36 protein-coding genes (1 of these 36 running past the window's edge) are annotated in these 57,671 nt (G+C 39.6%); 29 read left to right on the top strand and 7 right to left on the bottom strand.

Annotation, left to right across the window (positions count from 1 at the left end; genetic code table 11):
* Positions 1-726 carry the 5' portion of a glycosyltransferase gene (locus V8Q34_RS24565; RefSeq protein WP_033143043.1) on the bottom strand. 204 nt of this gene lie to the left of the window's left edge, so 726 of the gene's 930 nt are visible here — the first part of the coding sequence; the start codon lies at positions 724-726; the stop codon falls past the left edge of the window.
* 187 nt (positions 727-913) lie between these two features.
* On the opposite strand from V8Q34_RS24565, the gene V8Q34_RS24560 reads away from it, so the two are divergent.
* Both V8Q34_RS24560 and V8Q34_RS24555 read left to right on the top strand, forming a co-directional pair.
* Positions 914-1,279, top strand: a complete 366-nt coding sequence (locus V8Q34_RS24560; protein ID WP_033143044.1) for a transporter — start codon at positions 914-916, stop codon at positions 1,277-1,279.
* Positions 1,272-1,610, top strand: a complete 339-nt coding sequence (locus tag V8Q34_RS24555; RefSeq protein ID WP_033143045.1) for an EamA family transporter — start codon at positions 1,272-1,274, stop codon at positions 1,608-1,610. The genes V8Q34_RS24560 and V8Q34_RS24555 overlap by 8 nt, the downstream gene beginning before the upstream one ends.
* Before the next feature lie 61 nt (positions 1,611-1,671).
* Here the strand turns inward: V8Q34_RS24555 and rffA are convergent, their stop codons facing one another.
* On the bottom strand, positions 1,672-2,808 hold the full coding sequence (rffA, locus tag V8Q34_RS24550) for a dTDP-4-amino-4,6-dideoxygalactose transaminase (protein ID WP_033143046.1): 1,137 nt from the start codon (positions 2,806-2,808) through the stop codon (positions 1,672-1,674).
* 194 nt (positions 2,809-3,002) lie between these two features.
* On the opposite strand from rffA, the gene V8Q34_RS24545 reads away from it, so the two are divergent.
* Positions 3,003-6,542, top strand: a complete 3,540-nt coding sequence (locus V8Q34_RS24545) for an N-acetylmuramoyl-L-alanine amidase (RefSeq protein WP_335836502.1) — start codon at positions 3,003-3,005, stop codon at positions 6,540-6,542.
* Between the two features lie 49 nt (positions 6,543-6,591).
* Here V8Q34_RS24545 and V8Q34_RS24540 read toward each other — a convergent pair whose 3' ends face one another.
* On the bottom strand, positions 6,592-10,200 hold the full coding sequence (locus V8Q34_RS24540; RefSeq protein WP_335836501.1) for a hypothetical protein: 3,609 nt from the start codon (positions 10,198-10,200) through the stop codon (positions 6,592-6,594).
* 299 nt (positions 10,201-10,499) lie between these two features.
* Here V8Q34_RS24540 and V8Q34_RS24535 point away from each other — a divergent pair, with 299 nt between their 5' ends.
* From V8Q34_RS24535 to V8Q34_RS24465, 15 genes are all read left to right on the top strand, one after another.
* Complete coding sequence (locus V8Q34_RS24535) at positions 10,500-11,366, top strand: LicD family protein (protein ID WP_033143047.1); 867 nt, start codon at positions 10,500-10,502, stop codon at positions 11,364-11,366.
* Between the two features lie 10 nt (positions 11,367-11,376).
* On the top strand, positions 11,377-12,369 hold the full coding sequence (locus tag V8Q34_RS24530; protein ID WP_052099658.1) for a glycosyltransferase: 993 nt from the start codon (positions 11,377-11,379) through the stop codon (positions 12,367-12,369).
* 18 nt (positions 12,370-12,387) lie between these two features.
* A complete protein-coding gene (locus V8Q34_RS24525) occupies positions 12,388-13,614 on the top strand; it encodes a lipopolysaccharide biosynthesis protein (protein ID WP_227211673.1) in 1,227 nt (408 codons plus the stop codon).
* Positions 13,615-13,630: 16 nt separating this feature from the next.
* The gene (locus tag V8Q34_RS24520) at positions 13,631-14,419 is read left to right on the top strand and encodes a glycosyltransferase family 2 protein (RefSeq protein ID WP_244806093.1); all 789 of its coding nucleotides are present in this window, start codon (positions 13,631-13,633) and stop codon (positions 14,417-14,419) included.
* A 16-nt stretch (positions 14,420-14,435) separates the two neighbouring features.
* Entirely contained in the window at positions 14,436-15,122 is a 687-nt protein-coding gene (locus V8Q34_RS24515) for a glycosyltransferase family 2 protein (protein WP_033143049.1), read from the top strand.
* A gap of 11 nt (positions 15,123-15,133) precedes the next feature.
* The gene (locus V8Q34_RS24510; RefSeq protein ID WP_033143050.1) at positions 15,134-15,496 is read left to right on the top strand and encodes a DUF2304 domain-containing protein; all 363 of its coding nucleotides are present in this window, start codon (positions 15,134-15,136) and stop codon (positions 15,494-15,496) included.
* Positions 15,497-15,659: 163 nt separating this feature from the next.
* A complete protein-coding gene (locus V8Q34_RS24505; RefSeq protein WP_335836500.1) occupies positions 15,660-17,462 on the top strand; it encodes a DUF2142 domain-containing protein in 1,803 nt (600 codons plus the stop codon).
* Positions 17,463-17,470: 8 nt separating this feature from the next.
* Complete coding sequence (glf, locus tag V8Q34_RS24500; protein ID WP_033143052.1) at positions 17,471-18,571, top strand: UDP-galactopyranose mutase; 1,101 nt, start codon at positions 17,471-17,473, stop codon at positions 18,569-18,571.
* Between the two features lie 122 nt (positions 18,572-18,693).
* Positions 18,694-19,998, top strand: a complete 1,305-nt coding sequence (locus V8Q34_RS24495; RefSeq protein WP_227211677.1) for a D-alanyl-D-alanine carboxypeptidase family protein — start codon at positions 18,694-18,696, stop codon at positions 19,996-19,998.
* A 49-nt stretch (positions 19,999-20,047) separates the two neighbouring features.
* A complete protein-coding gene (gene rfbC, locus V8Q34_RS24490; RefSeq protein WP_033143053.1) occupies positions 20,048-20,614 on the top strand; it encodes a dTDP-4-dehydrorhamnose 3,5-epimerase in 567 nt (188 codons plus the stop codon).
* A gap of 13 nt (positions 20,615-20,627) precedes the next feature.
* On the top strand, positions 20,628-21,437 hold the full coding sequence (locus tag V8Q34_RS24485) for an ABC transporter permease (RefSeq protein WP_335836499.1): 810 nt from the start codon (positions 20,628-20,630) through the stop codon (positions 21,435-21,437).
* Between the two features lie 13 nt (positions 21,438-21,450).
* Positions 21,451-22,719, top strand: coding sequence for an ABC transporter ATP-binding protein (locus V8Q34_RS24480; protein ID WP_033143055.1), 1,269 nt, complete (start codon positions 21,451-21,453; stop codon positions 22,717-22,719).
* A 22-nt stretch (positions 22,720-22,741) separates the two neighbouring features.
* Positions 22,742-28,321, top strand: a complete 5,580-nt coding sequence (locus V8Q34_RS24475) for a glycosyltransferase (RefSeq protein ID WP_335836498.1) — start codon at positions 22,742-22,744, stop codon at positions 28,319-28,321.
* A 15-nt stretch (positions 28,322-28,336) separates the two neighbouring features.
* On the top strand, positions 28,337-30,790 hold the full coding sequence (locus V8Q34_RS24470; RefSeq protein WP_244806096.1) for a glycosyltransferase family 2 protein: 2,454 nt from the start codon (positions 28,337-28,339) through the stop codon (positions 30,788-30,790).
* Between the two features lie 17 nt (positions 30,791-30,807).
* Positions 30,808-32,220 carry an ArnT family glycosyltransferase gene (locus tag V8Q34_RS24465; protein ID WP_227211680.1) on the top strand — a complete coding sequence of 471 codons (1,413 nt, stop codon included), beginning with the start codon at positions 30,808-30,810 and terminating at the stop codon, positions 32,218-32,220.
* Between the two features lie 41 nt (positions 32,221-32,261).
* Here the strand turns inward: V8Q34_RS24465 and V8Q34_RS24460 are convergent, their stop codons facing one another.
* Complete coding sequence (locus tag V8Q34_RS24460; RefSeq protein WP_033143059.1) at positions 32,262-33,218, bottom strand: glycosyltransferase family 2 protein; 957 nt, start codon at positions 33,216-33,218, stop codon at positions 32,262-32,264.
* Between the two features lie 186 nt (positions 33,219-33,404).
* Between V8Q34_RS24460 and V8Q34_RS24455 the strand changes: the two genes are divergently transcribed.
* From V8Q34_RS24455 to V8Q34_RS24415, 9 genes are all read left to right on the top strand, one after another.
* Positions 33,405-35,231, top strand: a complete 1,827-nt coding sequence (locus V8Q34_RS24455; protein ID WP_335836497.1) for a glycosyltransferase family 2 protein — start codon at positions 33,405-33,407, stop codon at positions 35,229-35,231.
* Between the two features lie 55 nt (positions 35,232-35,286).
* Positions 35,287-36,243 carry a glycosyltransferase family 2 protein gene (locus V8Q34_RS24450; RefSeq protein WP_335836496.1) on the top strand — a complete coding sequence of 319 codons (957 nt, stop codon included), beginning with the start codon at positions 35,287-35,289 and terminating at the stop codon, positions 36,241-36,243.
* A gap of 60 nt (positions 36,244-36,303) precedes the next feature.
* On the top strand, positions 36,304-37,455 hold the full coding sequence (locus tag V8Q34_RS24445; protein ID WP_335836495.1) for a CDP-glycerol glycerophosphotransferase family protein: 1,152 nt from the start codon (positions 36,304-36,306) through the stop codon (positions 37,453-37,455).
* Positions 37,456-37,481: 26 nt separating this feature from the next.
* Positions 37,482-39,875 (top strand): glycosyltransferase, encoded by a 2,394-nt coding sequence (locus V8Q34_RS24440; protein ID WP_335836494.1) that lies wholly within the window; start codon positions 37,482-37,484, stop codon positions 39,873-39,875.
* Between the two features lie 81 nt (positions 39,876-39,956).
* Entirely contained in the window at positions 39,957-41,345 is a 1,389-nt protein-coding gene (locus V8Q34_RS24435; protein WP_317430648.1) for a sugar transferase, read from the top strand.
* The gene (locus V8Q34_RS24430) at positions 41,342-42,094 is read left to right on the top strand and encodes a glycosyltransferase family 2 protein (RefSeq protein ID WP_227211686.1); all 753 of its coding nucleotides are present in this window, start codon (positions 41,342-41,344) and stop codon (positions 42,092-42,094) included. The genes V8Q34_RS24435 and V8Q34_RS24430 overlap by 4 nt, the downstream gene beginning before the upstream one ends.
* 110 nt (positions 42,095-42,204) lie before the next feature.
* Complete coding sequence (gene tagD / locus V8Q34_RS24425) at positions 42,205-42,600, top strand: glycerol-3-phosphate cytidylyltransferase (protein ID WP_227211687.1); 396 nt, start codon at positions 42,205-42,207, stop codon at positions 42,598-42,600.
* Positions 42,601-42,618: 18 nt separating this feature from the next.
* Positions 42,619-43,401 carry an ABC transporter permease gene (locus V8Q34_RS24420; RefSeq protein ID WP_227211688.1) on the top strand — a complete coding sequence of 261 codons (783 nt, stop codon included), beginning with the start codon at positions 42,619-42,621 and terminating at the stop codon, positions 43,399-43,401.
* A gap of 1 nt (position 43,402) precedes the next feature.
* The gene (locus tag V8Q34_RS24415) at positions 43,403-44,137 is read left to right on the top strand and encodes an ABC transporter ATP-binding protein (RefSeq protein ID WP_227211689.1); all 735 of its coding nucleotides are present in this window, start codon (positions 43,403-43,405) and stop codon (positions 44,135-44,137) included.
* Between the two features lie 48 nt (positions 44,138-44,185).
* Here the strand turns inward: V8Q34_RS24415 and V8Q34_RS24410 are convergent, their stop codons facing one another.
* Positions 44,186-45,451 carry a CDP-glycerol glycerophosphotransferase family protein gene (locus tag V8Q34_RS24410; protein WP_335836493.1) on the bottom strand — a complete coding sequence of 422 codons (1,266 nt, stop codon included), beginning with the start codon at positions 45,449-45,451 and terminating at the stop codon, positions 44,186-44,188.
* 122 nt (positions 45,452-45,573) lie between these two features.
* Between V8Q34_RS24410 and V8Q34_RS24405 the strand changes: the two genes are divergently transcribed.
* Positions 45,574-47,991, top strand: a complete 2,418-nt coding sequence (locus V8Q34_RS24405) for a glycosyltransferase (RefSeq protein WP_335836492.1) — start codon at positions 45,574-45,576, stop codon at positions 47,989-47,991.
* A 45-nt stretch (positions 47,992-48,036) separates the two neighbouring features.
* On the opposite strand, the gene V8Q34_RS24400 is transcribed toward V8Q34_RS24405, so the two are convergent.
* Positions 48,037-48,867 (bottom strand): hypothetical protein, encoded by an 831-nt coding sequence (locus V8Q34_RS24400; protein ID WP_335836491.1) that lies wholly within the window; start codon positions 48,865-48,867, stop codon positions 48,037-48,039.
* A 36-nt stretch (positions 48,868-48,903) separates the two neighbouring features.
* Positions 48,904-49,962 carry a DUF6077 domain-containing protein gene (locus V8Q34_RS24395; RefSeq protein WP_156120891.1) on the bottom strand — a complete coding sequence of 353 codons (1,059 nt, stop codon included), beginning with the start codon at positions 49,960-49,962 and terminating at the stop codon, positions 48,904-48,906.
* A 221-nt stretch (positions 49,963-50,183) separates the two neighbouring features.
* Here V8Q34_RS24395 and V8Q34_RS24390 point away from each other — a divergent pair.
* Positions 50,184-57,671, top strand: a 7,488-nt coding sequence (locus V8Q34_RS24390; protein WP_335836490.1) for an Ig-like domain-containing protein, incomplete at its 3' end; no start/stop codon positions are given.

Below are 57,671 nucleotides of genomic sequence, written 5' to 3'. Positions count from 1 at the left end.
TATGATAAAACTGAAAATCCCCAAATCTCTCACTAAAATTAAAGGAAATGCAGAATTTGATGTAATATCATATATCAAGTCCCTTGCCAGATGACGGAACGTATAATTACTGCGTCCCACTTTACGCGAATCGTGCTGAACAGGGATATTGATAATGCGGTTGCTGCTTTGTACCAAAAGATTACCAATCTGCGGCAGATGGGTATTCGTATTCAGGATGGCTTCTACAATAAATCTCCGCATAAGCCGGAAACTTGTGATTTCAAGGTTGGGATCTTTATTGAGCATCTTGGATGTTGCATAGATCGAAATTTTAGTACCCAACTTCCGGATGAAATTGTGCTTTCTGTTTTCGTATTTAGCGATTATTACATCCACATCGTCACGTTCGTTTATAGCAGCAGCCATTTTGGGGATTTCTTCCGGGCGATGCTGAAGATCATCATCCATAGTGATGATAAAATCGCCCTTTGCAAAAGAAAACCCGCAGAGAAGAGCAGGATGCTGACCAAAATTTTTTGCCATTTGAATAATTTTAACCCGGGAATCCGCTTTATGAAGTTTTTCCATTACTTCATACGAGTTGTCCCGGGAACTGTCATCTACTAGTATCAATTCAAAGTTTTCTTTCATTGTATGGTCAAACACATCACGGATTCGAGTATATAATTCTTCTAATGTCTTTTCTGAATTATATACAGGAACAACGATTGAATATAAACTCATAATTATTTACCTCCAGGACTGCTTTTCTTCTATTTTATAAAATGACAGCAGCCACCTGGCCTATTATAACATTTTACGACAGGGGTTTCAATAGACTTGTTCCGGAAGAAGAAGGGTGTTATAATAAAAAAAGCTGTGCAATATTAGAGATGTGTACAGAAAGTATGTTAAGAAAGAAGGGGTGTAAATGGCTGTTTCTAAAAACAGCAGGATAAAAGATTATATTTTTCTGCATATCAGTATTATGATATTCTCCTTTACTCCTGTGTTTACAAAAATGGCATCTATAGAGTTTAATAAAAATGGCATCTGGGGAATAAAATTGTATTTTTTCTTTTTCCTTATGCTTTTGGATTGTTTCATTTATGCGTTGGCATGGCAGAAAAATATTCAAAAATTTGAATTAAGTGTTGCATATGCGAACAAAAGTGTCTATCTGATTTGGTCACAAATATGGGCAGTTTTAATTTTTGGTGAAGTACTGTCAATTAAAAATGTGATTGGACTGTTAGTAGTATTAATTGGAGTATTGGTGGTGCAAAAATATGAATAAATATATGTTGATACTTTTTGGCGGTACTTTTTTTACTGCATTTTCACAACTTTTATTAAAACAGAGTGCAAATAGAAAATATAGCCATCCAATCTATGAATACCTGAATTGGAGAGTCATTACTGCATATGGAATCTTTGGGGGTGTCCTTCTTCTGAATACATATGCGTTTACTGGAGTTGATATGAAATATGGCTCTGTGATTGATACATTCAGTTATGTATTTGTTATGCTTCTATCCTATTTTATATTGAAAGAAAAGTTCAGCAAAGGGAAATTGATTGGAAATCTGATCATTATAACAGGTATTTTTATCTATACTTTAGGATAAAAGATGCGGCCGGTTTCATGTAGAGACCGAGCCGCATCTTTTTTCAAGACAGGATTTTAATTTATCGTGATTGATGAAAATATTTGAAAATAGTATCCACAATATATTCTTTATCTTCTAATGTAAGATGGTAGTACATGGGGAGTCTGACCAGTCGCTCACTTTCTTTAGTAGTGTATTTGTCCTCTCCGGCGAAGCGGCCATATTTGATACCTGCCGGAGCAGTGTGAAGAGGAACATAATGGAAAACACTTAGAATCCCGTTTTCTTTCAGATAGGTGATGAATTTAGTCCTTTCTTCCAGATCGGAAAGCTTTATGTAATACATATGGGCATTATGTTCACATTCAGCAGGTACATAAGGCAGTTCCAGATAACCCATATCAGCCAAAGGTCTCAATGCATTGTCGTAAAATTCATAGCTATCCATGCGGTCTTTTTGAATTTCATCTGCTATCTCCAACTGAGCCCACAGATAAGCCGCATTCATATCGCTGGGAAGATAGGATGACCCATAATCCTGCCAGGTATACTTATCTATCTGACCGCGGAAGAATTTGCTGCGGTCAGTACCTTTTTCTCTTAAGATTTCCGCTTTTTCCTGATAGGCAGTATCCTGGAATAAGAGTGCGCCGCCCTCGCCCATGCTTAGATTTTTTGTCTCGTGAAAACTGAGACATCCAAAATCCCCAATGGTACCAAGACTTTTTCCTTTATAATAGGAAGAAAAACCTTGAGCAGCGTCTTCAACAACCTTCAGTTTGTGCCTTTGAGCAATGTCCATAATGGTATCCATCTCGCAGGAGACACCTGCATAATGGACAGGAACGATGACTTTCGTTCTGGAGGTGACAGCGTCCTCTATCAATGTTTCATCAATATTCATGGTATCCGGACGGATATCTACAAATACAAGGGATGCGCCTCTTTGTACAAAGGCATCAGCAGTGGATACGAAGGTGTAGGAAGGAAGAATGACCTCATCTCCCGCGGTGACTTCTGATAATACGGCAGCCATTTCTAGGGCATGTGTGCATGAAGTTGTGAGAAAGACCTGATTTACGCTGAACTTGTCTTTCATCCAGTTGCTGCAACGCTTTGTAAAGTCACCGTCACCGCATATTTTACGGTTCATGACAGCTTCTTTTATATAATCCATTTCTTTTCCAACATAAGGCGGAACATTAAAATCAATCATGAAAAACTCCTTTAACTTATCAATACAAACGCCAATTTCTTAAAAAACATAATCATTGTAGCACAAAGTAAAAAAAAAGGAAACATTAAACTGGTATTCCATTGATTTCTTTAGAGTATTATTGTATAATATTTAATAATTACTTAATAAAATTAATAAGTTTGCAAGAAACACAAACAGAAAAGGGGTAAAGAATGAAAAGAGCAGGGAAAAGGCTCCTGTCATATCTGTTGGTTCTGGCCATGCTGATGAGTTTGTATACACCAGTATATGGCGCGGATGCATCAGTTTCAGCAGGAGCAGGTACACAGGCAGTTGAGGAGGAACAGCAGACAGGCCAGAAGGAGCCAGCCGCAGAGGAAGGAATAGAAGATGAAGGGAAAGAACCGGCTTCAGAGGGAGAAGATCCGCAGAATGTAAATGATGAAGCCGAGAGTCAGGACGAAAAAAATGAAGTCCAGGACGATGAGAATTCTCCAAATGCAGATGATGTGCAGACGGATTCAGAAGTAGATGTAATAACAGAAGGGGAGAAAGCAGAGACAGAAACACCTTCTTTGGTTTGTAATTATATCTTTACGCAGGAAGATGACGCTCATCAGTCTGTTATCGTAGAAGTGGGAGATCAATCCTCTACCATATTGGAAAGTGCTCAGATTACCTATCAGGATGGTAATGGGGAATTACATACAGCAGATGCAGAGGAATTGGCAGAAAATATTGCAGCGTTCTTACTGGAGCTGCCGCAGCAGGGGCAGGAAAGAAAGTTTGTGTCCATGAAGGCTGTTGCCGGGGGACAGGAATATAATATTTCTCTGAGCCAGGAAGAAGAAGAGATGGCTCAGATAGAGATGGGAGCGGAAGAAGTTACCCAGACTATAACGGAGAGTCAAAATGAAGAGGCTGGTCTTGATGCTCAGACAGCAGAGCAGGTAGAGAAGGGTGTTATCTCAGCAGATGAAAGCGGTATTTCTTCAGATGATATCAAAGATGCAATAACTGAGAATAATCAGTTGGGACAGGCAGCTTCCAATGAAATAGCGGCATTTTCTTTGGGCGATGATACAGATATACCGGCTGCGGTTTCTGTAGAACCTAAAAAGAAGGATCACTACATTGTCGTGCTGGATCCCGGTCATGGTACTGTTGACAAAAATGGTTATGATCCGGGAGCTGATCATAAATTCGGTGACGGTACGAAATTTGTCGAAGCAGACTTGACTATGAAAATCGCCAATTACGTGAAAAAAGAGCTGGGAAAGTACTCTAATATCACAGTATATATGACACATGATACGGTAGGAGCATCAAAGGCCATTAATATGACATTAAATGAGAGAGTGGACTTTGCTGCAAATAAACATGCAGATCTCTTAGTAAGTCTTCATCTGAATGCTTTTGATTATGAGACAGCTCATGGCGCAGAGGTTTTGGTACCACGCACTGGACGGTATAATACAGAAGTTGCAGAAAATGCCCATAAAGTGGCAAACAATATTTTGAAACGTCTGGTTTCTCTGGGACTCTACGATAGAGGATTAAAAGAGCAGGATTCTAATGATAGTGTTTATCCTGACGGCAGTAAAGCAGACTACTTTGCCATAATAAGAGGCGGTCAGAAAGCAGGAATACCGGCAATTATAGTTGAACATGCTTTTTTGACAGGACAAGCGGATAAAAAGTATCTTAACAATGAAGCTTCATTGAAAAACCTGGCAAAGGCGGATGCATACGGAATCGCCCAGTATTTCGGTATTGAAACAGGCGGTGAGACATACGAGCCGGTACCAGAGTCAAAAGGTGAATGGCGAAAGGTAGGAGGCAAATATTATTACTATGTAGGCGGTAAGAAACAGACCGGCTGGCAGAAGATAGACAATGTCTGGTATTATTTAAATAGAAGCGGAGTGATGCAGACCGGGTGGCTGAATCTGGGAGGAACCTGGTATTATCTGAACAGCAGCGGACATATGTTGACCGGCTGGCAAAAGATCAATGGCAGTTACTATTATCTGAATGCCTCCGGATCTATGCAGACCGGCTGGCAGAAAATTGATGGAAAACGGTATTATTTACAGAGCAATGGTGCCATGCTGGAAGGCGGCTGGCATAAGATTGGCAGTGCATGGTATTATATGTCAGGAAATGGAGCCGCAGCAGAGGGATGGATTTCTGTAGGTGGTTCCTGGTATTACATGAAACCGGGCAGCGGTAAAATGTGCACCGGCTGGTATAAAGTAGGAAAGAAATGGTACTACAGCAACGGAAGCGGAGCGATGCAGACCGGTTGGCTGAATCTTGGAGGAACCTGGTATTATCTTCTGGGAAATGGAGCCAGAGCAGAAGGATGGAATGCCATAGGCGGTGCCTGGTATTACCTGAATCCTTCGGATGGGAAAATGCGGACCGGCTGGTATAAAGTAGGAAAGAAATGGTATTACAGCAACGGAAGCGGAGCGATGCAGACCGGTTGGCTGAATCTTGGAGGAACCTGGTACTTTTTATCCGGGAACGGGGCTATGGCAGAAGGCTGGATAGTAGTCGGAAGTCATTGGTATTATATGAATCCGTCAAATGGCAGCATGTGTACCGGATGGTTTAAGGTTAATAAGAAGTGGTACTATTGTGATGGAAGCGGGGCTATGCGTACCGGCTGGCTGAATCTGGGAGGAACCTGGTATTACCTTCTGGGCAACGGAGCTATGGCGGAGGGCTGGAATTATATTGGAAATGGCTGGTATTATCTGAATCCGGGTAATGGAGCTATGAGAGTAGGCTGGTTTAAGGCAAACGGAAGATGGTATTACTGCAATGGAAGTGGAGTGATGCAGTCAGGCTGGCTGAATCTGGGAGGAACATGGTATTATCTGACTGGCAGCGGAGCTATGGCAGAAGGTTTTACTACAGTCGGAGGGGCTAAATATTACTTAGCACCAGGGAATGGAGCGATGCTGACCGGCTGGTATAAGGTAAACAATAAATGGTATTACAGCAATGGCAGCGGTGCAGTGCAGACTGGTTGGCTGAACCTGGGAGGAACCTGGTACTACTGTGATAAGAACGGAGTGATGAAAACCGGCTGGATAACAGTGGGTGGTAAAGAATATTATCTGAATGGCTCCGGTGCCTGGATTCCAGACGCAAAAAAAAACGATAATTCATCCAGCAGTAACTCTGGCAATTCAAGTACAAATACAAAAAATTTATATAAAATAGCAGGCGACAGCAGTGTGACTGTGGATCAGATGGTAAAGTATTTCAAGCAGTCTAAATGTACATATCCATCAAAAGATCTTTCCAAAGGAGGCGCCAAAGATATAAAAACTTTTGCCAAAATTGTATTGGAGGAGGCAAATGCAGAAGGCATAAAAGCTGAGGTGGTTTTTTGCCAGGCCATGAAAGAAACCGGCTGGTTACAGTTTGGCGGAGATGTTTCTATCAAACAGTTTAACTTTGCCGGCCTTGGTGCAACGGGCGGAGGTGTGAAAGGAAACTCCTTTAAAGATGTACGCACAGGGATTCGTGCACAGGTTCAGCATTTAAAAGCGTATGCGTCTACTGCAAAATTGAAAAATAAATGTGTAGATGTCCGTTTTGAATATGTAGAACGAAATTCAGCGCCTTATGTGGAATGGTTGGGAATACCAGATAATCCGAATGGAGGCGGTTGGGCAGCGTCCGAAAACTATGGGAAAGATTTAGTAAAAATGATTAAAAATCTTAAAAAGCTTTAAAAAAACAGATGCATGATAGGATGAATTCTATCATGCATCTGTTTTTTGTTTATCTTCTTTGTCCTGTCCATGCACCGCTGGCATTTACAAAATAGCCGTCAGGCGTCCAGGTGTTAGCATACATCATATTGTTTTTGGGATTCAGGTAATACCAAGCACCATTGATGTAATTCCAGCCGGATACGGCAGCTCCGCTGCTGTTGAAATAATACCACTTTCCGTTTAACTGCAGCCATCCGGTGTGCATGGCGCCTGATCCATCCAGATAGTATCTCTGTCCATTTATAGACTGCAGGCCAGTGACCATAACACCGGCATTGTTGAGATAATACCAGGCTCCATTGATATAATTCCAACCGCTGACAGCAGCGCCGTTTATATTGAAATAGTACCATTTGTTGTTTAACTGCAGCCATCCGGTTCGCATAGCTCCTGAACCGTCTAGATAATATTTGCCTCCATTTATATTTTGAAGGCCGGTAACCATGACGCGGTCATTGTTGAGATAATACCAGCTGCCATTAATATAATTCCAACCAACAGCAGCTGCACCATTGCCATGGAAATAATACCATTTGCCATTTAATGAAACCCAGCCGGTAAGCATAGCACCGGAGGCACTGAGATAATACGTTTGGCCATTTATAGTTCTCAGACCAGTGAGCATAAAGCCATTTCTGTCCAGATAATACCAGGTACCACCCAGTTCAATCCAACCGGTGAGCATAGCACCGGAACCATTTAAGTAATACCATGTGTTCCCAAGATGCAGCCAGCCAGTTGCCATAGCACCGGAACCGGTTAGGTAATAATATGTCCCTCCTGAATTGATCCATCCAGTGATCATCTGGCCGGAACCGTTTGAGTAATACCACGTTGTTCCAACCTGATACCATCCGGTAGCGGCAGCACCGTTTCCTTTAAAATAATACCATTTGTTTTTCAGCTTGTACCACCCGGTGAGCATGGCACCGGAAGAATTAAAATAATACTTTTGACCGCCGATAGTCTGAAGTCCTGTGAGCATAGCGCCGGAACTGTTTAAATAGTACCAGGTACCGTTTATTTCCCACCATCCTGTTTTCATTGCACCATCGGTACCGAGATAATACCATTTTCCGCCGTCCTTCAGCCATCCGGTTGCCATATAGCCGGAAGAGTTAAAGTAATACCAGCTTCCATGAATACTCAGCCACGCATTTTGGGGATAACTTCCATCCGCAAAACGATACCAGTATCCGGAAGAATTCTGCATCCAATTGGAATCTGCAAAGTCAGGGCGCCATTTGCCGGAAGCATCATAGTATTGTCCGTTTACATACTGGTCAGCAGCCATAGCACCTGAAGAAGAGAAGTAATAGTAGTCCTGACCAATTCTCTGGCGGCCGGTGATCATCTGGCCGGAAGAATTCATATAATACCATTTTCCCTTGTCTTTTTGCCAGCCGGTAGTCATCACACCGGTAGAATCCATATAGTAATAATGATTACCTACCACTACCCAGCCTATGGCCATTACACCGCTGGGCTTCAGATAATAATATTGCCCTGCAGAATTTTTTATCCATTTTCCGGAAGATGCATTGCGTGAATTTTCAAAGTAATACCAGTCTTTGTCAGCAGACTGAGCCCAGCCGGTATATACAGATGGAAAACCATTGCGGTAATGGATTCTGACATTCGGTGATGGAAAGTCCGTCACTGCAACAACGGATTTGTTTTTAGGTATATTATTGCTGAGCTTTTTATCCAGATTGATTACAAATGCTCTGGTAAAAGAAGAATAACATGCCGTTGGATATAATTCCATGCCTGATTTGGACATTTCAAGCAGAGTATCCAGTGTTCCTATTTCACTTCCGATTGTATTATTAGTGACATAATCAAACTTTCCGGTCATAACAGCAATTTTCGGTGACAAAGTTTTTAGATACGTATAGGTATTGGAACCGTATGAACCGTGGTGTCCGAGTTTTAAAAGGTCCACATGGCCGAGTGTTTTAGCTAAGCGTGTTTCTGTTCCATTAAAATTGTTGATATCAGCAGCCAGGAAAGCAGTTTTTCCAGTAGAAACAGCCGTTACTTTTACACCAAGGCTAAAATAGTTGGCATCCTGTTTGGGACGGGAAACACCGTAATTCATGATTTCCAGTTTCATTCCGTTTTTTCCGCCCAGATAAAATACCGGTGTGGATTCTGCACCAATCTCATCTTCGTAGATTCCGCTTTGAGCAGGTGCAGCTCCTGCGTAGGCTTTGCTGTTCATAGGGTCATCAGGATGATTGGGATCTACTTGGTCTGTGGCAGGAATATCATATGTCGTCATATTATCCGATTCAATATTCTCAGGTTCCTCAAGTGATTCATCGTCCGTACCGCTGTTTTCCTGGATGGCTTCGATTTCAGGATCATCCGCAAGGTCTTCTGCTGTTTTGCTGTCACCTTCTGCAATAGGAGCTGACAGCGCATTTACAGAGTTAGCTTCACCTATAAAATCATATGGGGTAGCTCCTTCTATCGGGGAAAAGCTATAACCATCTGCAGTGATTACAACAGAAAGTTTTAATTCTTTTTTTGTATTATCATATTTCTGCAGGTTTTTGAACTCATATGTCCAAAGATTATCGCTGATTTTTGTTATGGAACCAGCTGATGAGCTGGAATCCGATGATATTGTTACCGGTTTTGGCACATCAGTATCTTTATCTTTGGAAGTATAGCTGACAGTTATAGAGAAAGAATCTGGTCCTTTTACCTGCACAGCCATGTTGGTCTCACTTTTACCTGTTGATGAATCGATGGCATTGTCTGCAGGCATAGATACATCTGGCTGTTCAGCGTCCGGAAGCGTATCCTGTTTTGTATCAGCTGAGGTATCAGAATCAGGTAAATCTTCTCCACTCTGATTGGAGGTATCCTGGTTCAAATCTGCAGTTTCCGGCTGGGCCTGGTCAGAATTTTCCTGAGGAGAAGCTTCCAGTGTTTCATCATTTTCTGCTTCATTAAAAGTATTGTCCTGTGTTTCCGGATCATCTGCCGGCGGTTCATTTTCTGATGGTTCACCAGGTGTTTCCTGGGAGTGATGGGATGTATCTTCATCCTGGACAGAAGGATCGGTGTCCTGATCGGGGGCCTCTTCTGTTGTACTATCTGCATCAGTGTTTTCTTCAGGTTCTGTTTCCGTAATCTGAGGGAAAAGGATTGTGCCGCGCAGAGTGACTGTTTCCGGATAAAGAGGCGCATCTTTTCTAAATGCCTGAATTAAAGTAGCCCCTGTATCTTTTGCAGCCTTAACCATATGGTCATACACATAAAGGTTATCCCATAGACGGGAACTGTCTGTAATGTCACTGTCAGAGTATTTCTCAATATATACTCTTTTAGGATGAAATTCATAGATCACCTCATCGGCAGAGCCGATATGGTCACTGTGAGGGTGTGTGCCTATGTAAAATTCAAAATTGTTTTTTGTGACACCTACGGAATGCATATAAGAAAGAACCTCTCCCTCAAAGCCCTTTCTTTTCACAGTTCCCTCACGAAACGGATACCTGGAATCCCTGCCGTTTGGATAATCACTGTCCTCACCGGAATCTACCATGCCAAACTTACCATTGCACTCAAGCAATATGGCATCAGTGTTATCCTGCAGTGTCAAAAAGTGGATTTTGCACCCGTTTGCTGCTGCCTGAACCGTTTCTGCCCTTTGCGGAAAGGATAGATTTACGCAGAAAATCATTACACAAACAATCAGGTAACATATAAGTTTTTTCTTTTTCCTATGCATGAAACTATTATAACCCCCTGTCGTTTTTTATTTAATACCATTATAACAAATATAATCTGAAATACAAGTTTTCAATATTAAGAAGAAAAATAAGTTGTGAATATAGGATGGACAAATAAATTATAACAGGATATAATAAAAAAATTAGGGAGAAAGGAAGAAATTCAGCATTGTACAGAGAATACGACGAAAAAATATTGACACGAATAAAAAATACTGAAAAGGATATCCTGATTTATTTCCAGGATATATGTGAAAAATATAATCTGAAATATTTTGCAGCGTTTGGAACTTTGCTCGGGACAATACGTCATGGTGGTTTCATACCCTGGGATGATGATATAGATGTTGCGATGCCGAGAAAGGATTATAACCGCTTTCTGGAAATCATGCAGAGGGAGGAGAACAGTAGATTTTCCCTACAGATTCCGGAGACTGACAGTAAATATCACCTGACTTTTGCAAAATTGAGAATGAAAAACACAAAATTTTTGGAAGAGCGCCTGGTAGAAGCAGATGCTCAGGAAGGTTTTTACATAGATATTTTTCCATATGACAATATTCCGGATGATGAAAAGCAGGCGAAAGCCCATATGAAAAAATGTGCCTTGTGGATTCGGCTTTTTAGTGTGAGCAGAATAAAGGAGCCACAGATTGGGAGCCGCGGCGGTATTGATATCTTTGTCAGGATTATCTGGTATGTTTTATATTATCTTTTAAAATTAATACCGTCTGCGGATAAACGAATATGGAAAAAGTGTAATAAATATTTCACTATGTATGAGAACTGTGATACGAACAGGTCAACTCTTCTGGTGAGTGAGCCGGAAAAATGGGTAATATACAAAAAAGAAATGGAGCAACTGGAAAAACGGCAGTTTGAGGATATCCAGGTCGCGGTGCCGAAAGACTATGACGCTGTTTTAAAGAGAAATTATAATAATTATATGGAACTTCCGCCCCAAGAGGAGAGGGTGAACCATGTACCGGTTGAGGTTCAGTTTCCGGGGGAAGAAACCATTATACTTAAAAAGTGAGGAGTAAGGGATGCAGCCTGCTATAACGATAATCGTACCTGTTTATAATACGGAAAAATATCTCAGAGAATGTTTGGAATCCCTGGTACACCAATCCTTTCAAAATATAGAGATTCTGCTGATAAATGATGGGAGTACAGATAAATCACAGAATATAATTGATGAATATAGTGAAAAATATACTTTTGTAACAGGAATAACAAAAGAAAATGGAGGAAGTTCCTCTGCAAGAAATTTGGGACTGCAGCATGCAAAAGGTGAATTTGTTATTTTTATAGACAGTGATGATTATGTGGATGAACGTTACGCTGAAACATTGTATCGTACTGCTGTCCGTCAGTGTTCTGATATGGTAATCTGTGATTTTGTGAGAGTAACGGATGATGGAAAAGTGACAAGGGATTATAAGCTTGATCTGGGTAAGGAAAAAATCCGCATCTTGACGTTTCTTTCGTGTAATCGAATCATACGCAGAAGTTTATTTGAAAATTTTGATATCCGCTACTGTGAGGGGATTACATGTGAAGATATACCGGTTATATTGCAGTTGGAAGCTGTGGCCCGGAATGTAAAGATACTTCCCTACGCAGGATACTACTATCGGATGAATCCGGAATCCGCAACGTCAGGATTTAAAAAAAGAGGTATCAGGAAAGAAAAAATACCATTTGATGCCTTAGATCAATGTATACAATTCTGCCTGGAAAATGGGAAGAATTTTACAAAACCTCAATTGGAATTTTATATCTGCAGAATCGTTACCAGCTTAATATTTGAAGTGGCAAAAGGCGGGGAACGTGATGTGATCATTTATATGTGCAGGCGGCTTAGAAAAATGTTTGAATGTTATTTTCCGGATTATTATAAAAATCAATACATCAAGCTGACGGCCGTGCCCCATATACCTTTCTCTCAAAGAGCAGGAACCTGGCTATGTATCCATCTTATGAGAAGAAAATGTTTGGAGCCATTTGCATGCTTATACGCAGGGATCAGCAAATAGACGAGAGAATGGTGAATCATGGAAAATAAAAAACTATCTGTTCAAAAAAGTATATTGTGGAATTCAGTAGGAAGCCTTATCTATCTGGCAACACAATGGCTGATTACTATATTGGTTGTCAGACTGGCCGGAGTCGATGCGGCCGGAAATTTAGCGCTTGCCATGTCTGTGGGAAATCTCATGTACAGCATTGCGCTGTTTGGTATGAGAAATTTTCAAGTGTCTGATATTGCAGAAGAGTACAGAAATGGCGTTTATATAGCAAGCAGATTGATTACCTGTTTTGTCTCTGTGATAATAGGGACTGTTTATGTACTTTGTATGTCCTATACAGCGGAGCAGAGATGGTGTATTGGTATATATTGCGTCTTTAAGGCATCCGAGGCTCTTTATGATGTCTATGCCGGTATCAGCCAGAAAGTATGGAGAATGGATTATATTGGTAAATCCTGGGTGATAAAGGGAATCTGCACCTTTGTGGCATTCTGTGGGGTGCTTTATCTTACAAAAAATATAGTATTCGCCATATTGGCTATGACAATTGTATCTTTTGTTGTTATTCTGATATATGATATACCGAAAAACAGAGAGATAGCTGAAATCAGTATTTTGTGGAAGGGGAAAGCAATCGCGTCTCTTCTGTATAAATGCATTCCTCTTCTGGTTTATTCTATGCTGACAACAGCAATCGCTACGATACCCAGGCTCATACTTGAAAAAATCTGTGGCAGCTATGCGCTTGGCATATATGGCTCGGTGGCTGCGCCAACTATGATCGTTCAAATGGGGGCATCGTATATCTATTCGCCGTTTATTACACTGTTTGCAGAAAGATATCACCATAAAGATAAAAGAGGCTTCTGGATAGCTTTCAGAAACTGCTTTTTAGCCATTGCGGTTCTCTCTGTCTGTGCTATGATTGGAGGAAAGCTGCTTGGACACTGGGGATTAATGCTGCTTTACGGGAAAGAAGTGGCAGTACATGAAGCGCTGCTTCTTCCTTTGATAGCTGCGACCATTTTAACAGCGATACTATGGCTGTTTTGTGGTATACTGACAGCGGTCAGGGAGTTTAAGGGACTGATCGTAGGAAATGTGGCTGCGGTATTATTCAGTGCTGTCTGCAGTTTTGTTTTGATCCCTAAGATGGAGATGCAGGGGGCTACAATAGCGCTGATCATAGCGCTGGGTATTTCCTGCTGTATTTTATTCGGATGTTTGTGCAGAAGCTGGAGAGAGAAATAAACAGATGGGAGAAGATATGAAAGAAGAACATATTTTTGCTATATGTGCTTATAAAGAGAGTGCATATTTAGAAGCGTGTATTCAATCATTAAAGAGGCAGACCAGAAAAAGCAAAATTATTCTGGCTACATCCACACCGAACACATACATAGAGAATCTGTGCAGTAAATATCAAATTCCTATGTATGTAAATCATGGTGAAAAGGGTATCACACAGGACTGGAATTTTGCATACCAGTGTGCTGACAGCCGTTATGTCACTATAGCGCATCAGGATGATGTGTATCTGCCGGATTATTGGGAAAAGGTTTATAATCATATAAAAAGGGCAAAAAAACCATTGATTGCCTTCGGTGATTACGGAGAACTTAGAAATAAAACCGTTGTCACAGATAACAAACTGTTAAAAGTAAAAAGAACCATGCTGCTTCCGCTGCGTATTCGGAAATTTTGGTCCTCAAAATTTATAAGAAGGCGTATTTTGTCATTTGGATGTGCAATATGCTGCCCTTCTGTTACATTTGACAAAAAGAATCTGCCTCAGCCGGTGTTCCGTCCAGGATTCAGGAGTGCAGAGGACTGGGAGGCCTGGGAACGGCTGTCCAGAAGAAAAGGCAGTTTTGTCTATGTACATGATGTTATTATGTATCATAGAATTCATGAGGCATCGGAAACAAGCATCATTTTGAAAGACAATGCCAGGAAAAAAGAAGACTATACCATGTTCAGAAAATTCTGGCCGGCACCGATTGCCAAAATGCTGGTAAAATTATATAGCAGCAGCGAAAAATCAAACGAATTATAACTGAGGGAATAAACTTATGAAGAAGCTTATTATTATACCGGCATATAACGAAGGGGAAAATCTGAAAAACACCATTAAAAATATACAGACGTATGCGCCCAGCTTTGATTATGTAATTGTAAATGACTGCTCAAAAGATAATACAAGGGAGTTATGTAAGACAGAAAAATTCCATGTGATCAATCTTCCGGTTAATTTGGGGATAGGCGGTGCTGTCCAGACCGGATATCAATATGCAATGGAAAATGATTATGATCTTGCCGTTCAGGTGGATGGTGACGGACAGCACGATGCCAGATTCCTTAATACTATGGCAGATTATTTGCTGGAAAATAAAGTGAACATGGTGATTGGATCCAGATTTATCGAAAAAAAAGGATTTCAGTCATCCGGGATCCGCAGACTGGGCATTCGTTTTTTTACGGGATTGATTCGATGCCTCACCGGAAAAAAAATCACAGACCCTACATCCGGGCTTCGGATGGCGGATAGTGAGATCATTAAAATGTTTGCACAGAACTATCCCAAGGACTACCCTGAACCGGAAACGGTGGTATCTGTAATAAGAAAAGGTAAACGGGTGGAGGAACTGCCGGTTGAAATGCATGAAAGGCAGGGAGGCGTATCCTCTATATCCCCTAAAAAATCTATTTATTATATGATAAAAGTGAGTTTGGCAATTATTATCGAATGTCTGAGATAAGGGGGAGGATCATGAACATTAAGACACAGATTGTGGTAGCAGTGATTGTAATATTAGCGTTCTTTTATCTGGGAGCAATGGTCAGGAAGAATAAGATAGAAATAAAATATGCATTACCCTGGGGTTTTATGGGATGTGTGATTTTAATTCTGGATTTCTTTCCGGGGATTATTGAAGAGATGGCAAAAATCAGCGGAGTTGGAGTTCCTATAAATTTTATATTTTTTCTGGGTTTTTGTTTCCTGCTGGCACTTACGTTTACTCTGAGCGTTTTGGTATCTGATTTGTCTCAAAAAACAAAAACATTAACACAAAAAATAGGTATTTTGGAAGAAAAGCTGGAGAGCAAGGAGAAAACAGAGAAGCATGATTAAGATAACTGCAAAGAATGAAAAAAAATCTTTTATTATATACGGTCTGTTGTTAATGATGATGTGCCTGTCTCTCTTATGTTTTTATTTTTTTATGGTCAGGCCAGCAAGTTTTGAGGAAGTTTCCTATCAGCCGAACTATCCTCAGGAGGCGTCTGCAAAGGAGATGAAGCTTCAAAAGGGTCAGACATGGGTACAGACTATAAAAGGAAGCAGAAACGAAATCACAAGCTTTGATATTATGTTTGGTGCTGGCAAAAGTGCGAATGTGAGTGTTGATTTCCATGAAAAAAAATCAGGGCAGCTTTTGGGCAGTTGGAAATTGGAAGTGCCGGAGGCTGAGGAATCACATTATCAGCATTTTGCTTTTGAAACTCCTGTTGATAATGCTATGGGGAAAGAGTATGAGATAAAGATACAGACAGAGGAGACATCGGAACCGACGGTCAGTCTGCCATATACAGAAAAAGATTTTTATGGAAATGGCAGTTTAACAGCGGGGGGTGAAAAACTGGATGGAGATTTATTCTTTCTTTTAAATGCGACAAGTGGATTTATGCGCAAATTATTTATGGGGTTTGCCGCATGGGTGATTCTTGGAGGTGCTGTGCTTGCATTTTTAGTCATTCGCAGAAAGTGCAGAACAGAGAATTTATTTTTGGTTTTGGGTCTTACATGGGGAATGTTTTTCGTGATATTCTTTCCGCCAAACACAGCTCCGGATGAAAATGCCCATATAGCAACTGCCTATTCAAATGCTGACAGAATCATGGGCAGAGAAGCAGAAGACGAGCAGGGAAAAGTATCTGTCAGAGCGTCTGATTTAAATATACCTGTGATGACGGATGTCTCCAGAAAGACATTTAACATGGTTTATGAAAAATGGCAGGAGCCTGTGAATGATCAGGCTGTGTCCTATATCAGGGGAAGGCTGGGAACCCCTATAGTTGCACATCTTCCACAGACAATCGGCGTTGTTTTGGGATGGCTGACAGGGCAGGGGGCAGTGCAGACTCTGTATCTGGGGAAATTTATGGGACTTTTGTTCTATATTTTCTGTGTTTATTGGGCTATCAGATTTATACCATGGGGAAAAATGAGTTTGATGTTGATCGCGCTGTTTCCAATGTCTCTGGAATTAGCCGGGTCTTTCTCTTACGACTGCCTTGTTAACGCGCTGTGTTTCCTGTTTATTGGTTATACCATGCATCTGATTTATAAAAAAGAAATAGTAACATGGAAAGATATACTCTTTCTTGCGGCAATTGCGGGTATCATGGCACCATGCAAAATAGCTTATATATTTGTATGTGGTATTTGTTTCCTGATACCCAAGAAAAAGTTCAGAAAAAAACAGTATTTTATCGGATGCGGAATGATCATGGCGTCCGGAGTGGTATTTCTCATTATTGAAAGAATGAGTTTTCTATATAACAGCCTCGTTGCAACCGGTGAATCCGCAGGTGCTGTAGAGGGTGCTGTAGGATTTTCTCTCCATGATATCATAAGCCAGCCCATCAACAGTCTCAAGATGGTATTTAATACTTATTTTGAGCAGGGAGAATATTATCTGGGTACTATTGTGGGACAATCCCTTGGGTGGTTTCAGGTTAATATATCCTGGGTTGTGATTGCCGGCCTGCTGCTTCTTTTGTTTATGACCACTTTCTCCAGTGCGCAGGAAAGCGAATGTATGACTGCAAAAGAAAGAATTGTGGTGATAATGCTAAGCCTCATCATGATAGGTGGTACGGTAATGGGGATGTGGCTGAATTTTACACCTGATTTCTGTACTTATATCGCAGGGGTGCAGGGACGTTATTTCCTTCCGTTTTTACCTCTGCTGGTTCTTGCGGTTAAAAATAAAACAATTTATATCAGAAAAAAAAGGGATTATGGTCTGGCGGCTGCAGTGTTTGCCCTGGAATTTATGGCTGCACTTGACGTCTGGAGATATATTATCAAATAGGAGTATAGATGGAAATGTATGATTATGTGATAGCAGGCAGCGGTCTTTTTGCAGGGACGTTTGCCTATCTGGCAGGGCAGAAGGGAAAAAAATGTCTTGTGGTGGAGAAAAGAGACACAATGGGAGGAAATCTGTACTGCCAGGACATAGAAGGGATACATGTCCATAAATATGGCGCGCATATATTCCATACCAGCAATAAGAAAGTATGGGAGTTTGTAAATTCACTGACGGAGTTTAACCGGTATACCAATTCTCCCATTGCAAATTACAAAGGTGAAATATACAATCTGCCCTTTAATATGAATACATTCAATAAACTTTGGGGTGTGCAGACACCAAAAGAAGCAGAGCGTATCATAGAATCACAGAGAGCTGCCATGAAAGGGGAACCTGCAAATCTGGAGGAACAGGCTGTTCGGCTTGTGGGAACAGATATCTATCAAAAATTGATCAAAGGGTATACAGAGAAGCAGTGGGGAAGGGACTGCCGGGAACTTCCCACGTTCATTATCAAGAGGATTCCGGTGAGGTACACCTATGATAACAATTATTTTAATGATGCATATCAGGGAATCCCAAAAGGAGGATATAATCCTCTGATAGACCGCTTATTTGCAGGATGTGATGTTGAACTGGAAACGGATTTTAACCAGTATAGAGACAGGTATGAAAAACTGGGGAAAAAAGTTTTATATACCGGAACACTGGATTCCTATTATGGTTATCAATATGGCAAACTGGAATACAGAAGTCTTCGGTTTGAGAGTGAAACATTGGATATTGAAAACTATCAGGGAGTTGCTGTCATGAATTTTACTGACAGGGAAACTCCTTATACAAGAATCATAGAACATAAACACTTTGAATATGGAACGCAGGAGAAAACGGTCATCACAAAAGAATATCCTCAGTCCTGGGAGGAGGGAAGAGAGCCGTATTATCCGGTTAACGATCACACAAATCAGACATTGTTTGAAAAATACCGGATACTTGCTGCGCAGGAGCACAACGTCTTGTTCGGAGGGCGCCTTGCGGAATATAAGTATTATGATATGGACAAGGTAATAGAGGCTGCGTTTGACCTGGCTGACAGGGAATTGGCATAAAAGATTGAAATTCTGACAGGAAAATGCTATAGTATATAAGATTCAAGCACGGAAAATCAGGAGGCAGACGGCAGTATCCAGTGGGTACTGCTGGTTTGCGTATAAGGAGAAATGTTTAAGATATGGAGAAAAAACGGAAATGGAGATACCTGAAAACATTTGCCGCGGCAATGATGTTGTGTACCTGTCTGATAGCAGAACCGGCTGCAGCAGCAGTTAATAACGGGACGGTATATCCCATAACGAGCAATGAAATGGCCGGCTGGCCCCAAGGACCTGAAGTGGCATGTGAGACGGCGGTCTTAATGGAGGCAGACAGTGGAATCATCCTTTATAATAAGGGAATGGATGAACTTCGTTATCCGGCAAGCATTACAAAGATCATGACAGCGCTTCTTGCCATTGAGAATTGTTCTCTGGATACCCAGGTGACATTTTCAGAGACTGCGGTTGCGGCAGAACAGGTCGCAGGCAGCAGTACAATCAATATGCAGGTGGGAGAAGTGATAACGATCAGAGACTGCCTGTTTGGGCTGATGATCCAGTCAGCCAATGAGGTGGCGATCCAGCTGGCTGAGACCGTGTCGGGCTCTGAAGCCGCTTTTGCAGAATTAATGAATCAGAAAGCAGCAGAGATTGGCTGTAAGAATACACATTTTGTCAATGCCAGCGGGCTTCCGGATGAAAATCATTATACAACAGCGTATGATATGGCGCTTATTTTTCGCGAAGCTTTGAAAAATGATACCTTCAAAGAGATAATTGGTACGCAGACCTATTATATACCTGCAACAAATCTGACAGCCACAGAGCGCAGACTCCATACGCATCATCCGCTTTTGGCAGAGGAGAGTGCAGAGCATTATGAAGGGTGTATCGGTGGAAAATCAGGCAGTACAGAAGCCGCAGGCAAGACTCTGGTAACAGGAGCTGAACAAAATGGAGTGACATATCTGGCTGTTGTCATGAAAGGTGCTGATATGGCACCGAATTGTGCAGATACCACAAATCTTTTTAATTATGGATTTCAAAACTTTGAGAAAAAGGAATTAAACGGTGGTTCTCTTCTGCTTCCAAAGGGGATTACCATGGAGCAGCTGGAAACAACGGAGGAAAAACAGGAAAATGGTAATACCCTGGTCAAATACAGCTATTCGGGGCAGTATTTGGGCAGTGAAATAAAAGAACCTCCAAAAGAGGAAAAAATTAAATCAGAAGAGAAGCAGGAAGATAAGACATCTGATAATACGGCTGCTGCAAAAGACAAAGAAGACACGAACTCAAAAGACGGCACAGAGAATATTTCGCTGACAAGCATTCTTCTTATTATAATGGCCGCTTTAATTATTGTTTTGATCGTACTTCTTGGGGTTCTTGTGCGGCATGACAGAAAGAGAAAGAAGAAAAGGCGCAGGAAGAAAAAATAGTGTACCACAAATGTATAAAATATAATTTAAATGAAAAGAGGACAAAACAATGGGTAAAATTACTGTAGAAACATGTGAGATTGAAGGTTTGAAAATCATCACTCCGGCCGTATTCGGGGATGAGAGAGGCTATTTTATGGAAACATATAATTATAATGATTATAAGGCTGCAGGCATTGATATGGAATTTGTACAGGACAATCAGTCAAGTTCAAGAAAAGGTGTTTTAAGAGGCCTGCATTTTCAAATCAATTTTCCACAGGATAAGCTGGTAAGAGTAGTGAGCGGAGAAGTATTTGATGTGGCCGTAGACCTGCGGCCAGGTTCAAAAACATTTGGAAAATGGCATGGTGTTCTTCTATCAGCTGAAAATAAAAAACAGTTTTTTATACCAAAGAACTTTGCGCATGGATTTGTAGTATTATCAGATTCGGCTGAATTTGCTTATAAATGCACTGATTTTTATCATCCGAATGATGAGGGCGGACTCAAATGGAATGATCCGGAGATAGGTGTTGCATGGCCGCTGCCGGAAGGAATGACAGAGGAGGACCTGATTATCTCTGAGAAAGACCATAAGTGGGGCGGCATTAAAGAGTACACAAAAAACAGGTAAACAGGAGCAGAATATGAAAGAAAAAATATTTGGATTGCCATTGGAACTATATCATAACAGAGGTTTGATTTTGACCCTGGCTAAGAATGATTTCAAAACAAAATACGCAGGTTCTTATCTGGGTATTGTCTGGGCATTTATCCAGCCGATCGTTACGATTATGGTGTACTGGTTTGTGTTTACAGTCGGGCTGAAGGCAGGAGATATGGCTGAATATCCCTTTGTACTTTATCTGATATCCGGTATTGTTCCATGGTTCTTTTTTCAGGATGCCCTGAATGCAGGAACAAACGGTCTGATTGAGTATAACTATTTGGTCAAAAAAGTGGTATTCAAAATCAGCATACTTCCTATGGTAAAAGTGATTTCAGCTTTGTTTGTGCATGTGTTTTTTGTTGCGTTTGCTTTGGTTGTATGTGCGGCAAATGGTTATCCGCCAACCATACATACAATCCAGATCATTTACTATACAGGATGTACTTTTGTATTTTCACTGGCGTTTGTGTATATAACCAGTGCGGTTGTGATCTTTTTCAGGGACCTGACTCAGATTATCAGTATATTTCTGCAGGTGGGTATCTGGCTGACACCAATTATGTGGGATTTAGGCCGTATGGCTGATCATCCGCTGTTTGTAAAAGCGTTTAAGCTGAATCCAATGTATTACATCGTTTCCGGGTACCGCGATTCCATTCTGGGACGGGTATGGCTGACCAATCATCTGAAATGGGGATTATATTTCTGGTGTGTGACAATTGTACTGTTCGTTCTGGGAACTGTAATATTTAAGCGCTTAAAGCCGCATTTTGCAGATGTGTTATAAGAGAGGATAAAATATGTCAGAAATTGCAATTGCAGTAGATCATGTTAGTAAAATGTATAAATTATATGATAAGCCGATGGACCGCCTTAAAGAGTCTCTGGGCTTATCAAGGCAGAAAAAATATAAAGAGCATTTTGCCCTTGATGATGTATCATTTCAGGTACATCAGGGAGAAACTGTGGGTATCATTGGAACAAACGGCTCAGGAAAGTCCACAATTCTGAAAATTATCACCGGTGTACTGAATCCCACGGCAGGCGAAGTGCGTGTAAACGGACGAATCTCAGCACTGCTGGAGTTGGGAGCTGGATTTAACGGTGAGTATTCCGGTATAGAGAATGTTTATCTGAACGGAACCATGATCGGTTTTTCCAGGGAAGAAATAGATGCGAAGATGGATGATATTTTAAGTTTTGCAGACATTGGAGAGTTCGTCCATCAGCCTGTAAAGACTTATTCAAGCGGTATGTTTGTGCGTCTGGCGTTCGCTGTTGCCATTAACATTGAACCGGAGATTCTGATTGTGGATGAGGCACTTTCTGTAGGTGATGTGTTTTTCCAGGCCAAGTGCTACAGGAAATTTGAAGAATTTAAAGAAATGGGGAAGACCATTTTATTTGTCAGCCATGACTTAAGCAGTATCGGAAAATACTGTGACAGAGTAGTGCTGTTGAATCAGGGACATAAGCTGGCTGAAGGCGGCGCAAAAGATATGGTGAATCTATATCGCAAAGTGCTGGTCAATCAACTGGATGATGATGAGGCGGAAAATCCGGGAGAAAATATGGAAAGTGCACCGGAGGAGGATAGCCTTCAAAAGGAAAAACTGAATCTGAATCCTGAAGTCCTGGAGTATGGGAGTAAGCTGGCAGAAATCGTGGATTTTGGTATCTATGACCATACGGGACTGATCACGAATGCCATAGACAAAGGGCAGCAGTTTTCGGTTAAAATGAAAGTTAAGTTTAATGATGATATCAGTGAACCTATTTTTGCATTTACCATTAAAGACCTGAAAGGGACAGAAATAACAGGTACAAATACCATGTATGAAAATTCTCCGGTCACACCAAAAAAAGCCGGAGATATCCAGGAGATAACATTTACCCAGATGATGAGCCTGGAGGCCGGTGAGTATATGCTGTGTCTGGGATGTACGGGATACAGAAACGGTGATTTTACTGTTTTCCACAGGCTTTATGATGTCTGCAACCTGACGGTCATTACAGATAAGAAAGCTGTCGGCTACTTTGATATGTTTTCTAAAGTTACGCTGAAATAAGCAGTTTGCGAAGGAGTTTTGTATGGCAGAGTTGAATTACGATTATGACACGCAGAATGGACAGTATTCAGATGGTGATATAGAGGAGCGTATGCTCGAAATGGCCAGACAGGGGATCACCTATGAGGAACTGCCAAAAGAGCAGGTTGAATTTCCCATGGTTTATCATTTTGCGGGTATCAGGGAAAATATTTTAAACTGGTATCCTTTTACAAAGCAGGATTCTGTTCTGGAGATAGGGGCAGGATGCGGTGCTCTGACGGGAATGCTGTGTGAAAAAGCAGGAAAAGTGACTGCGGTTGAGTTGTCAGGGAGACGTGCAGCCATTAATTATGAGCGTCACAAAGATTATGATAACCTGACGATTATGGTTGGAAATTTAAATGATATGGTGCTGGAAAAGGACTTTGACTATATTGTCCTTAACGGGGTTTTGGAGTACGCAGCCAGTTTTACGGATGGTGAAACGCCATATGAATCTTTTCTCAATAAAATGGCATCATTTTTGAAACATGACGGAAAACTGCTGGTAGCTATCGAGAACCGTCTGGGACTGAAATATTTTGTCGGGGCGCCTGAAGACCATACAGATATGTACTTTCTTGGGCTTAACCGCTATGCAGGAAATAATTCTGTACGTACATTTTCCAAGTCAGAGCTTACCAGGCTGTTTGAGAAGAGCGGCCTTTGTCATATGAAATATTATTATCCTTATCCGGATTACAAATTCCCAACAGAAATATTTACAGATGAGACTTTAAAAGTAATCGGTTACGGGAAACAATATCCTGTATTTACAGAAAACAGATTCAGTTTGTTTAATGAGACGGATGTGGCACATAGCCTCCTTAGGGAAGAAGTGATGGACAATTTTGTTAACTCCTTCTTGGTGGAAGCCTCCAGAGAGGATGTCATTAGAGATACAGAGATACTATATGCAAAAATCAACAGTGAGAGAAAAGAAGAGTTCCGGGTAATGACATTGATCCTGAAAAGGGAACAGGAGATCTTCGTTAAAAAGCAGGCCATGAATGCAAGGGCAAAAGAATTTTTGCATCAGATGGAGCGTTATGGACAGGCAGAACTGCCGGGCAGCTTTAAAAATCTGAAGTCTGTATACAAAGATGGTGCCGTGTCATATGAATTTCTTACAGGTAAAACTTATTACAATGTAATAAAAGATTACTTAAAAGAAGGAGACAGTAAAAGTATTGAAAAGCTCTTTCAGAACCTATATGAAACATATTTTACAGACAGTCTGATGATTGAAGATTATCACACGGAAGAATTCGTCGCTATGTTTGGTGAAACAAAAGGAAGAGTTCCGCTTCGGTGTATTTCTCCTGCAAATATTGATTTGATCTGTCAGAATATTTTCCTTGAAGGGGAAGAGAAAACCATTATTGATTATGAGTGGATTGCTGACTTCCCTGTGCCGGTTGATTTCATTATGTGGCGTCTTCTGAATGAAATATATACAAAAATGCCCTCCTTAGATGCGGTCTGCCCGCGGCACAAGATAATAAAGAAATTGGGGATAACCCTGTCTGACCAGGAGGTGTATCTGCAGTGGGCACTGCATTTTGCTTATACTTATGTAGGATGTGATCAGCTGTCAAAATATGAAAAGCCTCCTGTTCCCATTTCTCTGGAACAGATTGCAGAGCAGGAAAAACTTAAAAAGTATCTGGACAGTAAAATCTATTATGACCTGGGAAGCGGTTTAAATGAAAATCAGGTGGTGGCTGCAAAGGTTCGTTTAGAGCGCAATTGCTTTAAAGCAGTCTATGATCTGCGGGGGATTTCCGGTATAAAAGGTCTGCGCTGGGATCCTGAAAATGGGTATTTTTGTAAGTGCAGGATAGATAAGGTGGATTGTAACTGTCGTGCGGTTTTAGTGCCAAACGGACTGCATCTGCAGGATAAAGACAGTACCGTATTTATAACAGAGGACCCTAATTACATTATCAGTACCCTGGAGCCGGACAAAGTGGAATATCTGGTGATCGAGGGAAAATTCTGGTACATGGACGATCAGTACAAGACAGAACTCCTGAGAGAGATGGCGTGTGAAAAATTACAGCCTTCACAGCCGGCTCCTGTACAGACCGAAACAAATGTGGAGCCGCCGGCAGTCACAATGAAAAGCAGAGCAAAAAAAGTGCTCCGTCCGGTTGTGCGTAAGCTTAGAAGAGAAGGTGATCCGGATAAGCCGCGTATATTGATCTGTCCGGGCAGCGTGGATCAGATTTCATATGAAAATAAGCTGCTCACTGTCATAGGGTGGGTATTTGATCCGGCCCATGAAATGGGAAAGCCGAGGATTGCTTTTTATCATGGTAAGAACAAGGTCAGTGAAACCGGTTATCAGGTGATCTATAGAAAAGATGTTGCGGAAAATATGGGAAATCAGGAGGCGGAAAGCAGCGGATTTTCAGTAACTGCAAGTGTCTATTCCCCGTTTGACCTGGATGTTTACTTTGAATTTGATACCATTGACGGAACTGGGGGCAGGTTACTGGGAACGATTCCGGGAGACAGGACACTGCCTGCAGATGCTGATATTCAAGTGTTTTCGGCAGAAGATGAGACAAGTATCGGTGATATCCGGTATTTTAAGAAGTGTTATGTGGATAAGCCGCTTCAGTTTCCGGAGGATTATCTTACACATGAGATAGATATTGTTGTTCCGGTCTATAACGGTCTTTCGTATTTTGATGCGCTCTTTGCAGGTGTAGAGAAAACCAGGATGAAGTACAGACTGATCATCATAGATGACTGCAGTCCGGATGAAAAAGTAAAGGAATACCTGGAGACATATGCAAAAGACCGACCGGAAGTGATTCTGCTTAGAAATGAACAGAATCTGGGATTCTTAAAAACAGTGAACAGAGGACTTAAACTGATACAAAATCACGCGGTGCTCCTGAATACAGATGTGGAGGTGCCTGAAAACTGGCTGGAACGTCTTATGTATCCCATTATATGCGGAACAAAAGTGGCTACAACCACACCGTTTACCACTTGCGGTACGCTCTGTAGTTTTCCTGAGTTCTGCAAGGACAATGCCATTTTTGAGGGTATGAAGCTATGGCAGATTGATGATGTATTCAGAAGTATGAAACCTCAGTATCCATCTATGCCTACTGGAATCGGTTTTTGTATGGGCTTGAACCGTGAAGCACTTTCTGAAGTTGGGTATCTGGATGAAGAAAACTTTGGCAAGGGGTACGGGGAAGAAAATGACTGGTGTCAGCGGGCTTTGCAGGCTGGTTATCGGAACGTGCATGTGGATAATCTTTATGTATATCATAAGCACGGGGGCAGCTTCCTGTCAGAAGAAAAAATGATGCTTCTGGAGAAGCATTCTAAAAAATTACTGGAAAAGCATCCGGATTATAATAAAGATGTGGCAGAATACTGCAGAATTGATCCGGCAAGAATGGTAAGGCTTTATGCCATCATGCAGCTTCTGAACCAGAAGACAGAGGTAAAAACAATTGTGGCCTTTGATCATAATCTGGGCGGAGGTGCAACGGAATATCTCAATAAAAAAGTGAAAGAGGAGCTGCTGAAAGGCCGTCGTTTTATTGTTATACGGTATGATATATATACGAATAAATACCTGTTCTTATACCAGTACAAAGACTATAGGATTAAGTTCTTCTCAGAGAACCTGCAGCTTTTGCTAGATATGGTAAGGCGTGTTGATGAGATCTGGATCAACGAACTGGTAACATATCCGAAACTCTATGATTTTATGGAAAGAATAGTTGGCTGGAAAGAAGAGCACTGCGCTGTTCTGCGTATGCTGCTTCACGATTTTTTCTGTATCTGTCCTGCGGTCAACCTGATGGATAAAAATGGGGCGTACTGTAAAGCTGCATCAGATGAGATTTGTAACCAATGTATACCGGATAACAGAAGCAATGCCTGCCTGGAATATGAAAGCGGGAGTGTCTGGCGTTGTAAGTGGAAAGAGTTTTTAAGGCACTGTGATGAGATATTTGCATTTTCTGATGATTCCGCAGACCTTTTAAACAGAGCTTACCCGGAAATATATAAAATCAGGGTCATTCCTCACGAACCCCATTATCTTCCGCCGATCAGTAAGAAATATAAGACAACCCCCACATTGAATATTGGCCTGCTCGGTGTTCTGTGTTATAAAAAGGGCTTGGATGTAGTGAAGGAAATGGTACGTGAGATAGAAAGGAAAAATCTCAACATACGTATCCATCTGATTGGAGTCAGTGATGAAGAGATTGACAGTCCGGTATTTTCGTATACAGGAAGATATACAAGGGAAATGCTTCCGAAACTTACCTTGGAAGAAGATATAGATATCTTTTTTATACCGTCAATCTGGCCGGAAACCTTTTCATATACAACCTCAGAAATCATGTCTATGAAGATGCCTATAGCAGTCTTCAACATTGGTGCACCGGTGGAGAGAGTGGCGCGTTATGACAGAGGAATTGTACTTGACAAAACAGATGCACCATCCGTTTTGGCGGAGATTTCAAAATTCGCGGAGGAAGTCTGCCATATTGATGAAATGCCGGTGCGGGAAGAAAAGATACTGTTTTTGGGAGAGGAGATTTCTTTTGCATCCAGATATCGTGTAGAGCATCTGAGGGAACAGCTCTTATGTCAGGGATATGCTTCCAGGTTTATCCAGATGGATGAGGCAAAAGAGTGCAGGCTTAAGGATTACAAAGCAGTGGTATTTTACCGCTGCAGTAATGAGGAGGGAGTCCGGAAGATAGTCCGTAAGGCAGAAGAACTGGGAATTCCGGCTTATTACGATATTGATGATCTGATATTTGATTATGATAGAATCGCTTCTCTGCATTTTCTGGAAGGTGAGGAATACAAAGATTTCAGGAGTACAACTCGTAAGATCCACGCCTGTATGGAGCAGTGCAGTGGCTATATCACTTCCACAGTAACCTTGGCAAGGCAGATTTCAGCTGAGTTTCCGCATAAACCTGTGGTGATCAACAGAAATACTGCAAGCATGGAGATGCAGATCCTTTCTCACGATGCAATAAAGACGAAAGTACCTGAAAAGGAAAAAATCTATATTGGATATTTCAGTGGTTCCAAGACTCATGACAGGGATTTCGCTGTTATCGAGGATGCTCTGATAGAAATGATGGAAAAATATCCACAGGTTATGTTAAAACTGGTGGGAGTTCTCTCAGAGGATAAGATGAAACGTTTCCAGGACCGCATTGAAAAGATGGGATTTATGGAGTGGCAGAAGCTTCCGGAGGCTCTTGCTGGAGTTGATATCAATTTGATGCCTCTTGAAAATACAGTGTTCCACAGCTGTAAATCAGAAAACAAATGGATGGAAGCAGCACTTGTGAAGGTGCCAAGTGTTATGAGCCGAAATGATGAGTTGGAGCCGCTGATCCAAAACGGTGTGGAGGGATATCTCTGCAGCACCAAAGAAGAGTGGGCAGAAGCTTTGGAAGCACTGATCACAGACAGTGAACTGCGACATAAAATAGGAAAAGCAGCGAATAAAAAAGTACTTGATCAGTATGTAACACAGAAGACAGGGCAGGAGGCTGTGAAGTTCCTGATGAAATAACAGAAAGGATTTAGCATGTCCAGAGAAATATATGAAGTGAAAAGAGAGCGGTTTCATCTCACTGACAGAAATTTGTATCTTCTGGAGGGTACCTGGCCAAAAGGTTATGAGGTGGAAGCTGTTCTGGATGGAAAAAAAATATCGGTTGAGGCAAAGCCGCAGGAATATGTCAGCGCAATGGACCGGTTTCAGGACATGCAGCTGACAAGCGGCATGCGTATTCAAATACAGGTCACGCTGCCTTCTCATCTGGAGCAATACAAAAAACTGATTATCTATGCAGTGGACGGCCAAAGCAGGCAGAAATGGTTTTCTGTCTCTGTCGTACAGCTTCAGAGAAAGCAGGGAAAGCCACAGTATTATCTGGAAGAAACTGCAGTGGACAGAAAAGCTGGTACCTGCAGGCTGAGAGGGTGGGCTGTCTATAAAAAGCCACTCAGTATTTATTTAGAGGATGAGAATAAAAAACGACTGGCTGTTCAGGTGCAGAGAACAAAAAGGCCTGATGTTCAGGCTCAGCACAGGGAAGCCAGGCTACAGGAGGATACCGGTTTTTATGTGGAATTTCCTTGCGGAAATAATCCATATATTTATCTTGTATTTGACGGGAAAAATGCGAAAACCATAAGAAAAATACATTTAAAATCCTCAAAGCTTATGGAAGAAAAACTCATACGGTACTATCACAAAGGGACACGATATTTAAAAATGCATGGTGCGGGCGCGCTGCTGCAGAAAGTAGTCAGAAAGGCGACCAATCAGGAACCAGGACCGATTCCATATGAGAAATGGCTTCCCAAGCATGTACCTACGCCGGGACAGCTGGAAAACCAGAGAAGAACGCAGTTTCCGTATTCACCTCTGATCAGTGTTGTGGTACCATTGTACAAGACTCCTGAGAGATACCTGAAGCAGATGATTGGTTCCCTGCAGAGTCAGACTTACGAAAATTGGGAATTGTGTCTGTCAGATGGCAGCGGCGGTGAATCTCCAATAAAGACGCTGCTTGAATCATATCAAAGGGAAGATCACCGCATTAAGGTGTGTTTTCATGATAAGCCTATGCAGATTTCAGAGAATACAAATGCTGCAATTGGATTGGCAGAAGGTGAACTGATAGCTTTTGCGGATCATGACGATGTGCTTACGCCGGATGCGCTTTTTGAATGTGTAAAAGCACTGAATGAACAGCAGGAGATTTCCGTTTTATATTCAGATGAAGATAAGATGACCATGGATGGCAATAAATTCTTCCAGCCTCATTTTAAGCCTGATTTTAATATCGATCTGCTGTGCACCGTGAATTATATCTGCCATCTGTTTGTCGTCAGAAGAGAGATCATAGAACAGGTGGGGATGCTGAGAAAAGAATATGACGGAGCGCAGGATTATGATTTCATATTCCGTTGTGTGGAATACGCAGGCAGAAAGCACATTTATCATATTCCCAGAGTATTGTATCACTGGCGCTGCCATGAAGATTCAACAGCAGAAAACCCGGAGAGTAAGAAATACGCCTTTGAAGCAGGAAAGAAAGCTATACTGGCACATTATGACAGAATCGGTGTGAAGGCCAGCGTGGAGAACGGGGAATACCTGGGGCTTTACAGGACACATTATATCAGGGACTATGATCCGCTGATTTCTATTATCATACCGAACAAAGATCATACGGATGATTTGGAACGCTGCATCAGGGCCATTGAGGAAAAAAGCAGTTACAGAAATTATGAATATGTGATAGTAGAGAACAACAGCACAGAAAAGACCACATTTGCCTATTATCGGAAACTGGAACAGGAAAATCCAAAAGCCCATGTAGTTTACTGGGAAGGAAAGTTTAATTATTCTGCAATCAACAATTTTGGTATTTCCCATGCTAAAGGAGAATATCTGCTCCTTCTCAATAATGATACAGAAATCATCAATGCAGACTGTCTGGAAGAACTGCTGGGGTATTGTATGCGCAGTGATGTTGGTGCAGTTGGCGCCAGATTATACTATGAGGACGAGACAATTCAGCATGCAGGTGTAGTTATCGGATTTGGAGGGATAGCAGGCCATTGTTTCGTACAGCAGAAGAGAGGAGAATCCGGTTATTGCCACAGGATCATCTGCGCACAGGATTACAGTGCTGTTACCGCAGCGTGTATGATGGTGAAAAGAAAAGCGTATGATATGGCAGGCGGACTGAGCGAGGAACTGGAAGTGGCTTTCAATGATATTGATTTTTGTCTGAAGCTTCAGAAGGCAGGATTTCTGGTTGTGTATAATCCTTATGCGGAGTTGTATCATTATGAGTCAAAGTCAAGAGGATTGGATGATACACCTGAAAAGGTGGCCAGGTTTGCCAGGGAAATTGAGACATTTGAAAAAAGATGGCCGGAGATACTGAAAGATGGAGATCCGTATTACAATCCGAACCTGACTTTGGACAGCCAGGATTTTTCACTGAGGCGTAATGGATGAAAATGTTAAGGAGACCCATGATAAGAAAGAAGTTACCTGAGATTCTGTTTTTGGGGACAGTATTTATATTTTTGCTCTGCTGGGCAGTGATACAGCCTCTGAATGCATCCCCAGATGAAGGAATGCGCTATCAGATCGTGGAATATATTATGAAACATGGCAGCCTGCCTCACGGTGGAGACCCTGAGATCAGGAATGAATTTTGGGGCATTTCCTATGCTTTCAATCCTATACTTCCATATATAATGGGGGCAATACTGGGGAAAGCAGCATCTTTGTTATCAGCAGCAGAGATGGCACCTGTAATTGCGGCAAGGCTCGTAAATGTGTTTTTCGGTACTGCTACTGCATTTTTGACACTTAAAATAGGAAAGCGGATGTTTAAAAAAGAAGCTGCAGTATTTTTTACCGTTCTTGTCTGCTTTTTACCGGGGGCTGTGTTTATTCACTCTTATATCAATACAGATTCCATTGCGGTATTTTCTGCGGCATGGATCGTTTGGTGCTGGATAAAGGCCATGGATAAAGGCTGGAATGTGAAAGTCTGTATAGAATTAGGAGCAGCATTGTCAGTCTGTGCATTGTCTTATTATAATGCCTATGGCTTTATTCTGTGCAGCGTGTTCTTTTTCTGCGGCAGCATTCTGTTATGTGAAGGGAAGCGTTGGAACTATAAGAAAATGCTGTCTCTCGGGATACTGATCACAGTGGTCATTATACTTCTGACAGGCTGGTGGTTTATTCGAAACGGCATTCTCTATCACGGAGATATTTTGGGGATGAATACATCTTCGGAATATGCAGAACTGTATGCCAGGGAGGATTTGAAGCCCTCTAACCGCATGACGCCGCAAAAGATGGGAATGGGTATTACAGATATGTTTTTTTGGATTCCCGGAGAATGGAAATGCAATTGGCTGACAACAGTTGCGGTCAGTTTTGTCGGAACATTTGGTTTTATGGATATATTTATGCCCAGAATCTGGTCAGCAGTCTATTGCCTGGTATATGCGGTTGGAATATTGGGAATGTTGCTCTGTATCAGACAGCAGTTTTTTGTAAGCGGTAAGGAAAAAGAAGTAAGACGCAGAAGGGATAAATCAGGAACCACTCTGTTTATAACCATCAGAAAAGAGCGCAGATGGGATACAAAGAATCTATTTCACATTTGTATGCTCATCGCCATGGTGATTCCCTTTATTCTTTTGGTAAAATATGCATATTCCAGTGAATTCCAGGCCCAGGGGCGTTATCTTATGCCAATGTTGATACCTTTTATGTATTTTATCACGCTGGGATATGAAAACATAATGGACAGGTTTGTGAAAAAAGAAATATACAGAAAATGGACTTATATTATACTGAGTGTTTTATATATCATTTCCGCTGTCGCTGTATATTATTTTGTATTTAAACCTAATTACAGTTAAAAAAGAAGCCGTACGCATATCATTCCGCGTACGGCTTCTTCTTAATCCTCATCCTTTTCAGGCTTTTCCTGACGGTACAGCTGACGTACAACAAACTGAGGCGATTTATTCTGACTGATAAAAATCCTTCCGATATATTCTCCCATCAACCCCAGCATGAGCATATTCAGACCGCTGACAATGAGCAGGGCACACATGAGAGAAGTCCAGCCGATGATCGGTTCCGGACAGATAAACTGGCGGATTACCATAATGATAGTGAGCAAAAAACCAAGGAATGCAAAGAACCCTCCGAAAAAGCTTGCGATCCTCAAGGGTTTTACAGAAAAAGAGGTAAAACCATTCAGCCACAGCATGATCAGTTTTCCGAGGGTGAAAGTAGTTGTACCAACTTCACGTTTTTTATGATCAATAAAAACATTGGTAATGTGATCTGTTGTGCGCAGGATAAGTCCCCATATATAAGGGAAGGCACTGTCATAACGCAGCATCTCATCTTTTACAAAGGAATTCATGATAAAATAACTGCATAAGGTAAGGTCCTTTGGCTTTTTCAGAAGCATGGTAGCCATCTTATCATTCAGGCGGCTTCCCCAGTTTTTAAAGGCACTGTGCTGCTTTACATGATATTTTCCAAACACAGCATCATATCCTTCTTCTATTTTCGCGATCAGTTTATGAGCCTCTATCGGAGGATTCTGGCAGTCATCATCCAGGGAAATGATATAGTCTCCTGTGGCATAAGTGTATCCGGCCATCAGAGCAGCATCCTGACCGAAATTCTTGGCCAGATTCACGGCAATGACCTGCGGGAATTTATCTGCCAGACCTTTGATCACGGAGAAGGTATTGTCCTTGGAGCCGTCATTTACCAATATGATCTCAAATTGATAATCCTCTTTTGGAAATGCTTTGAAAATATCATCTACAACAAGAGAAATTGTTTTTTCCGAATAATAGCAGGGAATAACAAAAGAGAGTTTTTTATCCAGTTTCAAAATATGACCTCCTTGTATTTCTAGTTACTGTTCACTCCGTGAACAGTAACCGTTTAAACTCAATCTTCTTTAGTATAGCACATTCGAGGTTCCCTTTAAACAGAAAATGTGGTAGAATGTACGGGTATATAAGTAAAAGGACGGGTAAATCTGCCCAAAAGAATGGAATTTGCAGAGGTAAAAGTTATGTCTAAAGGAAAACTGGAGTGGGGAAGAATTTTGAAAAAGCTTTCTCCGTATACCATACAGAAGGGGTACCGCTATTTAAAACATTATGGACCGAAGGAATTTTGGATTCGTCTGCACGAAAGATTTGAACCGGAAGAGGTTCCGTATGGTCCCTGGTATGAAGCTTACCGTCCCACAGAAGCAGATTTAGATAAACAGCGGAAACGGGTATGGAAATATTCTCCTAAGATTAGCATTGTGGTACCGGCATACAAAACACCTGAAAAATTTCTGCGGGAAATGATGGATTCTCTGAGAGAGCAGACCTACAGCAACTGGGAACTGTGTATAGCCAATGCCAGTCCGGAAGATGCCTCCATGGAATTTACACTGAAAGAATATTCCTCTTTTGACAGCAGAATTGTGTGGAAGAAACTGGACAAGAATCTTGGAATCGCAGAGAATACTAATACGGCCTTCGCCATGGCCACAGGTGATTACATTGGACTTCTGGACCATGATGATCTGCTTGCCCCTAATGCTCTGTATGAAATCGCGTCAGCTTTGGAAAAAGATCGGGACATTGATGTGATCTACACGGATGAAGATAAGGTGAGGGCAGATCTGTCGGAACATTTTCAGCCTCATCTGAAGCCGGATTTTAATCCGGATCTGCTTCGGGCGAATAATTATATCTGTCACCTGTTTGTGGTAAGACGCGGAATCATGGAACGGACAGGCGGTTTCCGCAGTGAATTTGATGGTGCCCAGGACTATGATTTTATATTCCGATGTGTTGAGAGCGCTGAAAAAATACATCATATACCGGAAATTTTGTATCATTGGCGGACTCATCAGGCTTCCACAGCGGATAATCCGGCCAGCAAAATGTATGCCTATGAAGCGGGAAAGCGGGCAATTGAAGGCAATTTAAAGCGCAGTGGTCTTAACGGAAAGGTCAGCCATACAAAAGACTATGGTTTTTATCGAGTGGAGTATCAGGTGAAGGAGTCTCCTCTGGTTTCCATTATCATCCCTAATAAAGACGAGAAGGAAGCTTTGAAAAAGTGTATAGACTCCATTTTTGAGAAATCAACATATGAAAATTTTGAAATCCTTATTGTGGAAAATAATAGTGAGACAGAGGAGATTTTTTCATATTATCGTGAACTGAGCAGACAGGACAGAATACGTCTTCTAAAATGGAAGAAGCCATTTAATTACTCTGCGATCAATAATTATGCGGCATCAAAAGCAAAAGGAGAATATCTTCTGTTTTTAAATAATGATATGGAAGTGATTTCTCCTAATTGGATGGAAGAGATGCTCGGACACTGCCAAAGGCCGGATACAGGGATTGTGGGAGCAAAATTGTATTATCCGGATGGAACCATCCAGCATGCAGGTACAATCATCGGTATCGGTGGAATCGCCGGACATATGTTCGTCAACATGCCGGGAGAGCGTACCGGTTATCTGCATAAGGCTTCCCTGCAGCAGGATTTAAGTGCGGTCACGGCTGCCTGTATGATGGTAAAACGCGAAGTGTTTTTTGAAGTCAATGGATTTGAGGAAAAATTGACAGTCGCATTTAATGACGTGGATTTTTGCCTTCGTGTACGCCGGAAAGGATATTTGGTTGTTTATGATCCTTTTGCAGAGCTGTATCATTATGAATCAAAGAGCCGTGGGACAGAGGACAGCAAAGAGAAGGTGCGCAGATTTCAGAGTGAGATTGAGTTCATGCGCTGCCGGTGGGAAACACTTTTAAAAGAAGGGGATCCTTACTATAATAAAAATCTTTCTCTTACAAAATGGAACTATTCCCTGCGGCCAAAAGAATAAAAATCTCAGGACACAGTCTTATTCTAAGACTGTGTCGGAAAGGTTTCCGAAAAACATGTATGAAGTATCTGTAATTATTCCTAATTTTAATGGAAAAAAATATTTAAAAGACTGTTTGGACGCATTGCTCATGCAGGATTTTCCTTCATTTGAAATCGTAGTGGTGGATAATGGGTCAGAAGACGGCAGTATTCCATATCTCAGCCGAAATTATCCGCAGGTCAGACAGATCGCTCTAAAAGAGAATACAGGTTTCTGTGGGGCGGTCAATGTGGGAATACACAGTTCTCAGGCAAAATATATACTGCTTTTGAATAATGATACTATCGTCCAGGAGGGATTTATTCAGGCTTTAGTTCAGGACATTAAAAAAAGTCCTGATATTTTTTCGTGTCAGGCAAAAATGCTGCAGATGCATGATTACAACAGGATAGATGATGCCGGAAATTATTATTGTGCCCTTGGATGGGCTTTTGCCGACGGTAAAGGTAAGCCGGAGGAAAATTATAATAAGCGAAAGAAGATATTTGCCTCCTGTGCGGGAGCTGCTATCTATAGAAAAAGTATTTTAAACGAAATCGGATACTTTGATGAGGAGCATTTTGCCTATCTGGAAGACCTGGACATTGGGTACAGGGCCAGGCTTTATGGATATGAAAACTGGTTTTGTCCCACAGCACGCGTATACCATGTGGGAAGCGGTACCAGCGGCTCCAGGTATAATCTTTTTAAAGTCAGATATTCTTCCAGGAACAATGTGTACATGATATATAAAAACATGCCGCTTTGGCAGATCGTGCTGAATTTGCCGCTGTTTGCAGTGGGATTTGGAGTGAAGGCAGTTTTTTTTGCTGTTAAGGGGTTTGGAAGAGAGTATATTGCGGGGATAAAAAATGGGTTTGAGATTTCCGGGAAGAACAGAGACAAAAAGGTATCCTGTATACACGGAAAAGGGAAACGTTATTTAAAAATACAGATGGAATTGTATAGGAATATTTTGAAAAAATTGTAGACAGCGCATGGTAATCCATGTGTATGATAGAAATATATAAAGTTGAGTGGGGATTCTGAAATGCTGCAAAAGGTAGAAAATATATTGAAAGCGCAATTGTATAAAAGACAGGAGCTTGATTTTCATATTTGGGTATTTTCATCTGTTGACAATTGTAATTTTAATTATAATTCTAAATATTTGTTTTTATATGTAAGGGATACACTTCCGGACATCAAGCCGGTATTTGTTATCAATGACAAAAAAAAGCGGCAGCAGTTGTCAGAACAATATGGTGAGGGATTTTTTATTGACGGTCTTTGCAGTGAAGGAATGAGATTGATACTGAGTGCAGGTGTCTGGTTTACTTCTGCCGGCCTTCCTGTATATGAGTGGAAAGGAAACCCGGACCGCATAGTTGTAAACTTGTGGCATGGGATTCCTTTGAAAAAAATAGTATTGATGGAGGAGAAGCAAAGCTTTTTCCGCCGGTTCTATTTTAAGCATGTGTTTTCCAGTAAATATACTTATATTTTAACAACAAGTACACATCTTGTACCTGTCATGTCAAAAAGTTTTGCAGTGCCGGAGGAATGTATAAAAATATGGGGCCAGCCAAGAAATGACGTTTTGTGGGAGACACCCGCAAAAAGTGAAGTTTTGCAGACTATGAAGATAGAAGAAGGGGCTTCTCTTATTTTGTATGCCCCAACCTACAGAGAGTATGGAGATACGGAGTTGTTTCCTTTCCCGGATTATGATAAAAAGGAAATGGAGAGCTTTCTTCAGAAAATAAACTGTCATATTTGTATAAGGATGCATTTAAAGGAACAGGGTGGAACAGAAAAGTACGCCGGTACCCATATTCATTTCATGAATGAAGACGTGATTGAGGATATTGCGCTATGGCTGAATTGTTTTGATGTATTGATAACGGACTATTCAAGCATCTATCTGGATTATCTACTACTGAATAAGCCGATCATATTTCTTCCTTATGATCAAAAAGAATATCTCAGGAAACGAGGAATGAATTTTCCATATGGAAAAGTAACTCCCGGGCCAAAACCGGAAAGTCAAAAGGAATTTTTGAATTGTGTGGGGAAGGCTTTAGCCGGTCAGGATGGATATGATTCCGAGAGAGAGAAATGTAATTCTTACTTTAATCAGTTGAAAGAGCCCTGCAGTAATAAGATATGTGATTATATATTGCATGATATAAAAAACAAATAATAGTTTTTATCCGAGAGGAAAATCAAATGCAGACATTTATTAAAGTGTTAAAAAAGCTGAAAAGCGGCACATGGTATCCTTTTTATAATAGTTTTTATGAACATGTACCGCTGGACTCCAATATGATATTTTTGGAATCAAGAGGCGGTAAAGCACTGGAAGGAAATATTTTTGTTCTTTGCAGAGAATTGGAAAAAGACAAATATAACAAATTTAAGCGGATATTAGCTGTAAATAAAACTTCAAAAAAAACGATCATACAGAAACTTAAAAACTATGATCTGCATGTGAATAAGATAGTAGAGACAGGCAGTCTTCAGTATTATTTTTATTTGTCGAAGGCGAAATATCTGGTTAACGATACAAGTTTTCCGGGAAGGTTTATTAAAAAAGAGAAGCAGATTTATCTCAATGTCTGGCATGGAACCCCTCTGAAAAGGATGGGAAGAGATAATGTAGATGAAGTGTACAGTATGGGAAATGTAATGCGAAATTTACTGGCAGCAGACTATCTCTTATTTCCCAATGTATATATGGAAGAAAAAATGTCAGAGGCGTATATGCTGGACAATCTTTATGAGGGAAGGATACTTCATGAGGGATATCCCAGAAACAGCATATTTTTTTCGCGTGAAAGCGGAGAGGATATGAAAGAAAAGCTGGGGTATAAAGGGCAGCAGTTGATTATGTATATGCCCACATTTCGCGGCAAAGCGGACAAGATTGAAGTGAAAGGGTTTGGAACAAGGATACATCAGCACTTGTATGAGCTGGACCGCAGACTTTCTGACGAACAGATTTTACTGATAAAGGTACATCCATTTATTCAGGACCAGATTGAGATCAGTCAATATTCACATATTAAACCCATACCTGTGGAATTTGACTCTTATGAAGTTTTAAATGCGTGTGATGTCCTGATTACAGACTACTCCAGTGTGATGTATGATTTTGCTATTACCAAAAGGAAAATCATACTTTTTGCTTATGATTATAAAGAGTATATCATGGAAAGAGGGATGTATGAAAATATAAAGGACTATCCTTTTTCCATAGCGGAGACTGTGGATGATGTCATACGAGAATTGAGAAATGATTCCGGCAGTGCGGACAGTGAGTTTCTTATGAAATATGGAACTTATGAGAGCAGAGATGCAGCAGATAAAATCTGCAGACAGGTATTTTTAGAAGAGAATTGCTGTATGGTTGGCAAAATGAAAAAAAACGGCAGAAAAAATATTCTAATATATGCAGGTGATTTAAATCAGAATGGAATCACTACCGCATTCTGCAGTATGATGAAGTATGTGGATAAAAGCAGGTATAATTATTATATTTCTTTTCGGATGCAGTCAGTAAAAGCAGAACCTGAGCGCACGAAAAAAATACCCGGAGAATTGGGAGTGTTTCCAATCGCCAGTGAGATGAATATGGATGTATTGACAGGTGCTGCGCAGCTTTTGTATATAAAATTGGGCTGTAAAAGCCATTGGGTAAAAAATAGACTGCATTGTGCATATCAGCGGGAGTGGAAGAAACATTTTGGAAATGTAAGATTTGCTCATGCAGTTCATTACAATGGTTATGAAGCATATATAACATCTCTGATTGAAGAGGCACCATGTACAAAAACAATCTGGGTTCATAATGACATGGAGAAGGAAATAGCCATAAGAAAAAATCAGTCCCGGTATTTGCTGGAAGATGTATACAGATCTTATAATAATGTTGTGATTGTCAGTGAGGACATTCGGCAGTCGACTATACGAATCAGTAAAAAAGAAGATAATATACGTGTGATTGGTAATTGCCATGATTATGAAAATGTAATAAAGCGCAGTCAATTACCGATAACTTTTGATAAGAATACTCTGTCTACAAAGACGAAGGAAGAGTTAGAACAGGTTTTTAATAACAAATCCGTAAAGTTCATAAATATGGGAAGATTTTCTCCAGAGAAGGGACATGACCGTTTGATAAAGGCATTTGAACAATACTGGCTGAAACAGAAAGAGTCTTATTTGATTATTATAGGAGGAACCGGTGATTTCTACGGTAAAACTGTGGAATTGGCGCGAGCTACTGCGGCATCTGATCATATAATATTAATCAAATCATTGCGCAATCCTATGCCAATTTTGAAAAAATGTGATTTATTTTTGTTATCTTCTTATTATGAAGGGCTGGGACTTGTTCTACTGGAGGCGGATACACTGGGAATACCTGTAATGGCCTGTGATGTACCGGGTCCCAGTGGCTTTTTGAGGCAGCATGGAGGGATTTTGTTAGAGGACAGCGAAGAGGGAATTTTGCAGGGGATGAAAATGTTCACGCAGAAAAAGATTTCTCCTATGAATGTGGATTATGAACAGCTAAACCAGGAGAGCACTAGGAAATTTGAGGAGTTATTGACAGAATAAAGTAAATTGCATTAGCTATAGAATTGTGGTATACTGCTGAAGATAGAAAATTGACATTACAGAAAGAGAAGAGGTCGTACTTTGAAAGCGTCAGACTTTTACAAAAGAATTCTTGTTTTTATACTGACGGCTTTGGTCGTCGTTGCACAGACATCTTTATTTGGAATTATCTGGTATAAGTATTATCGCAATTTAATATTTGAACCTTTCTGGAATAAGGGAAATTGGGCTTTAATAGCTCTTTATGCACTGATCTTGATTCTATTTTCAAGATTATATGGAGGGCTGAGAGTAGGATACCTAAAGAAGCTTGATATTATGTACTCTCTTACCCTGGCAACTTTGTGTACTAATGTAGTAGCATATTTACAGATTACACTGATCAATCGTTGGTTTTTATCTCCGGGACCTCTTTTTATAATAACGTTATTGGATATCGTGATCATAGTATTCTGGACACTGGGATCCGGCTATATTTATTCAAAAATATATAAGGCGCGAAGAATGCTGGTCATCTATGGTGACAGAGCACCGGATGAATTGATCAAGAAAATGAATTCCAGAAAAGATAAATATGATATCAGCGGTAAAGTGCATATCAGTGCAGGCGATAAAGAAATATATAAAATGATGCATGACTATGAAGCTGTTATTATATGGGATCTGCCTTCTCAGCTTCGCAACAAATATTTGAAGCATTGTTTTGCACACTCTGTCCGTTGTTACGTGACACCTAAAATATCTGATGTTATTTTACTGGGAACAGAGAGAATCCATTTATTTGATACGCCTCTCCTGGTATCCAAAAATATGGGGCTGACTGCCGGTCAGGCAATCATAAAAAGAAGTATTGACATTATAGTTGCAGTTACCGGAATTATTATCTCTTCCCCCATTATGCTCATATGTGCTGCGGCAGTTAAATGTTATGACAGGGGTCCGGTGTTTTATCGTCAGGAGCGTCTGACACTGCATGGCAGGGTTTTTCGTATCTTTAAATTCAGAAGTATGTGTGTGGATTCAGAAAAGAATGGGGCCAGATTAGCTTCAAAGAATGATTCCAGAATCACTCCAGTTGGAAAAGTATTGAGAAATCTTCATTTTGATGAACTGCCACAGTTGTTTAACGTCTTGAAAGGTGATATGTCTATTGTTGGCCCAAGGCCAGAGAGAAAGGCTATTCTAAGAGAATATCAAAGGGAGATTCCGGAATTCTATTATAGGCTGAAAGTAAAAGCCGGACTGACCGGTTATGCACAGGTTTATGGAAAATATAATACAACTCCTTATGACAAATTAAAACTAGATTTATTTTATATTGAAAACTATTCAGTTCTTCTGGATTTAAAGTTGATGCTGATGACTTTTAAGATTTTATTTCAGAAAGAAACTTCAGAGGGGGTTGAGGATACGCAGAAAAATGCACTGCTGGACTCCTGCGAGGAAGAAAAGGAAAAGAAAGAAGTATGACAGGCGAACCAATCGTGTCGGTAATCATGCCGGCATATCAGGCTGAAAAATATATCAAACAGGCAATAGAATCTGTTTGGATACAGGATGTCCCGTTGGAACTGATTGTGATTGATGACTGTTCATTTGACAGTACCCGGGACATTTTAAAATTATATATGGAACGTTCTGATTTTCAGTTAATCAGAAATAAAGGTAATTTGGGAGCTGCTGCATCGCGTAATAAAGGAGTAGAAGCTGCTAAAGGTAAATTCATTGCTTTTTTGGATGCAGATGATTGGTGGGAACCAGGAAAACTGAAGGAACAGCTGAGGATTATGAAGCAGACGGGAAGTGTAATGTGTTCCACTGGCAGAGAGTTGATGAAACCAGATGGAAGCAGTACCGGTAAAAAAATTGGAGTAGCCTCTGAAGTTACTTATAAAAAACTGCTGAAGCATAATAGTATCAATTGTTCTTCCGTATTGATAAGAAAAGATGTGGCAATGGAATTTCCTATGTGCTATGACAATAGCCATGAAGACTATATAACATGGTTAAAGGTATTGAGAAAATATGGCTGTTGTGCAGGAATCAATTATCCTTATTTAAAATATCGTCTCAGTCAGGGAGGAAAGTCCCGGAATAAAATCAAATCTGCCCGTATGACGTTTGAAGTATATCGTTATATGGGCTATGGTCCCTTAAAAAGCTGTATTTTTTTTATGTCATACGCGGTTCACGGTGTTCTTAAATATATGGGGATTTGATTGAATTATGGGTACAGAGTTGAAAAGACGTATTTTATGTGGTATAATCGATAAGATTGTTTTAGTGTTCAGTTGTGGCTGATAAAAAACTATGTTTAAGGAGATAAAAAATGAAGCGAGTAATTACTTATGGTACATTTGATTTACTGCATTATGGACATATTAACTTATTACGCCGGGCAAAACAGCAGGGCGACTATTTGATTGTTGCATTATCTACCGATGAATTTAACTGGAATGAAAAGCAAAAAAAATGTTATTTTTCCTATGAAGAAAGGAAGCAGCTGCTTGAGGCAATCCGATACGTGGATTTGGTTATTCCGGAAGAAAATTGGGAGCAGAAAAAGACGGATGTAAAAGAATACCATGTAGATACTTTTGTTATGGGAGATGATTGGGTTGGTAAATTTGATTTTCTAAAGGAAGAAGGCTGCGAGGTGGTTTATCTGCCGAGAACACCGGAAATATCAACGACACAGATTAAAAATGATTTAAATAAGCACTGACGGGCTGGATTATAAATTATGAAAAGATTTAGAGATGATTTAAAAAAGTATTATAAATACGCAAAATATTCAGCAAAGTCAGATTTGAAGGCAGAGGTGGCAAGTTCATATCTGAATTGGCTGTGGTGGATTTTGGACCCGCTGCTGTTTATGCTGGTATACACGTTTATTGCAATTATAGTATTCCGGAGTGGAGTTCAGTATTTTCCTGTATTTGTATTCATTGGTTTGACTTTGTGGAATTTTTTTAATAAGACAGTTATCGGCAGTGTGAAAATTGTCCGTAATAACAGTGCTATTGTCACAAAGGTCTATATACCTAAATTCGTTTTGATACTTCAGAAAATGATGGTTAACGGATTCAAAATGTTGGTGTCGTTTGCGCTTGTCATCGTTATGATGGTGATATATCAGATTCCAGTAACATGGAATATTTTATACATGATTCCAATATTATTGGTTTTAGGACTGTTGACTTTTGGCATATGTTGTTTCATGCTGCATTTTGGTGTATTTGTGGATGACCTTTACAATGTTATGAATGTTGTTCTGCGCCTTGTATTTTATATGTCTGGTATCTTTTATTCAATCGGGGATCGTGTTCCGGAGCCATTTAGAAGTATTCTTCTGAAATGCAATCCGGTTTCTATGCTTATGGAATCATCCAGGAGATGTATGATTTATTCCGGCGCACCCTATCGTAAACTTATCCTGGTCTGGGGAATAATAGGAATACTGTTATGTATACTGGGGATTAGACTGATTTATAAATATGAAAACAGTTATGTAAAGGTGATGTAATATGGAGCGGGAAATTGCGTTAGAAGTTAATGATTTAAGAATTACTTATAAATGCCTGAAATCTTTTTCTATTAAACAAAGTTTATTGAAGTTTAAAAAGGCAAAAACAGAAGTGTATGAAGCGGTTCGTGGAGTATCCTTTTCATTGCCGAAAGGAGAGATTCTGGGTATTGTAGGTAAAAATGGCAGTGGAAAATCTACTATGCTTAAGGCCATTGCAGGTATTTTTTCACCTGATTCAGGGATAATAGATTTACACGGAAACAGCGTTTCTCTGCTGTCTATTGGAGTCGGTTTTCAGAAGAAGCTCACAGGACGGGAGAATATATTATTGTCAGGCATGCTTTTGGGATTTTCTGAGGAGCAGGTTCGGGAAAAGATGGATGAAATTATTGAATTTGCGAATCTTGGAAAATTTATAGATATGCCAGTTAAGACTTATTCCAGTGGTATGCATTCAAAACTTGCATTTTCAATTACCGCAATATTAGAGGCAGACATTATATTGATTGATGAGGTACTCAGTGTTGGAGATGCAAGATTCAAAAAGAAAAGCTATAATAAAATGAAAGAACTTATTTCTAATAAAGACAGAACAGTGCTGATCGTATCTCATAGTACTCAGACGTTGAAGGAGTTGTGTACAAGTATATTGTGGCTCCATGATGGAGAGATGAAGATGATTGGAGAGACGGATGAAGTACTGACAGCGTATGATGAGTTTATGAGTAATTGAGAAAAGGCAGAGAGTAAATGTGTGCCCACATTTATCCTCTGCCTTTTATTAGGCTTCCGGTTTGATACAGGTGTTGACCACTCGTTCTGCAGCGTTTCCATCATCCAGATAATTATAGGTGTCACAGAAAATCTGATATGATGCGGAATACTGTTTAGTGATTGTATCTATATTATATACAGCATCTAAAAGTGCCTCTTCTGTTTTAATAATAGGCCCTGGAAGTTCTTTTAAATCTATATAAAAATCACGTACGTTGTTTTGATAATCATCTAGATCATACATATAGAACAGTATGGGTCTGTGTAAATTTGCATAATCAAAGAATACGCTGGAATAATCAGTGATCAGGATATCACTGATTACATAGAGAAGGTTTACATCGTCTAACTGTGAGTAATTAAAAACTTTCCCTTCGTATCCTGATAGATTGATCTTTGATGCTACTAAATAATGGAGCCTCATGATAATGACATAATCATCACTTATAGTCTGCATAAATTTAGAAAAATGGTTTTCTACATCCAGAGTGTTGCCCACACCTAAAGCAAACTGATTATCTCTCCACGTTGGTGCATATAAAATAACCTTTTTATCTGTTGGAATCTTTAGTTCCTTTTTTATGGTATAAATATCGTCCGGTTTATAATTTAAGAGAAAGTCATTCCTGGGATAACCTGTTTCAATAAGAATGTGTTCTTTATGAAGTTGATCCAAACCAAAAGCTGTAGTGAACACCTTTGTACAAAATTCTGAGGGAGAGACAAAGTAATCATATCCTTTAGCATCATTCAGATACATCCTATGACTTTTTTTCTGGGAAGCAGTCGCATTTCCTTCTATTTTAAGATCTATACCTATCTTTTTTAAAGGAGTACCATGCCAAGTTTCAATTACTATTTGATCCTTCTTCTTGGTCATAAAAGGCTGAGTTCTCCAGTTTGTCACCCAATATTTGGCTTTGGAGAAATATTCATAATATTTTTTTGATTTATACTCGACTAAAATAGTTCGCGGATCTGTAAATTCTTTTTTTATTTGTTTTAACTTACCAGATCTGAACGCCCATACAAAAGTGAAGTTTGAAAAACGAGGATCATTAATGACATAATTATAGATCGCCTTAGGGCTGCAGGCGTATTGCTTACCTATAAAAGATTCAAAAATGATTATATTACTATTGGTTGGATTTTGACTGCGTATTTTTTTGTATTTAAAATACATATAAGTTTCAGCTGCTGTTTCATATAATTTTTTAAAAAAATAGTTTTTGTTTTTAAAGTGCCCTAAAATTTTTTTGATTATCTTTTTCATAATACCATCCTTTTATAATAAATTACAGTATTTATAATATCATATTCTTGGTATTGGTGCAATTAGATTGAAATAAAAATAAAAATATGATAGAATAAATACGATTTTATGCGGAGGAAAAAATGATGAAAAAGATATTAAAGAAGATCAAAAAATATTTAAGAAAAATAAAAAATATACTACGTTCATCGTGGTATATTCATTATTACTATCAGCCTGGATTAAATGAAAAAGTGATTTTATTTGATTCAAAAAATGGTAAAGATATTGGGGGGAATATACTTAGACTGGCACAGGAATTATCAGATTCTCCTGACTATAAAGAATATAAGTTGTATTTTTCAAGTAATAATAATAAAAAAGAGCAGTTACAAGAAATATTAAATTGTTATAATATAAAAAACGTAAAAATCGTAAAAGAAGCAGGATTTAAACATTATAAATTACTTGCAAAAGCAAAATATTTAATTACAGATACAACTTTCCCTTTTGAATTTATAAAAAAAGAAGGACAGATAATAACAAACACATGGCATGGAACACCGTTAAAAAAAATGGGGAAAGATATTGATAATCAGGCGTACACAATGGGAAATGTTCAAAAAAGTTTTTTGGTATCAGATTACTTACTATATCCAAGCGATTATATGAAAGACATAATGATTCATGCTTATTGTCTGGATAATTTGTATAAAGGTAAGATAATATGTTCAGGATATCCGAGAAACTCAATTTTCTTTTACCCTGAAAAAGGAAAGGAACTACGGAAGAAGCTTGGATTAGAAACTAAGAAAGTATATGCTTATATGCCAACATGGCGTGGGGTAGGTGAAAAAGTCAAAGCAGAGAATCAGCTTGTTATTCTAGAAAATTATCTGAATCAGCTTGATAATATTTTGAATGAAGATGAACTTTTTTTGGTTCGGCTTCACCCGTTTGTGGCAAAGTCCATTGATTATAGTAAGTTTCAACATATAACTACATTCCCAGAAGGATACGAACCATATGACATCCTGAATATGGTAGATTGTCTGGTTACAGATTACTCAAGTGTATTTTTTGACTTTGCTAATTCAGATAAAAAAATAATACTTTTTGCATATGATAAAGAAGAATATTTTGACGATAGGGGAATTTATGTAGAGCTGGATGATTTACCCTTTCCTCAGGTATATGATGTGCCGGATTTGATAAAAGAACTTAGAACACCAAAGAATTATAATGATACTGAGTTTAAAAAAATATATTGTCAGTATGATAGAAAGGATGCAGCAGCCAGTATATGCAAACACATAATTAAAGGGGAAAAAGTGTTTGAGGAAGTAACAATAGAAGGGAATGGAAAGGATAATATTTTAATATGCTGTGGGGGATTGGCACGAAATGGTTTAACAACTGCATTTTTAAATTTGTTGGAGCATATAGATAGAGATAAGAGAAACTATTTTGTGACCTTTATAAAGGGTGATTTAAAGCGGGATCCTTTAAGAGTTAAGCAGTTGCCAGATTGGGTTGGCATTGTGCCAATATCAGGTTTCTTTGGCAGAACATTTTTAGAGGTATTGGCAACGGCATTGTATTTTAGGAAATGTAAAAAGAATGATTGGATAATTAAGTATGTAGATCGATATTATTCAAGAGAATATTATAAATACTATGGTTGTTGTGATTATAAATATGTAGTACATTATTCTGGTTACGGAGAAAAATTAATCACCTTATTTCAAAATGCGGATGCAAAAAATATATTATTTGTTCATAGTGATATGATTAAGGAATTAGAGGTCAGATCAAACCAGCATGAACTTACAATCAAACGTGCATATGCCCAATATCATAAGGTTGTACCAATTAGTAAAGGTATATATGAGCCAACATTTAAATTGGGAGGGAATGCAGATAATATTCAGGTTGTAAATAATTATCACGATTATCAAGCAGTAATTAGAAAAAGTGAAAAAGAAATAGAGTTTGATGATAGTACGGTTAGTACTGTGTCAATAGACGAGTTGAACAGTATTTTGGAAAATGCTGAGGAGAAATTTATAACTATAGGTCGTTTTTCTGTAGAAAAAGGACATAAAATGTTGATAGAAGCTTTTGATAGATACTATGAAAAAAATAAAACCGGATATTTAATTATTATAGGTAGCTACGGTGCTTTATATAATGAGACGCTGCAATACTCACAGAGTTTAAAAAGTAGTGGAAGAATTATTATAATTCGCTATATGAGTAATCCTATGTCGGTATTAAAGAAGTGTGATGCGTTTATTTTATCCTCTTTATATGAAGGAATGCCTTTTGTCGTCTTAGAAGCAGATACATTGGGGATACCTGTAATCTCTACTGATATTCCAGGGCCAAGAGGATTTATGGAGGAACATGGAGGATATCTGGTTGAAACTAGCGCTGATGGAATTTATGAAGGTATGCTTGCGTTTTCGCGTGGTGAAATTAAAGCGATGAATGTAGATTATGAGGTATATAATCAGTTGGCTGTAAATCAATTTGAAGACTTGTTTACAGAAAATGCTTAAAAGGAAAAGCCAGGGAAATTATTTTCCCTGGCTTTTCCTTTATATCTATACCGGGGCTTCATACACCACATACCCTTCACATACGCCAACATTTATAAAACCGTTTTTTTGCAGAAAATCATTTACAGGTGAAGAATCATCTAAAATGATGTAGTCAGTCTCAGTGTTTTTTATTGCATCCAAAAAGCTGTCTGTTTGAGTAGTATCATTATAGTAGATAACCTCCATTATAGCGTCCTGTGTTTTATAACTGGCTTTTTCTTCATTTATATTAAAATTAGGATTGCCCAACCGATAAAGCAGGGTATCCCTGTCAAGGGTAAGCTGTAAAGAAGGATCATATTGTCGGATTAACATATGAACGGTAACATCCGGTGCCACAATTTTAGGATTCTCTTCTTTAGAATCCCTGTGAATAATATCGCATATCTCTAACAGACTGTCAGGCACTTTATAGAGATTTTCAGGTATGGAAAGATCTTTGAAAATATTTTTTATAGGACTTCCCGTTAAAGTTACCAGTATAACTAATATAATAGAAATAACGCAGTAACCTAATTTACTTTTCGTATGATCAAGTATATTTATACAGCAATATCCAAGTAAGAGACTGACTGGAAGCAGCCAGAAAAACCTATAATAAATTTTATCAGAACCAAGTTTGCTGAAAATATATTTAACAAAAATAGGATTATAAATAGTCAAAAACAGAAACGCGGTATAAATCAAGAATAGATTTGTACTGTGTTTTTTTCGACAGAAAAACCATAAAATACAGGCAGCAAAAAAACCGAAAAAACAGATATTGCCCCAGTAATTATTTAAACAGACCTTGACAAAACTAAGGCCGAGCTCATCTATATTTACATCACCCATGTTCTAAACTCCTTAATTTGTGTAATGATTAAAATGCTAAATCGAAAATGAAAGTATACCTTTCGTATAAAGCAGATAAATAAATCCTGTCATCAAATTTGGAAGAGTATATAAGATATACCACCCAAGACTTCGGTATTGCTTTTTTATAAATATGACAGTTAGAAAACCTGCGCTGACTGCCAGTGGTACGATCAGCATGGAAGAAGAGCTGAAAGTTACACTGCTCAGTGTGATAAAGAAAAGCAGGAATTTATAAAACAAAGGACTTTTTCCTCTGTATATCTGCAGACAGCACAGGATAATTCCTGTAATGATAGTATTGGCAAGAACAGCCTTTCCTTCATAGGTTCTTAAGAGCAAAAAATTTGCAGAAGTATAAATTGTGTTGCTGTATAGGTTAATAAGGAAAATCCAGAACACAAAAAGTGCTGATTTTTTGCGATTATTTTCGGTCAGTATCATACCTACCTGGTAGTATAGAATATTAGTGACAAGGATAATTATCTGAGGCATTATGACTTTAGCCTGTTTTAGTGCGTGCAGATTAAAAAACTTGGATATGACTGCATTATAATCAGGAAAACAGGAAAACAGGTAACGGACATTAAAGCGTGACAGTTCCGCTCCGGTATAGGGATTGAATAGACCGAGGCTGTTTTTATAAACGTCAGTTGCTGCTTTTCCAACATAATAACTGGCATCAGCACTGTTGTCCATATGAGTGAAAACGATCAGCATCTGAATCAGTATACTTGCAAATAATATAAGTAGTGTCCATGTGCTTTCTTGGAAAAATTTGGGAGAGCACACGACTGCGCTTTTCCAATCTCTGCGGCAGAAGTATATGGCCAGTAAAACAATAATGCAAGAGAAAGTCATCCAGATAACTGTTAAAAAAGTCAGTGGAAGACGTAATAGTGTACAGGGAAGAGCAAAAAGTTCAAACAGGGCAAAGTTAATAAAGAATCCACAGGATAAAGTAAAGAAAATGGAGTTTTGTACCTGTTTAAAAAAATGCAAAAAAAGAGAACCAAAACAAAAAAAGACTAATATTTGAAATAAAAAAATCAAACCAATTATTATAATGTTCAAGATACTGTACCTCATTAAAGTTTTGTTCTATTTTATCATAATAATTGAAATTTGAAAACTGATATTATTAAAATACTTTTCGATTGCTTGTACCTGCCCAACCCCAGTGGTATAATTAATATAAATATTTAATAATTATGTAAGAGGATTCTAAACGAAGGGAGGATTATAAGAATTATGCAGTAATTGTATTTTGAGGGGAGAGAAAGGAGAAAAGAAAGATGAAGAAAAGATTTCAAAGAGTTATGGCCTGGATGTTGACTGTCCTGATGATATTGACTTACATACCAACAGATGTATGGGCCGATGGTCAGAATGTACAGGAGAATACAGTACAGCAGGAGGAGACAGATTCAGCAGGGTTAAACGATGTGAATAAGGAAGAATCCGGTGAATCGGAAGATAATGATCAGGAGAAGAAAAACGATGTATTGTCAGAAGATGCAGAAGGGAATGCAGAAACGGACAGTATAGATGATAACAGTGTGACAATGCTGGCAAATGAGCAGGTAACAGTGGAGTCTCTGGAAATCATATCCATGCCATACAGAACCAGTTATTACTGTGGATTCGAGGAGATTGAACCATATGTCTCTATATATGGTATTGAACTTCTGGCATCTTATAGTAATGGACATACAGAAACTATAACTGCTGATTATACAGAGAGTCCTCAGGACAGTTATGGAAACATGCTGTATTTGGAGAAAGACAGCAGATGGCTGGAGACGCCGGGAGAATATGAGATAATACTGCATCTGGGCGATGCCGAGGCAAAAGTTCCGATCAAGACGCAGGACGTGTTTGAAACGGCACCTGTATTATATGAACAGGATACAGAACTGAAGTTTGAAAAAGATACTTCCGGAAACTGGTGTACATGGGCAGTAATAAAGCCTTCAGAAACAGGCACATATGCATTGGAGCGGAATTTTGATAATACGCGTCTGGAAATGTATAAGTCTGATGGTACATTTGTGGGAGGATATTGGGGGGCAGTATCCAGGTGGAAATTAGAGGCCGGTGAATCCTATGTCTGTTTCTGCAGAGATTATGATTATTCTGAGGACAATTTATACAAGGCTTCTTTACAAAAGACAACTGCGGTTGAAAAGGTTGAGATTATCCGTCAGCCATATAGTACCTCTTATGTTCAGGAGCTGGACCGCCAGTTTGGCTTCTCGTCAGAAGGAATTGGATTGAGAGTCACATATGATAATGGTGATACCACGTTCCTGGGCTATGATGAGGATGGAAATTATATAGATGAGGACAAGTATGGAAATTATTATTGGCAGAGAGAGTCAGATTGGGATGAAATCATCTCTAAGCCGGGAATTTATGATGTGCATGTAGGCGTTGATGAAGTGGAGGCGGATGAGCCTGTTAAAATCCAGGTACTGCCTCTTGAGAATATTCCTCAGATAACAGAAGCAAATTATTTTTCCATAGGTATGTCAAAGGAGAAAAGAGAGTGGAAAAAAGTAGTTCCAAGCAAGAGTGGGCAATATAATATAAGCGTTTCAGAGTGGACCTATATCTATATATTGGATGAAAATTTTGAACAGATAGATGCTGACTATGCTATGGATATGTCGGCACCTATGGATGCCGGTAAAACATATTATATTTGTTTTCAAAGCGATAATTTAAGAGAATATGCCGGAATCGTACAATCAGTACCACAGGTAACAGCACTTACCATGCTCCAGGAGCCAGTCAAGAAGAAATACATTAAAAATTTAGATTATAATTATTATCTGAATGACCTGGAATTGGAACTGACCTATGAAGATGGAAGTACCTATACCATGTCATGGGATGAAATTGGAGAGAATGGAGACTGGAAAGACTCATACGGTAATTATCTCAGAGTAAAGATTCTTAAGGATGGCAGTGAGGGTGAGTGGACAAGCGAAGCAGGTACCTATGAAATGGTATTGTCCGTTCAGGAACAAAGTGTAAGCCTGGAAATAGCGGTAGAAGAGATCAGCAGTGAAAATGTCCCTGTTTTGACAGATACTGATCAGGAGTTTTTCTATGAAGAGGCAGGAAATACTTATGTGCAATTTGTACCGGAAGAGGACGGCGTTTACGGACTGAGATTTCAGAACCCTGTGAACTGCCGTAAATATAATCAGGAAACAGGCGGTTACGAGTATTGTGATGGCCAACAGATTAATCTGGCATTAAGCGGCGGAACAGCCTGCTATCTGGAAATAAGCAAAATGTATGAGGAGGATGTAAGCTTTGTCGCCAGAGTGGAAAGAATCCCTGAACTGGAAAGCGTTACTATTGTTTCTGAACCGGTAGAAACCTCATATATATTGGGATTGACGGATGGAGAAATAATTTTAGATGGAATGAAGCTGCAGCTTAACTACAGGGACGGAGAAACTACATATATAAATTACAAAAAGGATGAGTATAATCAGGATAAATATGGCACACAGGTAATATATCAGGGATTAAAAGATGTCAATGGTGAGGTGACAAAGCCGGGTATTTATAAAGCAGAAATACAGATAGGTACTATTGTAAAAGAGGTACAGATCACCATAAAATCTCTTTCTGAAATAGAACCCATAAACCTGGAAGCGGGAAACACCGTAGAAGGAAAAACGGGGATTGGATTTCAGTATTTCAGTTTTACTGCACCAGAAACGAAAGACTATTATATAAAAATGGATGAAGAAAGACATGTGCTCTGGAAGGAGAAAGATGCCGGAGCATTGAATTCCATGTGGACAGATAATGGTTTGCTGAAGTTTAAAGGCGGCAGAACTTATATATTGGCAGTTGAATTTCGGGAAGAGAGCAATTATAAGATAACGGCTGGTCAAATTCCGGAAATCAAAGCTTTACAGATCAAACAACCTCCGCGTACTGAGTATTATTACGGTTTGCAGAAAAGCCTGGAAGATTATGAACTCAGATATGAAGTGATTTATGAAAATGGTGAGAAAGAGGTCCTTTCCAGATATGAAACATCGAAATATGGTATGAATTTATCAGAGGAGAGTCCGTTTGATCAGTGGAATCTAAAAGATGAAAAGGGTAATCTCCCGGTAGGAGATTACCAGATGATATACAGACTGGGGACGGCCAGTATGAATGTAACAATTTCGGTACTTTCCCTGGATGGTCTTGACAGCTTGAAAGAAGGGGGATATCAGTTTCTGACAGGGGATCAGGTGTTACGGTTTGTACCGAAAGAGACGGGAAACTACCGTCTGATGTTCCGGGTGACCGGTAACATAACAGTATATGATTCTGAATATGAATACTATTGCGGCGATTCTTACTGCAGCGATATACTTATAGAATCAATGGAGAAGGATAAGACGTATTATTTTATGTTGCAAGATACCCACAGTTCAAACATGGACCAAGCGGTAATGATTGAAAAAGAAAAGACAGTGGTCAGCCTGCAGGCAGATACCTCAAACATACAGACGGTATATCGCCAGTATCTGGACAATGTTAATTTTGATGAGCTTTATTTAAAAGCTATATATGATGATGGCACCAGGGAAACAATTTATAATTATAGTTCAGGAGTTTCCATAGATTTTCAGACTGTAGGATTTCCTTTGGAAAAAGTGGGTACTTACCCTGTAACAATTTCTTACAAAGGAGCAGAAACTACATTTAATATTGAATGTGTTCCAGCGGATACAGGGGAGTTAGCTCTGCTGGAGGAAGATGAAACCAATATAATACCATTCTTAATGGATGAAGCCAGAAAGACTGTACGATTTATTCCATCTCAGACCTCTAAGTATGTGTTCTCTGCAAGAGATGGATATCATGATGAGAGTATACAGATTTGGGATGATACCGGAAACTGTATTGTAGAGAAAACAGATTGGCTCGATCATGGTGTGGCAGTTGATTTGGTAGGGGGAAAAGAATATCTCATTAGTTTGACATCGGGCTACAAGTGCAGTGTGGAATTAAAGGTTTCCAGGATATCTGATAAGATTGTAAACATGCAATTTGATAAATCCTCCATAAAAGATTATTATTTGTATGATGACTGGGGACCAGGGAGTGATGAATATGCAATTGCGGTTGATGTTGAATATGAAAGCGGAGAAAAAGAAATACTGAAAAGCGGTCAAAAAGGAAAATACGGAGCTGCCATGACGATATCAGTCAGACAAAATGGCAGGGAAGATAATAAAGTTACAGCTTCGTATCTTGACCACAGTATAGACGGAACACTGAATCTGTGTACAATAGAAAACGCACCACTTGATATAGTTAAGTTGGGAAAAAATACCTTAGATGTAAACCGCCAAGTGATCTATTACAAATTTACGCCGGAGGAAGATGGAATTTATAAATATAGCGTGAATTATGATATGATTACGCAGACCTCCCGTTTTACGAGTGCGGATGGCAGCAGCCAGACAGAATTAAAAAAGGGAACCACATATTATCTGAAGCATTATATTGCTCCTGAAACCAAGCGTGTAGAAATCACTGTTGAGAAGGTAAAAGAAGTCAGCAAGATAGAAATTAAGAGGAAACCTGACAAGACAGTTTATGCAGCAGATTGGGATTATAATGTGGAGAATGAGGGTCTGGTAATACATGCTGTTTATTCGGACGGTACAAGCAGAGATATAGCACTTGAGGACCTTGCTTTTGAAGGATTTTCAGTTGATTACCCGGGTATAGAAAGCTCTCTTTATAATACAGAACCTGGAGACTATAAAGGAGTGGTGAGCTGGAGAGATGTATCGGCATCTTTTGATATAAAAGTTTTGTCTTTAAAAGACATTTCACAGGAAGTTAAGGAAAATGAGATACAAACTTCTGAAAGCAAAGGACGTAAACTGTATAAATTCATGCCCCAAAAGGATGGCATCTATTGGTATGTTTCTGATGTATATACTGCGGTAAGAGATGAATCCGGATACGAAGCTGACATACTTTATACACAGCAGATGGGATTTCAGAAGCTTATGCGGCTGAAAAAAGGAAAATGGTACTTTTTTAGTGTGGATTTCACAACCAGTAACCAGAAGTTCTGCATCTGTCCACAAAAATCAGTCGCGGATATCCAGGTGAAAAACAATACGGTTACAGTGATGGAAAATTCCAGTTTATACAGTCTGGAAGAAGATGCAGTAATCATTTATGAAGATGGTTCAAAGGATACTATAAATTTTGGCGAGGTATTGGATACAGGCGGTTCTCTTGAGCTGATTTCCCTCAAGGGAACGAGAGTTATAGGAAAACAGCCAATCGTGCTGAAGTTTTTAGATAAAATGATAAACTGTACACTTAATGTGATTCCTGAAGAAGAATATGAAATGAAAGAATTTAAAATAGGGGAATCACAGAGCTTGGAACAGAGCTGGGTTTACTTCAAATTCAGGACATCTGATAAGCCTTATTACAGGTTTTTTACAGACTCAGAAGAAAGTGTGAGACTACAGTTTTATTCCAAAGGCTATATCAACACTAGTCATTTGATGCCGGTTTATGCGAGCAAGGATGTACCTGCAATTGTTAAGCTGGAACCAAACACAACCTATCGATTGAGTATTAATGGAAAGGCTGGTGATTCATTAAGCGCGGTCGGAGTATCAGGGCTTGAAAAAATTGAAGTACTCAATAAGGGACAGGAAGAATTATTCCAGGGCGAATATATCAACCAGGATACAATTGAGGCCTATTACTATGGTTCAAAGCTTAAAATAACAGATACAGATGGAAATTCCTGGACAGAAGTTTATAATCCTTATATGAATAGGAGTATAATTCAGGTAGGATTAGAACAGCAGGCCGGAATAGAAAAGTCAGGAAAATGTAAGACGTGGATTGATTACTGCGGTAAAAAAATCACACAAACACTTCCAATTACAGCTATTTCCAAGTCGAAAAATCTGATAGATTTGGGAGATGGGGCTAAAAGTCAATTTAAACGAAATGCATCAAGGTGGAAACAGGTATATAAAATAACTCCAAGTATGGATGGAGCCTACAAAATCAATATGAACACATTGGAGCCTGTCTGGAATGTGGAGATTAAGTTAGTAGATGAAGAAGGGCAGAAACTGATTGACACCCAGAATAATATAGGAAAAGCGTTTGCTATGGAAGAATCACTGACAAAGGGAAAAAGTTATTATTTAATTATTACGTCATACCCATTGCTTACCGGTGAACAGACAGCATCCGTGGAATTCCTTCCGAAAACAATTCTGGTACCGGTTAAAGAGGTTAAGTTAAATGCTGCTCAGCTGAATTTTGCAAAACTAAATGAAACAAAACAGCTGACAGCATCTGTGACACCGGAAAATGCAACGAATAAAACCGTCATCTGGACAACAAGCAATGAAAAAGTTGCGCAGGTGTCCAACGGAAAAGTGACATCTAAGGGGCCCGGAACCTGCACAATTACAGCGAGTGCAGGAGGTATATCAGCAATCTGCAAAGTGAGTGTGAAATCTCCTGCAGAAAAAATAACTTTAAACAAAACTTCTGCGACAGTTTATACTGGGAAAACGTATACTCTGGTACCTGATTTGACGCCGTCCAACAGTACAGATTCTGTAACATGGACTTCATCAAATACAAAAGTGGCAAAAGTATCATCTAAAGGCGTTGTGACCGGAGTAGCAAAGGGAACTGCCACAATCACTGCAAAGACAACCAGTGGAAAAACGGCTGCCTGTAAAGTGACAGTGAAAATAGCAGCAACAAAGGTGACACTGTCCAAGACGTCAGTGACTGTGAACAAAGGAAAAACATATACACTGAAAGCCACTATGTCACCGTCAGGTGCAAATGACAGTCTGCAGTGGAGCAGTTCAAACAGTAAAGTGGCAAAAGTTTCCACTTCCGGTGTTGTGACCGGAGTTGCCAGAGGTTCAGCAACGATAACTGTAAAGACAGGAAGTGGAAAAACAGCTTCCTGTAAAGTGACAGTAAAAGTACCTTCCACAAAAGTGTCTTTAAGTAAAACTTCGGTTTCTTTAAATAAGGGAAAAACATATACCCTGAAAGGCACTATGTCACCAAGTGACAGTACAGACAGTCTGAAATGGAGCAGTTCAAATACAAAAGTGGCGAAAGTATCCTCTTCGGGTGTGGTGACCGGAGTGAAAAAGGGAAGCGCTGTGATTACAGTGAAGACTACCAGCGGAAAAACAGCTACCTGCAAAGTGACAGTAAAAATTCCATCTACCAAAGTAACTATGAGTAAGACTTCCATTTCCGTTAATGTTGGAAAAACCTATACTTTAAAAGGAACCATGTCACCAAGCAATACAACGGATACTTTGAAGTGGAGCAGTTCTGATACTAAGATTGCAAAAGTATCTTCAACAGGTGTAGTCACAGCCGTGGCAAAAGGAAGTGCTACGATCACGGTAAAGACCACCAGCGGAAAGACAGCTACCTGTAAAGTTACGGTAAAAGTACCGTCCACCAAAGTGACCATGAGCAAAACTTCCGTGTCGATCAATGTGGGAAAAACCTATATCCTGAAAGGGACTATGTCACCCAGTAATACAACGGATACTTTGAAGTGGAGCAGTTCCAATACCAAGATAGCCAAGGTATCCTCAACAGGTGTAGTCACAGCCGTGGCAAAAGGAAGTGCTACGATCACGGTAAAGACCACCAGCGGAAAGACAGCTACTTGTAAAGTTACGGTAAAAGTACCGTCCACTAAAGTGACCATGAGCAAG

Origin of the sequence: Blautia sp. JLR.GB0024 (genome assembly GCF_037000545.1) — a bacterium.
Classification (GTDB): domain Bacteria; phylum Bacillota; class Clostridia; order Lachnospirales; family Lachnospiraceae; genus Blautia; species Blautia celeris.
This window is presented reverse-complemented; position numbering and strand designations above follow the sequence as displayed.

Coding starts and splice junctions, on each gene's coding strand:
- V8Q34_RS24545 (WP_335836502.1), top strand. CDS start 3,003: ATGAAAAGAGCAGGGAAAAGGCTCCTGTCATATCTGTTGGTTCTGGCC.
- V8Q34_RS24455 (WP_335836497.1), top strand. CDS start 33,405: ATGTCTAAAGGAAAACTGGAGTGGGGAAGAATTTTGAAAAAGCTTTCT.
- V8Q34_RS24450 (WP_335836496.1), top strand. CDS start 35,287: ATGTATGAAGTATCTGTAATTATTCCTAATTTTAATGGAAAAAAATAT.
- V8Q34_RS24525 (WP_227211673.1), top strand. CDS start 12,388: ATGGAAAATAAAAAACTATCTGTTCAAAAAAGTATATTGTGGAATTCA.
- V8Q34_RS24560 (WP_033143044.1), top strand. CDS start 914: ATGGCTGTTTCTAAAAACAGCAGGATAAAAGATTATATTTTTCTGCAT.
- V8Q34_RS24530 (WP_052099658.1), top strand. CDS start 11,377: ATGCAGCCTGCTATAACGATAATCGTACCTGTTTATAATACGGAAAAA.
- V8Q34_RS24410 (WP_335836493.1), bottom strand. CDS start 45,451: ATGAAAAAGATAATCAAAAAAATTTTAGGGCACTTTAAAAACAAAAAC.
- V8Q34_RS24475 (WP_335836498.1), top strand. CDS start 22,742: ATGGCAGAGTTGAATTACGATTATGACACGCAGAATGGACAGTATTCA.
- V8Q34_RS24445 (WP_335836495.1), top strand. CDS start 36,304: ATGCTGCAAAAGGTAGAAAATATATTGAAAGCGCAATTGTATAAAAGA.
- V8Q34_RS24505 (WP_335836500.1), top strand. CDS start 15,660: ATGAAGCTTCAAAAGGGTCAGACATGGGTACAGACTATAAAAGGAAGC.
- rffA (WP_033143046.1), bottom strand. CDS start 2,808: ATGATTGATTTTAATGTTCCGCCTTATGTTGGAAAAGAAATGGATTAT.
- V8Q34_RS24415 (WP_227211689.1), top strand. CDS start 43,403: ATGGAGCGGGAAATTGCGTTAGAAGTTAATGATTTAAGAATTACTTAT.
- V8Q34_RS24555 (WP_033143045.1), top strand. CDS start 1,272: ATGAATAAATATATGTTGATACTTTTTGGCGGTACTTTTTTTACTGCA.
- V8Q34_RS24495 (WP_227211677.1), top strand. CDS start 18,694: ATGGAGAAAAAACGGAAATGGAGATACCTGAAAACATTTGCCGCGGCA.
- V8Q34_RS24515 (WP_033143049.1), top strand. CDS start 14,436: ATGAAGAAGCTTATTATTATACCGGCATATAACGAAGGGGAAAATCTG.
- V8Q34_RS24440 (WP_335836494.1), top strand. CDS start 37,482: ATGCAGACATTTATTAAAGTGTTAAAAAAGCTGAAAAGCGGCACATGG.
- V8Q34_RS24520 (WP_244806093.1), top strand. CDS start 13,631: ATGAAAGAAGAACATATTTTTGCTATATGTGCTTATAAAGAGAGTGCA.
- tagD (WP_227211687.1), top strand. CDS start 42,205: ATGAAGCGAGTAATTACTTATGGTACATTTGATTTACTGCATTATGGA.
- V8Q34_RS24470 (WP_244806096.1), top strand. CDS start 28,337: ATGTCCAGAGAAATATATGAAGTGAAAAGAGAGCGGTTTCATCTCACT.
- rfbC (WP_033143053.1), top strand. CDS start 20,048: ATGGGTAAAATTACTGTAGAAACATGTGAGATTGAAGGTTTGAAAATC.
- glf (WP_033143052.1), top strand. CDS start 17,471: ATGGAAATGTATGATTATGTGATAGCAGGCAGCGGTCTTTTTGCAGGG.
- V8Q34_RS24485 (WP_335836499.1), top strand. CDS start 20,628: ATGAAAGAAAAAATATTTGGATTGCCATTGGAACTATATCATAACAGA.
- V8Q34_RS24465 (WP_227211680.1), top strand. CDS start 30,808: ATGATAAGAAAGAAGTTACCTGAGATTCTGTTTTTGGGGACAGTATTT.
- V8Q34_RS24400 (WP_335836491.1), bottom strand. CDS start 48,867: ATGGGTGATGTAAATATAGATGAGCTCGGCCTTAGTTTTGTCAAGGTC.
- V8Q34_RS24510 (WP_033143050.1), top strand. CDS start 15,134: ATGAACATTAAGACACAGATTGTGGTAGCAGTGATTGTAATATTAGCG.
- V8Q34_RS24405 (WP_335836492.1), top strand. CDS start 45,574: ATGATGAAAAAGATATTAAAGAAGATCAAAAAATATTTAAGAAAAATA.
- V8Q34_RS24430 (WP_227211686.1), top strand. CDS start 41,342: ATGACAGGCGAACCAATCGTGTCGGTAATCATGCCGGCATATCAGGCT.
- V8Q34_RS24420 (WP_227211688.1), top strand. CDS start 42,619: ATGAAAAGATTTAGAGATGATTTAAAAAAGTATTATAAATACGCAAAA.
- V8Q34_RS24480 (WP_033143055.1), top strand. CDS start 21,451: ATGTCAGAAATTGCAATTGCAGTAGATCATGTTAGTAAAATGTATAAA.